The following is a 57,671-nucleotide window of genomic DNA, read 5'->3' on the forward strand; positions in this document are numbered from 1 at the left end:
CCCGTACGGTTCTGTGAGGGGCGCCGGCCGCGAGGCCGGCGCCTACTCGACCACACGAACTTGGGGTCACCCCCTCCCAGGACGGGACCTTCTCCGTCATCTGGCAGGTCACTGCGGGAGGGGAGCACCCTGAACTCCCCGAGATCGCCGCGATCCTTTCCGGGGAGACACACAAAGACGGAACCTTCGGGTTGAACCTCAATGACAAGGGCACCCTTATCCGCTTCTTTTTGAAACGGGACCTCGTCCCCCTCTGGAACCACGCCGTGAGGCTCTGGCAGGCAGCACGGGGCACCCGGCTCCCCGAGGGAACTCCAGGCCCTGTGGGATCGGATTCATCGCTCCTTGCCCTTTTCATGGAAGCCCTCCTTGACGCCTTCCTCACCACCTGGGACTACCCCGAAAAAAGGGACATCCACCACCGCACCCTGGCCCGTGATAATTACCAGTGCCAGGCCCCCGGCTGCCGGTGCCGCCGCAACCTCCACTCCCATCATATCATCTTCCGCTCACACGGGGGAAGTGACAAACTTCACAACAGAATCACCCTCTGTATGGCCCACCACCTGAGGTGCGTCCATGAGGGGTACCTCGTCATCAGGGGCAGGGCACCCCACAATCTCACCTTTGTCTTTCCCCACGGCAGGAAAAGTTTTCAGCAGGGTATCATATGAGGAGAATGAAGGAGTAATGTTCCGGGGACCGAAGCGAGAAAAGAAAAGGAGATTTTCCATGAAAAAGCACATTTTTTTTCGGTTCCTTTTCATTCTGATCTTATTTATGGTTGCAAAGGCCGGCTATTCTCAAAACCGGAAGTTCACAGAGCTCAACAGGGACTGGATACAGTTTTCCTATCCTTCGGAATGCAGAGTGGAAGAGCAGCGCATTCCCGGTGACTATGACAGGGTCATAGTCACCTCGCCCGAGGGTTACTACTGGATGCTCACTGCCTTCAGAAAAAAGGCAGAGGCGAAATCACATGTGAAATCATTGAAAGATGAGTTCAGACGCACCTATGAGAAAATGGGCGCAAAGGACATAGTGATAAAGGATGCTGCCGGGATTAAACCACCTGAGATGCAATTCTCCATCACCTACACTCTCAAGGGGGTTAAATACAAGAATGATTCAAATTATTATGTGATGGATTCGGTGAATCAGTGCACCACCCTTTGCTATCCCCTTGGAAAGAGTGAGAGCAGCGCTCTTCACCTGTTGATCGACATCCAGGAGAATGGATCCCTGTTCCTGAAAGGTGATGACATCTTCGCGGCAATACACCTGGGAAACAACAGAACGGCAAAGGAGCTCGCCGATAGAAACCCTTCATTGCTCCATGCCAGAAAAGATATCGGCAGGTGTTCCGGAGTCACTCCCCTTCATCTTGCCGTAAGCTATGAAAATCTCGATCTGGTGAACTATTTCCTGAGCCAGGGGGTAGAGGCCGACATAAAAGACAATGATGACTTTACTCCTCTTCATAATGCGGCAATACACGCACTGAGCGACGCGAATAAAAAAATCATAGAGGTTCTCCTTGCTCATGATGCTCACCTCAATGCGAAAAACAAATATGGCCAGACCCCTCTTGATGTGGCCGAAAAGCACAATCCGAACAACAAAATGGCGGAGTATCTGAAAAAAATTGGCGCCAAACCCGGAAAGAGCCTGTAGCGGCGAAAGAATCACTGCTTCAGCCCCAGGATGCGATTAGCCCCCATAGAGGCTGTTTTTAAGGACATTGCAGTGCGCTTTCCTCCAATAGAGGGGGCTTCATTGTTTCATGCCTGAGTGCCAAGAAATCCTATAAAAAAATGGTGCCTTCCTCTTTACTTTTTCTCCCTGTTCAGTGATATAGTATTGTGATATGTGTGAATTGTGACAATGAGAACGCTGAAGATACCATTTTCTGCCATCATTGTCTCTCCCTTTTAAAGGAAAACCTTCCTCTGGACTACAGGGAAAGGAATTTTGACAGGCTCAGGCTGGCGTGTTTTTACCTGTTTAATGATGAGATTTCAAAGGACGATTTTATTGAGCTTCTTGATGCCATAAAGGCACAGGTGGAGATAAATCTCGCAGAGATGCAGGGAATGGAGATCGCACCTTTGGAGATCGAGAAGGAGATAGGGCCTCAAAGGGAGCTGACAGTAAATGGAATGGTGCTTTTCCTTGAAGGGGTGAATCTGCTCTACACCTATCCTGAGCGCGGTGATTTCGAGATTCTTGAGCAGGCATTAAATCTGGCAGAGACGGGAAATTCAATGCTCAATGAAGCAATAAGGATAATCAGAGAACAGGAAGGCATCCAGGGTGAGGGAGTGCTTAACCTGGAGCTTTAGCCTTCACTTTATCGAGAGAAGTATTCCCGGCAGTGATGAGGGATAATGCCTGATAATCAAAAAGAATGGAGAGTGATAAAATGGGTATTCCAGAAGTAGGAGGTCCTCCTCAAAATCCTCCCCCTGTCGCTCCACCTGCTGCTCCTCCCCGGAAAAAAGCTCCGCCTGAAGCTCACAAAGCTGATGCGGCTCCTCCGGAAGCAACGTCAGAGAGAGCGATGCACAATCAGAAGATAGCCACCGGCGCAATGAATGTGACCGGTGAGCCTGTCGAAGCGCAAGAGCATCACGATCCCGTGAAGACTGTCGGGCATGGGGTGCATAAGGCAAAGTATGGGGCAGTGGCAGTGGAGGGCGCTGCCGAAGGCCTCGAGCATGGTGCGGAAAAGCTCAGCCACCTGAGGAGCGAGACGATGAGAGCCACCAGCAAAGGACAGAAGTGGACTCCAGAGATGAAGAAGCTTGACAAATTTTCACGGGCTCACAAGTTTTACCAGCCCGAGATGAACAAAGTGGCCTCGACAACAGGCAAGGTGGCGAAGGTAGCCGGTAAAGCCGCAGTGGCGCTTAAAGTGGTGGATGCGGGATTCCAGGTATATGAGCGCAAAAACGATGACGGCAAGTTCACGGGGAAAGATGCGGCGGCCGTGAGCGGCAGCCTCGCAGGAGGCATTGCAGGAGGCATTGCAGGAGCAAAGGGAGGCGCTGTGGTCGGCGCCGCCATCGGCTCCATATTCCCCGGCGCAGGGACCCTGATCGGCGGCGCCGTAGGCGGTGTCATCGGGGGGATCGGCGGGGCCATCGTGGGAAGCTTTTTCGGCGAAAAAGGGGGCGAATATGTAGGAGATAAAACGGGGCTCGATAAGAAGACCGTTTTCTAGCCAGAAAAGCATGCTCCCCGGGATCAGGCATAAGATTAAGGAAGCGCGGGCATGAGAGGGGCTTCACTTTCTCCTGGCCTTATATCCCTCGAAAGAAGCCTTCCCGAAAGAGTCTTTTGATCTGTGCACAGGGACCGCCTTCCTCCCTTTTTCCACGAACTGCAGCAGGGAAGGGTCTGCCTGCGCGCTCACCATGGGGGCGATTTTCCTTGCAAAGCTGAAGAGGTTCAGCTCGGCGGAAAATCCCGCCTCTTCGCCCAGAAACCCTTTCAGGCTTGTGCCCACAGGATCGATGCGGTACGGCGGGATCTGCCCCGAAGCATAGATATCCAGAAGGTAAAAGGCAGAGTGCGCCGATTCTGCCTGAAACCTTTCTCCCCTGCCTGCAAGCTTCGGCGCCCCGCTGCCCAGGCCGAGAGAGCCCACCTTCCCCTTGACCTCCTCTGACGCGCCGGGCTCTACTCTTCCCATGTAAACGTAGAGGATGTCGGACCAGGAGATCTCCCTCTGCTGCTCAGCGGTCACGACAAGCAGCCCCGTGTCCCTGAAGGCGCCCCGTGTCACTTTCCTGGGAAGAGGAACGGCAAGAAGGGTATCGCGGTCATCATCAAATATTTCAACTTCCTCTTCACCATTTTCAGCCGATCTCAGGGCTGATTCCCCCTCGCCTGCCCCATCGGGAAGCGGTGCTCCCTGCGCTTTTTTTCGCGCCAGGGCAATCTCTTCCGCAATCGGCGGGGGTGGGCTGTGCTTTGAGAACTCCATCCCGAAGGCATCAACAGCCCGCTGGAAAAGCTCGCGGGCCCTCTCCTGACGGCCCAGGCGCTCCTCCAGGATCCCCTCGTAAAGCCATAGTCTTCCCGAATAGGGATTGAGCCTTCCCGCCTTTTCAAAGCAGAATTCTGCCTCTTCAAAGCTGCCGTCGCCCGTGAGCTCCTTTCCCCTGTCCACCAGGGCATCATAGCTCTCGGAGATTGCCGCTGCTCCCAGTTGATAGATCCTTTTCTGCGCATGCTGCAGAAGCCGATCATTGCCGGGCGGAACCGCTGCCATGAATCTCCCATAGGAGCGCTTCGCGTCGTCCATGCGCCCCAGCTTTAACTGCTGCTCGGCCTTATTGAACCAGGCCACATGAAGTCTGTTGTCTATTTCCAGCGCCTTATCAAAGCAGGCGAGGGCTTCTTCCGTCCTGTCCATGCGGTTCAGGCAATGGCCTTTATCGCACCAGGCATTGGCGAAGCAGGGATCCACCTCGAGCGCCCTGTCATAGCAGGCCAGCGCCTCCTGCAGGAGGCTCATCGATTCGAGGCAGTCAGCTTTCATATGCCAGGCGCCTGCCCAGCCTGGTTTGAGCGCAATCACCATGTCATAGCAGGGAAGCGCTTCCTCTCCCCGTCCAAGAGCCTGCAGGACCTGCGCTTTGCCTGCCCACCCTCCTCCGTCAGAGGGCGCCAGAACGGTAACCTGGTGAAAGCATTCGAGTGCCCGTTCCATATCGCTGTCAAGAGCCAGTTTGCCCTCTTCTATGAGCCTGTCAGCCCTGGCCCGGGTGAGCGCATCAGGTCCCTGCAGAAAGGCTATTCTCTTTTTAGCATGCTCAGCACGCTCTGCGTCTTCCATGTTCATGGAATTCGCGAGAGAAAGGAACTTTTCATAGGCGGTGCACGACTCTTCTGCGCGGTTGAGCGCATCGAGCGCCAATGCCTTGATATGCCATGAAGTGCCGCTTTCGCGGTTGAGGCTGAGGGCTCTCTCCGCGGCAGCCAGGGCTTCCTCGTAGCGCTTGAGATAGATGAGGCAGGTCCCTTTGTTCCCCCACAGCATGGCATCCCCGGACCTGACGGCAATCGCGCGGTCGTAATACCTGAGCGCCTCTTCATGGTTCCCGGATTCTGAGAAATACTCGGCGCTGTTGTTGAGGGCGGCGGTATTCCGGGGGTCAAGCTCCAGCGCCTTCCTGTAGCTCTCCACAGCCTTTTCCTTTTTGCCAAGCGAAGCAAAACAGAGACCGCAGTTCGTCATGGCATTGGAATTCCCGGGATTGAGCGCCAGCGCTTTCTCGAAGGCGGAGAGGGCCGCCTCAATGCTGTTCTGCCGGAAAAGCGCAAGCCCCTCTCTGAGGGCCTCATCAGAGGCTTCTGCATCGGCCGCTTTCCCGGCCGATGCCTCCTCTGCAGGCGCTCCGCACCATTTGCAACGCGCCGCGCCGCTGTCAATATTCTTTCCGCAGCTCCTGCAGCTCATGCTCATACAGAGAGTATTGGCTGAATTTCGCGGTTATCCTTTTATTGGACAGAGCACAGGCATACAAGGCCTTGATGCAGAATACTGATCTGAAAATACCATGGAGCGAAACAGAGTGATGAATAACACAGCCTGCCCCCGGGCCAGAAGAGATGACATTGTCGATGAGTATCACGGAACCAGAGTCCGCGATCCCTTTCGGTGGCTTGAAAACGCTGATTCAGACGAGACAAGGAAATGGGTGGAGCGGCAGAACAGCCTGACCGACTCTTTTATCAACCGAGACTCCGACAAAGAGAAGATCAAAGCGCATCTCACCAGGCTCTGGGACTATCCCAAGTATTCAGTGACAAGAAAAGAGGGAGACCGCTATTTCTTTTCGAAAAACGACGGCCTTCAGAATCAGCCTGTCCTTTACATGCAGCACGATCTTGAAAGCACCCCCGTCAAAGTCCTTGATCCCAATGAGCTCAGTGACGAGGGAACCGTATCGGTGAACAGCGAGCACTACAGCAGCGACGGCCGCCTGATAGCGTACAAGATCTCCACGTCCGGAAGCGACTGGCACGAAATAAGGATCCGGGACATAGACTCACAGAAAGAGTGTGACGAAACCCTCAGATGGTGCAAATTCGGCGATATTGCATGGAAGCACGACAACTCAGGCTTTTACTACAGCCGCTACCCGGAAGCCGGCACGGTTCCGGAAGAAGACGCCAGCAAATACTGCAGAGTTTACTGGCATTCCCTGAACACTCCCCAGGCACAGGACCGCCTCGTACTGGAAAGACCGGACATCAAAGAGCTCACCTTTTCCCCCTTCACCACCGAAGACGGGCGCTATCTCGTGCTGAATGCCTTCTCGATGGCAGGCCCCAGAAACAGGGTATACTACAGAAGAATGGACAGCGACGGCGATTTCACGAGACTGATCGATGATGAGAGCAACAGCTTCCGCTTCATAGACAACACAGGCTCCCTCTTCTACTTCGTCACGGACCTCGATGCCCCGAAGGGGCGCATAATCGCCATCGACACTGATAATCCCGCAAGAGAAAACTGGAAAGAGATTGTGCCGGAGTGCGACAATCCGCTCTCCATGGCAATCTCCGTCAATAACTCCTTTGTATGCGTCTTCATGCACCATGCTCATCACATCGCAAAGATCTACGGTCACGACGGAGCGTTGATAAAAGATCTCACGCTGGCAGGAATAGGCTCCATATCGTTCCTTTCCGCGCAGAGCAGAGGAACCGAGCTCTTCTTCCTTTTCACTTCCTTCCTCTATCCCTCAAGTACTTTCCGCTATGACTTCGTGACGGATACCCTGACACTCTTCAGGAAAAGCGCTCTTGATTTTGATCCTTCCGGTTTTGAGACCAGGCAGGTCTTCTATCACTCAAAGGACGGCACCAGGGTGCCGATGTTTCTCACTCACAGGAAGGGGATGGAGCGTGAGGGGAATAACCCCGTGCTTCTCTATGGATACGGAGGCTTTTCCATCGATTTGACACCCTTTTTCTCGGTGGCAAACCTGCTGTGGATCATGCAGGGAGGCATCTATGCCGTGGCAAACATCCGGGGAGGCTCGGAATACGGGGAGGAGTGGCACGAGGCAGGCATGCGGGACAAGAAACAGAATGTCTTCGATGACTTCATCGCCGCAGCGGAATGGCTGATCGAGCACAGGTATACCAGCCCGCGCCGGCTGGCCATTTCTGGAGGCAGCAACGGGGGCCTTCTTGTGGCGGCGTGCATGTGCCAGAGGCCGGATCTCTATGGCGCCGTGGTGTGTGAAGTACCGGTCACCGACATGCTGAGATATCACAGATTCACCGTCGGGTACAAATGGATCGGGGAATATGGCGATCCAGACAGGAGCGCCGATGAGTTTGCCGCGCTCATCGCCTATTCGCCGCTTCACAATGTCAGGAGCGGCACTGTATATCCGCCGCTTCTCGTCACCACCGCCGACCACGATGATCGGGTCGTGTCCGCCCATGCGAAGAAGTTCGTGGCAGCCATCCAGTGCAATGATGGCACCCGCAATCCCGTGCTGCTGAGGATTCAGACAAAGGCGGGCCATGGCATGGGCAAGCCCACATTGAAGGTGATACATGAAAGAAGCGATGTGCTGGCCTTTCTCTTCAAGACACTCGGCATCAAAGCGGATCATTGAAACCTGTCACTGCAGGCCGGAAGGGCCATTCCAGAGATACTGATTTTCTGTTTTCCGGGGTGTGCCGGGCAGGAAAAGAGGGAATGAAATGCCGAAAATTCACCATCCTGTAAGATAAGAGAAAGGAACCGGGCAATGGAAACCTGGAAGAAGGGGGACCGGATAAGAGGGAGATACGAAGTCCTGAAGGTGCTGGCCGGAGGAATGGGTAACGTCTATCTCTCCTATGACCATGAGCACAGGGAAGCAGTGGCTATAAAGACTTTTCATGACAAGTATGTGGCAGATAATAGAGCGGTGGCGAGGTTTATCCGGGAAGCTGAAATCTGGGTGAAGCTGGAAAAGCACAGGAACATTGTCAGAGCAAAGTATGCAACGGAAATCCAGGGGAAGCCCCATATTGTCCTGGAGTATATTGCCGGGGGTGACCTGAGGGATTACATGAAAGCCCGCCGACTCTCAATTCCCACTATACTCGAGCTGGCAATGGACTTCTGCAGAGGGATGCACTTTGCCCATTCGAATCTAGGGATCGTGCACCGCGACATCAAGCCGGAAAACTGCATGCTCACTTCCGACAGGGTGCTGAAAATCACCGATTTTGGCATTGCAGCTATCCAGGGAGAGGTGATCCGCCAGGGGGAAGGCATCCAGAACATCAAAACAGAGAACCTGACCAGCACCGATTCATTTATGGGAACTATTCCCTACGCGTCACCAGAGCAGTTCATGGATTTGAAGCTCATGGATACCAGGTCGGATATATACTCCTTCGGCAGCATGATCTACGAGATGCTCACCGGCAAAACACCCTTTGGGAGCGATGACATAAATGCATGCATATCGGGCCATCTCTTCCATGAGCCACCAGACCCGCGCGCGCAGTGGGATGAAACTCCGGAGGAGCTCTCTGCTGTGGTGCTGAGATGCCTGGCGAAAACCAAGGAGGAGCGCTTCAGCAGCTTCGGCGAGCTTGGAGAGGCCCTGCAGAAGATCTACCGCTCCGTGACAGGATTTCTCTACCCTGAGCCTGAAGAGGACCGTGCACTCACCGCATGGGAGCTCCTGAACAAGGGCGCCTCCCTTTCTTCGCTGGGGATGGATACCGAAGCCATCGCGTACTTTGACCAGGCACTCAAGCGAAATCCCCGTTACGATCGAGCCTGGTTCAACAAGGGAGCCTCTCTTTTTGCACTGGGAAGAACAGAGGAGGCCGTGCGGTGCAACGAGCAGGCCCTCAAGCTGAATCCGCGATTGGCAGAGGCCTGGTCAAACAAGGGTGTATCTCTCTCAGCCCTGGGAAAAAAGAACGAAGCACTCAAGTGCTTTGACCGGGCGCTCACACTCAATCACCTGCATGATGATGCGTTGATTAACAAGGGACTGGCGCTCCAGGCCCTCGGGAAGCACGAGGAGGCGCTGCAAAGCTTTGACCGGGCGCTTGTGACAAGCCCCTGCTATGCAAAGGCATGGTCATACAAAGGTATTTCAACGGCTGCAATCAGAACGGAGGGGGAGGCGCTTCACTGCTGCGATAAAGCGCTCGAGATGAATCCCCATGATGGAGAGCTCTGGTATAACCGGGGACTGGTGCTTTCGTTGCTCGGCAGGAATGAAAAGGCGCTTGAAGACTTTGACAGGGCTATCGAGCTCAATCCGGCGTCTGCGGAGGCCTGGCATCACAAGGGTCGGTCACTCTCCATTCTCAGCCTGGATAACGATGCCCTTCCCTGCTATGCCAGAGCGCTTGAGCTGGCTCCCCGCCATGCTGAAGCATGGGCAGATAAAGGACTCTCATACGCCGTCCTCGGCAACTACGAGCAGGCCATCTACTGTTATGACAGGGCGCTGGAGATAGAGCCGCGGGGAGCAGGAGCCCTGGCCAATAAGGTTTTCCCGCTGGTGGCGCTCGGCAGGGAAAAAGAAGCCTCAAAATGTCTCCGTGAGCTGAGAAAACTGAATGCGCATCTGGCAGATCAGGTGAAAGCTCAGACAGGAATCAATCAGTAAAATTCTCTTCCCCTTTCGATCACGTACCTGCCGCGCGAGCTCTGCCGCGATATGATGCTCGAAGGGTGTCAGGTGTGAAACTCCTTCATCTTCCCGTCTGCCAGAAACTGGGAGACCATCACTGCGGCGAACATGATGGCGCATCCCGCCATTCCCCGGGGTGAAAGGGTCTCTCCCAGCACGAGCCAGCCGCCCAGGGCAGCCCACGCCGCCTCAAGGCTGAAGATGACGGCCGCATGCGCCGGGTGGGCTTTCTGCTGAGCAATCACCTGGAGCGTGTACCCGATTCCCACGGATATGAAGCCACAATAAAAGAGCGGCAGCCAGGCGGAACAGACGGCCTGAAGGGTCGTCCTTTCATATATGCACGCGGCGGCAAGGCTGCAGACAGAACAGGTAATGAACTGAGTGAAGGCCAGGAGCGCCGGGGACCTCCCGGGCGAGAGCCACCCCACGATCATCACATGCGCTGCCCACAGGAAGGCGCCGGCCAGCTCAAGCGCATCGCCTGTCGAGATGGTGAAAGATTCAGTGACACAGAGCAGGTAGAGCCCCACCGCGGCAAGAATCGCCCCTGCCCATGAGCCGGAAGTGGCTTTCCGTCTTCCACACAGGCCATAGAGGGGAACGATCACCACATAGAGACCAGTGATGAAGCCCGCCTTGCCGGCCGTCGTATACTGCAGGCCTGCCTGCTGCAGCCAGGCGGCGATGAAAAGGATCAATCCCGCAATGACTCCCCCCCAGGGCGCGGGCTGCTTCTGCGGAGGGGGGGCGGCATCCCCGCGTGAATCCTGCCTGAAACCATGCAGGAAGGGAATCAGGACCAGCGCTCCAAGGGCAAACCTGATGCCATTGAAAGCAAAGGGCCCCATGGAGTGCATCGCGGCCCGCTGGCCCACAAAGGCAAAACCCCATATAAGTGCGGTGAGGAGAAGGAGGCCGTCATACTTGAGGATCTCGTCTTTTTGCATCGTCATACTCAGACCTGATGTTCATCCAAGTATAGCACACATTGATGATTTAATCCAAATCAGCCGCACATGCCCCCCTGTCATCCCTGCCTCGAGGGGCACGGGGCGCCCGTTCTTTCCGCGGCATGGCACCCGTGACTCTCGGAACTGAGCGGTTAAGCCTTTCTAGAGCTGAATACGTGATTTCCAGGAAGGCAGAGCTCAGAGCCTGAAGGCCTGCGCCCGGCAGCGGTCCTGCAAAGCAACCGCTTCAACCGGAGCCGTATCAATACCGCGGTAGTCGCTGCCATTACCTCCAATCTTCGATATGCAGACCTTCCCGGGAATGTGCGGCTCCTCAAGGGAGAGGCAGGCATGCCAAAGCCTTCCGTCATCAATATGACTCAGATCGCAGCAATTGATATCTCCTGCATCGAAGAAAAGGTCGGGCGCCTTTCGCCGCGAAGGATGGAAGAAATCTGGAACGGGGTCTGTCTGGTCATAGGTCCCGACTGACAGGACTCGAACCGGTGAAGCTGTTTCCATGATCTTTGCGGGGACTGGGAGACCTGCAATCACCTCGGGAGCTTCAGGGCAGGAGGAGGCGCACCATGAACGAGTGGACAAGGCAGGAGCTGGAAGAGCAGGTCATAGGGAAGATGAAGGGCCTCACGATATCTCTATCAGCAGCATAAGGGACTTTAGAACACCTCTCCCCTGTAAAGCCTCGCAAGAAACTCTTCATACGGATGAACATCAAGGCCGTCAAAATGATATGACCTTTCCCCCCTGTATATACCTATCATGCGGTCAACAGCCACCCTGCCCGTCGATGCAAGAGAACGCATCGGCCTCTCCCACTTCCTCTCCCATCTTTTTGAGAGCTTGACTTCAATGCATACAACCCGCGGAAGGCTGCCGGGCTGTCTTTTTCTGGTCTCGATCACAAAATCAATCTCGCTCTCCTGGCCGCTCCGGTAAAAAAAGATATCCCTGTTCTTCTGCTGCGTATGGTTGTAAACCCTCAGCTCGTGATAGAGGAGCGTTTCCAGGGCACACCCTTTCCACAGCCTGTCAGCAGGCTCAGAGAGAAGACCTGCCGCGCCGCGGGCTATACCTGGATCGCACCAGTAGAACTTCTGATGAGCCTGTTCGCGCACTTTCGCACCCGGACGGTAAGGAGGAAGAAAATAACCGAGCAGGGTGTCGCTGAGAATTGAAAAATAGACATCCACAGTGCTGCGGGGCACCGCGGCTTCCCTTGCTATGTTGAGAGAGTTCAGCGTCTGGCCATTGAGCTGCCCCGCAATTCCCAGGAAGCGTATGAAAGGAGAGAGATTTCTCACTATCCCCTCTTCCCTTATCTCCTCCTTGAGATAAGTGGCCACGTAGGAGCCAAGAATATCAGCGGCATTCTCCTTATCTGCATGGATGAGGGGAAGGCTTCCCCACTGCAGAGAAAACTCCGTGTCATAAGAATTTCCCAGCTCCTTCCATGTAAAAGGAGCAAGCTCGCGGGTGAGAGCCCGCCCGCCCAGGAGGTTGACTCCTCCGCGCCTGAGCCTGCGGGCCGATGAGCCTGACAATGCAAACCTCAGCCCTTTTTCTTCAATCAGACGATGGACCTCATCAAGCAGTGAGGGATTTTTCTGTATCTCATCGATTACCACCCAGGAGCCCCTGGCACCACTGCCGGCCAGCGCTCCCAACCGGCCCGGCTCGCGGGAGAGCTCGAGTGAAAGGGAGGTATCAAGCAGATCGATATAATGAGCTCCATGCAGAGCTTCCTTCAGCCAGGTGCTCTTGCCCGTTCCCCTGGGGCCGAAGAGGAAGAACGAGCGCTCCGGAACTTTCAGCAGCCGTTTTATCATTCTCTGCTTCATGCATTTTTCCATGATCTTTGTAATTTTACAGCCTTATTTTACAATATATCTGTAAAATTGTAAATGCTTTCCCTTCTCATATTATTTTGGAGCTTTTGCATGATATTTCCCTCTGACGTCGAATAACTAAGATATCCATGAAAATTGAGGGGGCGGGGCATTGCTGAAAACGGAACATTTAAGGCCATCTGGCAGGAAACTGGCTCTTCTTGCCGCGGGTGTCCTGCTCATGATTCTTGCCGCAACAGTCTGGGCGGGACTCAGGGCCAAGGCCGCCCTGGAGAGATATACTGACCCTGTTTTCATCTCCTCCTTTCTCTCGGATACTCTGAAATGCCCCACCTCGGTGAAAAAAGTCTCCTGGAAGCTTCCCGGGACCCTTGTGCTCGAGGAGTGCGTGGTCAGCACCCCGGAAGCCTTGAAAAAACAGGGGAAGGTCATGGCGGTGCCGAGGGTCATTATCCTCATTGATATCTGGAAAGCCGCCGGGAATGACAAAGACTCGGCCGTCAGGCTCATAGAGCTTGAAAAGCCCGATATGCTCATCACGGGGGAATTTATCGATTTCATCAAGGATCGGGAGAAGAAGGAAAAACCGTGGAAAAACCTGCCTTCACTGCGCGTGGAGTCGGGATCTCTCACATGGCTTCCCGGCGGCGGCGCCTCCCCCTGGAGCTTTAAAAACATCAAGGGAAACCTGGAAAAGAAGGGGGAGCCGCGGGAGGTGAGAATTTCCTGCACCTCGGAAGATACCTCGGAAAAATGGTCGATAAGGGGAGCCTATCCCGTGGAAAAGGGGAAGGGACTCACCCTGCAGGGGAAAAATGTGCCTCTCTTAAAGCTTGCGGCCCTGTTCCCCACCAGGGAAAAGATCACCTACGGGGGAAAAACGGACCTGGAGGCCCATTCAGAGAGCCTCGAAGAATGGGATGGCGTCCTGGAGAGCGCCCTGCTCTCGGCAAACGACCTCTCTCTTGAAAAATTCCATCTTAAATTTGGAAAGAAAGCATCCTCCATAGAGATTCCTGAAATCAGGTTCGTGATCTGGAAGGGAGCTTTTTCCGGCAGGGGGCATATTGACACTGAAAAGACAGGACCGGTGACTTCCGTGGAAGGCGCCTGCTCCGGAATCGACCTTGTGCATCTGGAAAAGTACATGAAAGCTTCTCCGCTCAAGGGAGCCCTCTCGCTCTCCCTTTCCCTCCGGGGCACCAAAGGCCGCCTCGTGTCGCGCGGCGCCTTTGAAATCGGCAAGGGCACGATCTCTTTCATGCCCTTTGAGGGAATCAAGGGAAATTACGTTCTTGAAAACAGGAAAGTCAGCTTCAGAGATACCATGGTAAAAACCTCGCAGGGCGATTTATCGCTGAACGGAGCGGCAGACGGCGGAACCCTGGACGCGGTGGCAGCTTCTTCAGCCTTCAAGCCGGAGCTCAAGGAAGACTTCCTGCTCCCCCTCTCTTTTCCCAGGCCCGGAGCATTCCATTTTCACGTCCTGGGAAAGCCCGGTGAATACCGCGGCGAGGGGAAAATCAGTTTCCCCTCGCTCCTCATGGGAAAGAAGACTGTAAATAACCCTGCAGTGTCGGGAAAAATCCGCCAGAAGGGAAATGAATACCTCTTTGACCGCCTGGATATCTCCCTGGGGGGGAAAAGCTTTGGCCTTTCAGGGAAAATTAAGAAAGACAAAGACCTCGTCCTTGACCTGGAAAATATCAGGCCGGAGCTGATCTTCGCACTGATGAGCATGAAAACCGGCCCGTCCTTCTTCTCTGCAGAAGAGGGGGCGGCATGCCATCTCGAGGCATCAGAAAAAGCAACCAGGGGAAGAATAACGTTAGGAAAGGGCGCTCTTGTCACCTATCCTTTCTCTTCCATGACTCTCGACTTCAATGCGCCAGCCAGGGAGACAAGCACCATTTCAGGATCAATCAAGGGAAAAGAAGAAATTACCCTGGAAGGGACCATCAGGAAAAAGGTTCTTTCGCTGAAGGCCGCGGCAAAATCACTCACCGCCGGAGACTGGTCCGTCATCAAACCCCAGTTGACTCTCACCGCCAGGGACGGGGCCGCTCTCGGCGAAATCTCCGCCTTTTCGATGACTTTCGCCAAGGAAACGATGAAAGCGCCGCTCCTGAAATTTACCGAAAGCAGGCCCTCGGAATTCGTCATTTCGGGCAGCGCCCGGTGGAACGGCAACCCGATTGATATCAGGGGGAGCATCAAGAATGAGGCCGCTCATATTGCCGCGAGCTCAAAGAATATTGCGCTTGAGTCACTGAGGTTGAATGCTTACAGGATCCCTGCCCTGAAAGGCTCCGCCGAAATGAAGATAACGGCAGACTTCAAAGGGAAAACGAAAGAATGGAGCATGCAGGTTTTTTCCCGCGAGGTCTCCCTCGGGGGCAGAAAATATAAGCCCCTTCTCGCGTCAATCTCTGCCGGGAATGATGAGGTTGAAATTGAGCAGATCAGAATCGGGGATAAGGTCCCCCTTATCACGGGGAAAGGCTCTCTTAAGAAGGGGATGCTCTCTCTGAGGGGGCAGGTGAATAATTTCCCCGTGGAAGCGCTGGAAACGCCCGGGGAAAACGCGCAAGGGCCGTCACTCAATGGAATGATGACAGGAGAGGTATCTGTCGAGGGCAGCCTCAAGAGCCCTGAATTCTCCTTCAGCGGGTCCGGCTCCGAGCTCTCCTATGATAAAAAGAGTCTCGGAGGAGGAAAGATAAGCCTCGCAGGCAGGAAGGACACCATGGCGGGAACCTTTGAGCCCGCGCTTCCTGACAGGCTCATCTCTTCCTTCATCAGCTCAAAGGGAGAGCTGTTCTCCATGATCGGGAAAAACTGGGGCGCCATCAAAATATCTTTTCACCGGAAGGGAAAAGAGCCCGCAGAATTTGAGGGAGCCTCGTCTCACAAAGAAATGGGCAGGGTGAGCATACAAGGTGCAGAATCGGGAAAGGGCCTGGAGCTTGCACTGAAAGCCGACGCCTTTCCCTTGAAGACTCTCACGCTTATTGAGCCGGAGCTCCATGTCGTCTCCGCCGATAAAAAAATATCAGGGACCGTGACGGCACCCCGGGCAAAGACGGAAAACGATGAAATCTCTTCATTGAATTTCACTTTTTCTCAGAAGGAAGACGAGTACTTCCCCTTTTCGGGGGAATTCACGATTGCCGAGAGCAAGGCACTGGTGACCGGCCAGAGCAGGGGAGGAGCCTTCGAGGCGGCCATAAGCGTTCCGCGGCTTAATCTCGCTCAATGGGCGCTTTCAAAGCTGCAGGAGCAGAAGCTCAAGGGAACGGCCCGGATTGAGATATCGGTGAATAAAGGGGGAGCGGAAAAAAACCTCTTTTCGCTTTCAAGCAGCGATCTGATCTGGGATCAGAACAAGCTGCCAAAAGTGACCTGCGAGGGAGCAGAGAAAGAAGGCCTTTATCTTATCTCGGCATTGAAGGTCTTTGCCGGCGACAGCCCTATAGTCCTCACGGGGAGCATGGCTCCCAAAAAGAAGACATGCCAGCTCGGCGGGCGCATTGAAGGCGTTCCAATCACCACGCTCGCCGGCATAATGGGAGGAAAACGCTCCGACATGGAGGGAAAGGTCCTTGGAGACCTCAAGGTGAGCGGAGATCCCAAAGACCCCGATTTCAGCTATGAAGGCCGTGTCCTGGGGCTGGCATACAGGGGAAAAAGCATGGGCGACGGGACCCTGAAGCTCAAGGGAAACGGCAAAGCCATCGACGGGCGCCTGGACCTGGACAACGCACCTAAGTACAGGATCGGAGTCCCCTACGTGAGCGCTCTGAGCACCGAGGTCGGCTATTACTTCAAGCTTGAAGGGTCTCCCAGGAACTTTGTCATAAGGCCCCAGCTCTCAACCTCCAGGTTCAACCTGGATCCTTCCCTCATATGGGGCGTCTTCCGGAAGGCTGATTAATCCGGGCACACGCGGTGCCTCATCCCCGCCGGTGGAGCCGCGCATTTTCAGAGGAGAAAAAGGGATTTCCCGTGCATTTATAAAAATTAGTGATTGTTACTTCAGAAAGGCCTTTGCACAATGAGTGATATCACCTTAGAACCAGGCGGACAGGAGCAGCTGAGGGACTGGATCTCGAAGCTCAACGGCTGCTATCTGCTGCTTGGTGTTGACTCCCGTGAAAACATCAGGAAAATCGTGGTGACCGCGGGCGAAATCCTCGGAGGCGCCTGTGTCCTGTATAATCGGCTTGATGAAGGCCTTCTCTGCACATGGGCCATATGGAACGAGCCCGAGAGCTTCAAAGCGGAAGACCGCCCCGAGGGCCATATCTGTTACGATGTCATAAGGAGAGAAGATGAAGGGCCTCTTCTCATTGAAGATCTTGAGGGGACTTCCTATCAAAAAACCGATTCCAATGTCGGCAGGTACGGCCTGAAGAGCTATATGGGCTTCCCCGTAAAGATAAAGGAGAGGACCGTCGGCTCTCTCTGTCTTGTGGACGTGAAGAAACGGGCTTTCACGGCATTGGATCTCCAGATCATGGGCATACTGGCAAAAGCGATCTCCATCGAGGAGGAGCGCCGGGAAGCTGAAGATGAGCTGAAAAAGGCCGTGCAGTTCAACAGGGAGATCATAGAAAATGCCTGCGAAGGTCTGATTGTCTACGACAGGCATCTGAACTACCTGGTCTGGAACCGCTTCATGGAAGAGCTGACTGGCGTGTCATCAAAGGAGGCGCTGAACAGGAATTCCCTTGAGCTCTTCCCCCACCTGAAAGAACAGGGCATTGACAGGCTGCTCGCAAAGGCTCTTGAGGGCCGGACGGTAAAATCACCTGACACCCCATTCTATTCGCCTTCCACAGGGAAGAAAGGATGGGTCAAGGGTATTTACGGCCCTCACCTGAACGGCCAGGGCGACATCACAGGGGTGATCAGCGTGGTAAGGGACATTACCGAGCGCAAGGAGAGCGAGGAAAATTTGAGAAAGTCTCTTAAAGAAAAGGAACTCCTGCTGAAAGAGGTTTATCACAGGGTAAAAAACAACATGCAGATAGTCTCGAGCCTCCTCCGGCTCCAGGCAATGCAGAGCGGAAACAGCGCCCTGAGTGACTGCCTGAGCATAAGCATCGACCGTATCAGGACCATGGCCCTCATCCACGAGAAGCTCTATCAATCAAATGACCTGACGCGGATTGATTTCGGCCAGTACCTCGGGGAGCTCGCCAGCTCCCTCGCCGCCTCATACGGGAGAGACGATATTACCTGCAGCGTGAAGGCAGAGCCTGTTCACCTGGGGATAAACAGTGCAATTCCCTGCGCTCTCATTGTGAACGAGCTTGTCACCAACTCGCTCAAGTATGCTTTCCCCGATGATAGACAAGGGCACATTGATATAGAGCTCAGGGCCCCCGGGGAAAATACTGTGGCAATTACCGTAAGAGACAACGGCATCGGCCTTCCCGCGGGGGTTGACCTGCAGAACCCCTCGACGCTCGGGCTCCAGCTTGTAAGCAGCCTTGCAACGCAGCTCGGCACAGAAGCAGACTTTGTCCTGGAAAAAGGCACCTCCACCACGGTTGAATTCAAGACAATTGACGGGTAAGATCACTGCTGAGGAAGAGGCTCCCCCTGCATTTGATAAATGGAAGCAGATATGGGAGAGTGCGATCAATTGTAATAAAATAACCGGGGAGGGCCGGGTTCTGGACCCTTCCCGCATAAAAATTTAACATTCTGACAGGTGCAGGTAACAATAAATTAACATTTTCCCAATAGACAGAGCATTCCAGAGACGTGATATACCAGTGAGAGATCTGTACGTCGGGGGGGCCAGGTGGATTCAATCTCCGGAATTTCAATTTATGACGACCAGCCTGCCATAGAAGACCGCGAAATCACCGGGACCAGCCTGGAAGGCCGCGGAATTGCGGAAACAGGCGCTCCCCGGTCGGTCTCTGCACCTGTCGAGACGACAGCGGATTCCGTTATCTCCACTGAAGACAGCACCAGTATCTCCGATGAAGCCCAGGAGGAGAGGACCAGGCGGTCAGGGCAGCCCGGTGCGGGGGCGAAAGCGGCAGACCCCGGCACCAATGAAATAAGGCCCGACATGGCAGCCCCGGCGAGCGCCCCCGCGGAAGGCAAGGCCCCCGCTTCAAAAGTGGGCGAAGCGGCGACGGCAGATAAGAAAAAGGAATACTACGAAAAATATGCTGCCGATCTGGGCGGCTCCATAGGTGGTGACGGGAAGCGAAAGCCTCTCAACGATGAGCAGAAGAAGATACTCGCCGAAGGTCTTTCGCGTTATGACAGCAGTGTCCTCGACAAGCTCAAGGAGATGGGCATCAAATTTGATATCTATGATACAAAGAACCCGCCGCCCGGAGGATATCCCAAGGGCTCGATCCTCGATGATTCAGGCACATGGGAAGACAACAAGGCCGGCTATTATGCGAGGGACTCCAAGACCGTGTGCCTCAGGCAGGACAGCTTTGAAGGCGGGATGAAGGAAGACACCCTCAATACGATCAGCCACGAAACGGCCCATGGCGTGGACGACCTCCTCGAGGCTGACCAGCCTTCGGGGGGGTACATGGGCAACGAGATGATGTCCTTCAAGGACGAAACGCTGAAAATGCTTTATGCGGCATATAACCAGAGGTGTGATACCTATGAGAATGATGCCTCGTCCCAGGCAGGCACCGGCCTGGCAGGCATCGGCGGCATCCAGGACGGCAAGGGCGCCGTCAATGAGAGCAAGAATCCCAATTGGAGCAGCTACGCAAGAACAAACGAATCGGAGTATTTCGCCGAGGGCATGATGAAATATACCGCCGGGAAAGACTCCAGGGAAGCCTTCAAGAATGCCGATCCCGACCTCTATGGCTTCGTCGAGAAAAAGATGGACCAGGCCAAGGACCCCATGCCGGAATACAAGGAGCCTCCTCCTCCCCCGCCCCCCACGCCTGAGCAGGCAAAGAAGTTCCGGGAAATGTTCTCCCTTCCCTCTGAGGTCTCCGATGCCCTCATTTCCGGAAACGTGAAGGAAATGAAAGAGATCATGAGCGACTTCCCCGACTACCTGAAGCAGGGCTCCTTCGGAGGCATTCACCCTCTTTATGCGGCGGCCATTGGAGAGAAGCCGAAAGAGATGCTCACCTTCCTCGTGGGACAGGGCCTGGATGTCAATGCGAAATGCATGGGCGACAAGACGGTCCTTGAGCTTGTGAGGGAAGCGGGGCGCAAGGATGTCGAGGAGATCCTGAAGTCCCTGGGCGCAAAGGACAGCAAGGATGCCCAGTCAGGCGCAAAGGACCGGTAGGACTCCCTCCGGTTTTTTCTCCCTGAGTTCCTGAATGCAGATCCCCGTTGACTCTCAGTGAATTTCCCGCCGTTGTCTTTCCTCAGCTCGTAGAGCCTCACCGAGTCTGATTATGTGACCACTATGGTCCAGGGTATCGAGATCCAGGGCGGCCTCATAGAGGAATCAGGTATTTCCCTCTAGAAGCTCTTCCCGAAGCAGAGAAAAAGGAAGTCGTCATTCCACTGAATCTATTCCTCTCCTGCCTTGTGCTCACTGCCATGACTTACGGCATTTTCATATAGAGAGCATAATGTGCGTCAGCAGATCTATGAAAACGGGCCCTGTGGTGCATCGTGAGCCTGGGGCCATTCTCCCGGCCGGCATATTTTCTGGAATTTTCCAGTAATTTTATGAGGAGCGATAAAAATGAACGGTACTGCCCGGAGCTCATAAGGTTCATCTTGGAATTTGAAGTGCAGTGGCTGGATATCCCACAACCTTATCCGAATGTCGTCGAGTTATTTCCCCAGCTGGACGCAGCTACCTCGATAAAATTAATATACACCGAAGCCGGCTTTACTTTTATTTTTTCCTCAAGAACTCTGCATAGTGCCGAGCTTAATTCTTTATTTACCGACGGATTGAGCCCGCCGATACTTTTTACTTCCACAAAAGCCGAGTCGATTATTCTGCCGCCCATGGATATGACGGCATCATCTTCAACAATCGATTGAACATATGTTTCGGGCTTTCCTATAATCTGTGCACATATCTTCGAAAATTCCAGAACAAGCGATGCCTTATCCTGAATTTTTACTGAAGTCTGCAATTTAATCAACGGCATAACACACCTCCTCTTTCAAGCTCATGAATATTGGATTATGTATTTTCCATAAAATCCCTACCTATTCTGTAAAATACTCCTGCCATAGCAACCAAAACAAAAGACGCCGCAATATCCCAGCTGCAGAAGAGGTACCAGAGAAAGCGGTCAGCGGAAAAATTGGCAAGTGTGTCCTGGCGCTCACGCCATGGGAGGGGGATGAGGCGTGACTAGAGGTACCCTTTCAACCTGAGAAATGTCTCCGTCTCTTTTCTAAATCTCAGAAGCAGCTCGCGGGCTTCAAGGGCATTGCTTCTCTCGAATCGCATGGCCACCTGGTAATCCGCGTCCTCGCGGCGCTTCTGCATAAGACTGAAATCCTGCACCATCGATGAAGGGAGCTCTCCCGTCCGCACCAGGTGCATGCTCATGAGGTGCACCATACCGCCATGGGTTTTTGCCTCCATACCAAGGGAGAATAATAATGCCCTCGCAAGATGAAACATTCCATAGTATGCCTTTGAGACCGTGTCAGCCCACAAATCCTGGCTCAGCAGCACCTCTGCAGCCCGAATCGATTCCCCGGCCCTCTCCCATTCAAACTGCACATTCAGCTTTTTATTCTCTTCCGTCACACCGTGATACCGTCTCTTTCCACTTCTTTCGGGAACAGCAGCTCCCTCGACATAATCTCCTCAAAATGAGCTTTTGTCATCACTCTCGGGGATATCTGGAAGGGAAGCTCCTTCTCCAGCAGCAGGTCAGTGGCAACAGCGCATATCTCGCGGCTGTCCGGAAGGCTCATCTCATCCAGGAGCACCAGTATGTCAAGATCAGAATCGGCTCTCGCCTCGCCTCTTGCCCTTGAGCCGAATACTTTCATCAGAAGAATTCTCTTCCCCTTGCGCTCACGTACCCGCCGCGCGAACTCTGCCGCGATATGATGCTCGAAGGGTGTCAGGCGTGAAAGCTCATTCATATCCTCATTATATCCTGAACAAAACAGAATATCAAGAGAAATCTCCGACGATCAGCAAGGCCCGCCGATCCTGCCAGGGATCAAAGGCATGTGCATCGGTGATCGGTCAGGCAAATTTTCTTCTGTTTCATGAGCTTTTTACAAGGTGAAGACATAAAAGATGGCCAATATACTAAGTTGCTTAACACTCCATCTTAAAGGTTCACGATGTGCTCAAAGACTATTACCAGACCAGAAGAAACAGGCGCTATGAATCGCTGGTGCAGTATTCTGAGCTGCTGTGCCATTGCCATACCTTTCTGCTGAAGTTAAAACAAGCACCGATAGAATTAGGGGCACCATGGTTTAAAAAATAATTTCTTCATTTAATCCACATCCAGTCTACGAAATTTTAAGGACCATATCGTGTCAGGCGACTGCATCAAGGCTTCTCTCCCCTTGATGCCTGCAGGCGGTTATGACCGCGCCGAAGGCCGCAAAACCGAGAAGCCCGAACATCCACTGCGGATCGGGGTAGCAGTAAAGCACTACTCGCAGCCCGCTTCCCCATATGAAAAGCAAAAAGCATGTCAAGAGCAGGATCATCCATTGATTCAGCCGGTTCCCCTCCCCGAAGAGCACATACATACGCGGGAGAATCTTGACGAAGAGCACATACAGCCCCCCGGCGACGGCGAAAGATCCTGTGATGAAAACTATCCATGGGGAAAGTCCCAGCCCACGGTTGAAAATTCCCACATCGCCATGGCGGGCGAAAGCACGCATGGTGACGTAGGCGATAAGCTCCATATAATTGGCTATCACAAACCAGTAAAGGAGGTGGAAAAGCCACTTCCTGTTCCAGATCCCCTTCATCTGGAGCAGAATTAGGCCCAGTATCACAATGACTGTGTGGACGGCAAGCGGGATCCCCCCAATAAACGCCGCGGCAAGAAAATGGCCGGAGGAGAACAATCCGGAGTAATCCACCCCTTCATCCCACCCGGTGAGCATCAGGGGATTACCCCAGATGATGTCGCATGGACTTCGCATGAAGCCGAGGGCCCATGCGGCAGTGCTGTGAGCAAACTCATGCATGACCACTACAATGAATTGAAGCAGGATAAACGTGATTACGGTGATTCCCGTATATTTCACAGTCTTTCTTCTTTCCCTTTCCCATGGCCTGGAATGCGGGCTCCTGCACCTCGTGCTGCAGGCTTTTCCCTCTCACGCAGGCTTGCGCTGCAAGATTAATCAACAGTCAAAATCCGGCTGCCTCCGGCCTCTGCAGAACAGTATACAATGAATTTCCGGAAAAGTCTAAATTTCGGGTTTTCCCTCTGCGGGGAGGAAATGAGAGCAGGTATAATGGGCGTCAGCATGGAAAGGAGATCCCGATGGAAAAGAGAGACTACAAAAAGCTGCTCAAGCACCTCTACGGGCCCCCTGCAGGGAAAGTGGAAATTGTCGAGGTGCCGCCGATGAACTTCCTGATGATTGACGGCGAGGGCGATCCAAACACCGCGAAATCATTCGGCGATGCCATCGAAGCACTCTTTTCACTTTCCTACACGCTGAAATTCATGGTAAAAAAGGGAGCCACGGGCGTCGATTACGGAGTATTGCCGCTTGAAGCTCTGTGGTGGTCTCCTGACATGTCGGCATTCACGACGGGTAAAAAAGATGCCTGGAAATGGACCGCGATGATCATGCAGCCGGAATTCATCACCCCGGCAATGGTGAAAGAAGCTGCGGGAGAAGCGGGCAGCAAGAAAAAGCTGGCTTCCTTGCCACTGGTGAGGTTTGAGACATTCACGGAAGGGCATGCCGCGCAGATAATGCATATCGGGCCCTTCTCAGAAGAGGGACCAACCATAGAGAAGGTGCACCTGTTCATAGAAAAAAACGGCGGTCATAAGGTCGGCAGGCACCACGAGATATATCTGAGCGATATAAGGCGGGCGGCACCGGAAAAGTGGAAAACCATCATCCGCCAGCCAATGGCATGATCTCATCTGCGATATAAAGCACATGGATTCCGCTGCCCACGAGTCATTGACGGGGGCGCCCAATCACCTGATTCTTGAAAACCTGGAGAAGCTTGCGGGAAGGAGGGATGTATCCCTCTTGGCATCCCGAAGTATCAGTAGCTCGGCAGGGAATATACGCTTCACGGAACGCCGGGACCCTCTCAATCAAGGCACCAGGAGCTCAAGGATAATTGAAGCAGAGGGCATACGCGGCATCATCGAATAAAGCAGGAAGATGGTTTCATTTCAGGCAGCGCAAGGGATGAATGCTCTCATAAATCCCGGAAATCTTGCAGCAGTTCCAGTCTATTCTCTCGTCTCCCTGCCATGGGAGGAAGGCTCAATAGAGATAACGCTGGGCGTCATCAATGGTGATATAGGTCACGTCAGATCGTTTTCTCGTAACTCTTTTCCCTGCTTTTACCTCGAACAGCTCTTCTTTTCCCGCGACTTTTTTCACGATATCAATCTCCGCGCCATAGTCAGATCGAAAGAACCCGAGCTCATAGGGCTCCCCTGCATAATCGAGAGAACGGCTTATGCCCATGTAGACTGCATTTTCAAGCAGCTGACCCTTGTCCGCCCTCTGGTCTATGGGCGAAAAATCATTAATGAGGCAGTTCCGCATTCCCGGATCGGTAAAATAGACCTTTGTTCTCTTGGTGATTGACTCCCGCCTGTTGGTTGAAAGGGGATGAGCGCGGGTCACGAGGCCCATCTGCTCAAAGATCTCGATGAAATTGACCACGCTTGCCCGGGAAAGGCCCGTATTCTCCGCAAGCTCGTTGAAATTAACCAGCTGCCCGATCTGCAGCGCCAGGAGCCTGGCGAGATGGTACACCTGGGCAGGCTTGCGCACTGCCGAGAGCTCCAGTATGTCCCGGGAGAGCAGAGCATTGACCAGCCCGCGAAGATACCCGGCGTAGTCAGCTTCAGGAATGTTCTGAAGCTGGGGGAGTGAGCCGTAGACAAGAGTGCGCAAAAGCATCTGCTGGTTGAATTCATAATGAGTGAACTCACTGCCTGAATCAAAGGCCATATTCTGCTGAGTATCGATCTCTTTCAGCGAGAGGGGATAGAGCCTTATTTCCCTGAGGCGCCCTGCAAGGGAATCACCGACACCGGCGCGGATTTTCAATTCTGATGACCCCGTAAGAAGGAACGGCAGATTATAGGTATCATGCAGATGCTTGACAATGCCTGTTGCATCGGGGCTTTTCTGGATTTCATCGACCACGATGACATGGTCCTTGTATCTGCTGGCAAACAGGGCCAGGTTGTGCCTGTCCCTGCCCGTGAATTCGGCGATATCAGAGATGAGGTCGAAATTAAAGAACACCGAGGGCCTGTTGATGCACGCGGCTTTTGCCAGCGTCGATTTCCCCACCTGTCGAAGCCCCAGAATAAGAATGATCGGGGGGTTCCTTCGGTCTAACAGTGTGCCTATTTCATGTAAAACCTGCCTGTACATATATCAATTATACATTAATACCAGTGATAATGTCAAATAAAGCGTACATAAAGCGGGTTATATGCCCGTCCCTGTCTCACCGCCACCTCCCGATATCTCCGATTTCTGCATTCTGCTCCGTAACCACATTGCCACTTGAAGGGCCCTCCGGTGGAATCCGGAGCAGCCTGCGGAATTCAAGGCAAGAGCATCAGGCGCAAGCCGGCCGATCCTTTTGCCAGGTCTTCCCCCGAAAGGGCGAGCAGCTCCATGGCGGGAGATGAGCATGCACAATGCGCACGACAAAGTTTGCTTCAGAAAGGTATCTCTCGATTATCAGGCAAATATATTCATGGCTGACAGGCTCGTCTGCCAAGCCGGCCTATGAAGGCAGCAGGTAGCCTCCATTTTGCGGCTTCGTCAACAGTGGAGCCTGTCCCCATTAAATGTAAAGGAATAAGAGAGATGCTGATGAAGAAGTTTTGTGCTCTCCTCGTTCTGGCCCTGTTGCTGTCTCAAATCGCTGTCAATGCGCAGTCCGCGTCTGCGGGAAGCGCTCATCGCCTTATTGCAGAGCCCGATGACGGCCGCAATGCGCTGCTCTATATGCTTGACAATGCGAAGGAGACTATCACGCTGACGATTTATGAGATTGATGACCCGGAAATAAATGCCGCATTGATCCGCGCCGTCAAGCGCGGCGTGAAGGTGCAAATCCTCTATAACTACTATTCCTTCCTGTCAATGGGCCGCGAATACAGGCTGGAGCCTGTATTGAGTGCATTCAAGACTGCCGGTATCCAGCTTCGCAGGGCGCCCCAACAGTTCACGGTAACCCACCAGAAGACCTTCACCGTTGACGGGAAAACCTCTCTCGTGATGTCCTTCAACCTCCAGCCGAACTATTTCGGTGCCACCCGCGACTTCGCCATTATCACCACAGTTCCCGGTGAAGTCGGGGAGATTGCGCGCGTCTTCGAGGCGGACTGGAACGCCCGGGACATAGTGCCGGAGGTCTCGTCGCTGGTCTGGAGCCCCGTGAACTCAAGGCAGAAGCTGCTTGCCCTGATCGCCGGCGCCACGAAAACGCTTGATATCTACAACGAGGAAGCCGAGGACCGGGAGATCCTGCAGGCGTTGACCGATGCCGCGAAAAGGGGCGTGAAAGTGCGGTTCATCAGCGCTCAGCTTGGCGAGAGAGGCATTGACAGGAACCAGGAGGGACGGGATTTCCTGAACGCTCACGGCGTCACTGCAAAATGCGTGACCTCCCTCTATATCCATGCGAAAATGATACTGGCAGACTTCAGCACTCCCGCCGCACAGGCCTTCGTCGGATCGGAGAACTTCTCATGGACATCGCTCGACCGCAACCGCGAGCTGGGTGTCCTGGTCACCGAAGAAGAAATCCTGGAGCGCCTCCACGCTACTTTCGAAACAGACTGGGCAAAGCAGTGAGAATATCTCCCCTGGAGAGTCTTGGTGCTCAGAAAAGCCTGCCGGGGAGAGGCTGTTTCGTGAAGACCGCCGCCGAGAAATGACAGGATACTTTTGTTCCCCGGGGCCGCGGCGAAATTCATCGAATCTTCACATTCCCTTCATCAAGCCTTCACAGCCCTGGAATATAATGGCTTTAACAGATATCACAAAAGGAGCGGAAACAATGAAGAACAGATTGAGAGCCTCAGTGATGATGACGGTGATTCTCGCGGCGATGCTCGCAGCCACCTGCGCCGCTTTTGCCGACTATGGCTTCGGCCCCAGCACAAACAGCGGTCACGGCTTCGGCCAGAGCGACAATGGAGGCCAGAGGGCCCCATCCCGGGACACCGTGCCCGGCAACGGCTCCGGCGGCTCCTCCGGAAGCCAGGCTTCGCCTCTCACCGTCTCATTCCATGGAAGCATCGATTTCGTTGACGGCGCGACAGGGAACTGGAGCGCCTCTGCATCAGGCGGAAAGGCCCCTTACCGGTATCAATGGAATCTTGAGGGGGCAGGCACGATCAGCAGCTGCCAGACAGCGCAGCGCTCCTTTCAGACTGGAGGGCGCGGCGGGAGGGCCACCCTCACCGTGACCGTGTGGGATGCCGATGGACAGCGCGACAGCGTGAGCCGCCTGGTGGTCGTCAAGGCCAGGAATGGCCAGTACCCTTCCTCGGGCCAGCATGGGCTCTGAGAACAGACAGATTGTCTTCATGAGGGGAGCTGCCCCTGCACCCCTCCGCGAGATAGCCGCAGCGAGGAATTCACGGCGGAGAAATCGACAGGGACGGCACGAGAGGATGCATCCGTTCCAGATTTCTCCCGGCATGCCGGCTCCCGTTGAAAACCGCACAGAATTTACCATGATGCCGTCTCAATACTTTTTTCCGCCCGCTTACTTCATCTTGGGCAGGGTGATCCGGAATTTTTTCACCTTGCTGTATTCCATGCCGGGAAGCGAGGAGCTCTGATCATAAATATCGTCGTAGGGGAAGCCGTAGCACTTTTTGTCCTTGGCATACTTGTGGAGCACATCGGAGTAACTGTTGTAATAGCCGTTGTTGCCGTCGTTCTTCGTATAGTAGCTTGTGGTCGTGCCCCATGTGGAATACGAGGTGAAGATCCCGCGGTTCAGGGCGGCGGAGACTATTGCGTGGAGCTTGTCCTCGGCTTGATCGCCGGTGCCGTTTTTCAGGGGACCGCTCGCGCACTGGAATACCTCGAAACTCTTGGGCAGGGCGATGTTGTAGGTCTTATCGGGGCTGGAGCATTTGAACACGAGATTGGCGGCCGTCGAGCTGCTCTGTTTCTCGAAGGTGTAGCCGCCGTACACGATGGTGAGAGGATTGGTGCTGCCTGCGTAGTAGCTCCAGCCGCTCTTTATGGTATCATCCATATAGCTGTATGCCTTGTTGCTCGGGGAGGAAGAGAGCTCTTTGGGCGACAGGACCCGGTAGACCGTGGATCCTTCGCTCATGACGCCCTCGGTAAAGGCTGAGGGCATGGCCTGGAGCGCCGCGATGACATCGGTCCTGGGGCTGTCAAAGCCGGCGGCCCAGTAGTCCTTGTTGCCGCCGTAAGGGTCAGGCTCGGTGCGGTAGAGCTCCGCGAGAAGGCCCATGTTGTAGAAATCGACGCACGTCGTGTTGGGCCAGAACATGCCGTTGTCGCAGCTCGTCTCGATCCAGTCATAGAGGGTAGTCTTATTCTGATCGGTGGAGCTGCTGGGGTTGGGATGGCCAAGGCTTGAGCCGTCGCTCGACGTGACGAACTTGATAGCCTTGCTCACGGAGAAATAGGTCCTCGAGGACTGCGTGTTCGTGGTGGGCAGATTGAAGGTGTACCCCGACGTCTCGTCGGCGGCATTGGTGAGCGAGCTCAAGGGTATCGCGTACGTCGATTCCGCGACCGACGAGGTAAATGGCTTCATGGCGGCGGCATCATTGTCGTAATAGAAGTAGCAGCCCTGGCCGGTGACTGCATCATAGCCATGGCCGGTGACTGTCATGAAGACGCTCTTGTCCTCATAGCCTGAATTGTTGACAATGTTGATTTTCACCCCTGCAGAGTCCCTGGTGTACATCACGTAGTTGGTGAACTCGCCCTTTGCGGGGGTGATGCCGCTCACGGTATCGAAGCTCTGCCCCGCTTTTGAGGCCGTCATGGTGTAGGTGTCGGTGGGTGATGCCTTGTAGAAAAGGGCTTCTCCCGCTTCTGACGTCACGGTGGCGCTCCAGTCAACCTGCCCGGCCGCACTGATGTAACCGCGCGCGGTGTAGCCTGTTCCTCTTCCTTTGCCGCTCTGGAAGATATCGACTGACACGCCTGAGGTCCCGGCGCCCCTGGAGATCACCGCCGCAGTGCCGCTCCCCGCAGAATTCCTGGAGCCGCCCACGGGATATACCAGGGAGCTCACATAGGCCATCGTGGAATCATAGGGATGGTCAGCTCCCATCACGGCGGTCCATTCGTCCGTTTTCATGGTGCTCCAGTTCAGGACCGTGTCCGCTGCCACGGTGAAGTACGTGTTATCGGTGTAATACCCCTCTTTTGACGTGGTGAGCCGGTAGTCTCCCGCGGGGACGCCGCTGAAAGAATAGGCGCCCTGGGCATCGGTCACCGTGGTATACCGAGATGCTGTCGTGCCTGAAGTCGCCTCGAGGGTGCAGTTGATCCCCTCGAGTGGCGCCTGCGTGGCAGAACTGGTCATGATGCCGCTCACTTTGAATCCCGTTTCAGCGCCTCCCCAGTAATTCACTGAGTCTCCGGAGGTCGAGCCGCCGCAGCCCGCCAGGGTGAAGAGCAGGATGAGCCCTGCAGACAGGAGCAGTGTTGCCATTCTGTGTGACTGGTTGCGCATATAATCTCCTTGTGGGGGAATATCGGTGAATACCGCACTTCTGCAGAATCCAGTGGTTTTCACAATTCTTTCTTTATCCCCCTCTCCCCTTTCAACCGCCGGTTGATCCGATGATCCCGCGGTTTCGGGAGAGAGGAAGAGCCCTGCCGGGAGGTGAAGTTTTCATGGACTCCATGAAGGGGGTGATTTCCATCACAAGACGGCAGAGGTTCCGGTCCCTGGTGATAGCGCTGATGGTGCTGGTGAGCGCCGCCTGCGCAGGGTGCGCGGGAAAGGGCAGCGCCCGCGATGCCCAGGCCTCTTTCAGCGAAGGAGAAGCCCTTTTCAAGCAGGGTGACTACGACAGGGCCATTGCCTGCTTCTCAAAGGCCATAGAGAGAGATCCTCAGTATGGGGACGCATACCACTTCAGATCGGTCGCCTGGTACGTGAAAGGCGATTATGACAGGGCCATCGACGATTCCACCAAGGTCATAGGCCTCAATCCTCAGAACGCTGAGGCATACTGTAACAGGGGAAACGCCTATGACAGGAAAGGAGACTATGACAGGGCCATCGACGATTATAATAAAGCGCTGCAGATCAATCCATTTTATGCGCCGGCCTGCGGCAACAGGGGGAACGTGCTGATGAAGAAAGGCGACTGTGACGGGGCCATCGCCGACCTGGACAGCGCCATAACTCTCAATCCGAAGTACATGGAGGCATACTACAACAGGGGACTTGCCCACGAAAACAAAGGGAGCCATGACAATGCCATCGCGGATTTCAGCAGGGCCATAGAGCTCAATCCCCGGTTTGCAGAGGCATACTACAACAGGGGCATCGCCTTTGAAAAGAAAGGCGCCAGTGACAAAGCCATTGCCGATTACAGCAAATCAATAGAAATCAATCCCCGCCACATGGAATCATACCACAACAGGGGAAACACCTATGCAAAGAAGGGTGACCAGGCGAAAGCCATCGCCGATTTTGACAGGTCAATAGAAATCAATCCCCGCCAGGCGAAAGGGTATTTCAACAGGGGGCTTGCCTTTTTCAAGAAAGGAGAGCGCGACAAAGCCGTTGCCGACTACAGCAAGGCCATAGAGCTTGATCCCGCTTATGTAAACGCCTTCAAGAACAGGGCAGCGGCTTACTTTGTCTTGCATCAATACGATAAATGCTGGGACGACGTGCACAAGGTGGAGGGCCTGGGAAGCTCCATGGATAAGGAGTTCATGGGGGGCCTGAAAAAAGCCTCGGGGAGGGAGAAGTAGGAGGAACCCATGGCTTCACCGGACATTCCCGTCGGCACCGTCCTGAATCAGAAGTACAAGGTCCTCAGGTTCCTCGGCGAGGGGGGCATGAACAGGGTGTACCTCGTGGCGGACCCCGGGGGGAGGACCTTCGCGATGAAGGTGACAAGAGCCCCCTCCGAGACAGGCTCATCGCAGGGCGAGACGACGGAACAGTTTTACCGGGAGGTGGAGATCCTCACCAGGTTCCCCCATGAGTGCCTCCCTGCCCTTGAAGATTACTTCACCCTGGGCGGCGGGCTTTATCTCGTGGAGGAGCACATTGACGGAGTCTCCCTTGAAGAGTATGCCGCCACGTCCCTCTTCGGCGAGGACGAGGCCATCGCGCTTGCCCTCACGCTCTGCGACGTCCTCACGTTTCTTCACCGCCGCGGTATCATCTACCGCGATCTGAAGCCCGCCAACATCGTGGTCACCGCGGACCGCCGCCTCAAGCTCATCGACTTCGACATCGCCCGCTTCTACCGCCATGGAAAGACCGCTGACACCGTGGCCCTCGGGACCCCCGGCTACGCCGCGCCGGAGACCTACGGAAAGGCCCAGAGCAGCGCCCCGTCGGACATATACTCCCTGGGGGCCACGCTCCACCACCTTGTCACCGGCATCAACCCCCAGGACAGGCCCTTTCACTTCAGTCCGCCCGCCGGGGTGCGCGCAGATCTCACGCCGGCCTTCTCAGCCGTCATTGAGAAAGCCCTCAGCATGAACCCCCGGGACCGCTTCCCTTCGGCAGCCTCGATGAAGAAGGCGCTCATGAGGCTCCGCCCCGGGGGAGGCCGGGGAGCCCCTCTCTTTGAAGAGCTTCTCTCCCGGGTGGCCTCAGGGGCGTCACGCCTCGGAAAATGGGGCTCCAAAGCCTGTGTGAAATTTTTCTCTCCCTCTTGGATGGGCATTGAACTCCTCAAGGCCGTGCAGGATGGCGACCTCGCCAAGGCGAAGCGGCTCATCGACGAGGGGTACCCCGTGAACGAGGAAGGCAACAGCGCGACACGGCCTCTCCAAGAGGCCGTCAAGAGGGGAGACAGGCCCATGGTGGAGCTTCTCCTCAACAAGGGGACGCGTCTCGACCTCAGGGGAGCAGGGGGAATGACGCCGAGGGACCAGGCCTTCTTTTCCGGGAACCTCGAGCTCGAGAGGCTCCTGAAAAAGAGGGGGGGGCCTCTCCATGTCTATGATCCCTCGGGCATGATGAAAACGCACAAGGCGGCGGCGGAGGGAGACCGCGGGGCGCTCCTCAGGCTGGTCGGAGTGTTTAGGGAAGACCTTCTGAGGCAGGACGAACAGGGGCGGCTCCCCCTCCACTACGCGGTGATGAACGGTCATCGGGACCTGGTGAGTCTCCTCATGGGAGCGGAATTATGCTGGGAGAAACTGGGGGTAAGGGACCGCAACGGGCAGACCCCCCTTCACATGATCCGGGATCTCCCGATGGCCCGGGCCCTCCACTTGGCCTCTGGAAGCTCTTCCCCGGGACTGAACTTAAGGCCGGATGCCCTCAACATCGCGGACCGGGAGGGGAGGACCCCGCTCTCCAATGCCGTGGAGAGGGGCGACGTGAAGCTTGCGGAATTCTTTCTGGACCTGGGCGCCCGGGTCAACGACCTCACCAGGGAGAAAGAGAGCCTCCTTCACCTCGCCGTGAGGCAGGGCTCCCTGGAGATGGCTGAGCTCCTGATGAAGAAGGGCGTAAAGCTCAACCACAGAGACAAAAAGGCCCTCACGGCACTCATGATGGCTATCGAGACGGGCCGGTGGAAGATCGCTGAGCTTCTGCTGGAGAGGCGGGCAGGCGTGAACATTGAGGACGGCACGGGGAAGACTCCGCTGATGGCCTCCGCGGAGTGCGGCAACGCGCTCTTCGCCGAAAAGCTGATACACAAGGGAGCCGACGTGGGCCGCTGCGACCACTCGGGCATGACGGCCCTTCACTACGCGGCGGCAGCAGGCTCCACCCTGCTGGTGAAGCGCCTCCTGGTCCTGGGCGCCGACGCCGGCGCAGCCGATCACTTCGGGAGAACGCCCCTCATGGTCGCCCACGGGAGCGTGGCGCCGCTCTTTGGCGGGGAATGAGCAGGGGCCTCAGCGGCCGGTCAGCTCGTCGGCGAGCTTTCCCGCCCCGTAGACGGAGCGCAGCACTTCCACGATGGCGGCCATGCTCACGGCAATCGCGCGCTTTGTCCCGAAATCGTATATATAGCGCCCTGACAGGCCTTCCATGTTCCCGTCGAAGTTGAGGCCCACGATCTCGCCTTTCCTGTTTATCACCGCCGACCCCGAGTTGCCGCCCGTCGTGTCGCAGGTGCTGATGAAATTGAGCTGCGCCGGGAGCTTCAGCGCCTCGCGGCGGTCCAGGAAGGGCTGAGGGAGCGACCATTCGCTGCCGCAGCCGAGGAAGCTGAAATAACGGTCGTACATGCCGAAGAAAGTGGTGAAGGGAGGAGCGAGGGTGCCGTTGTAAGGATAGCCTTTCACGGTGCCGTACGCGAGCCTCAGCGTGCCCGTGCCGTCGGGATAGACGGTCTTGCCGTAGAGGGCGAAGCGCGCGCGGGCAATCAGCTCATGCTGGCGCTCCAGGGGCCCCGAGTACTGCTCCTCGCTCCACTTCATCATTTCGCGGCGCAGGGGGGCAAGCCGCCGGGCAAGGGCGATGAGGGTGTCGCCGCTTTCCGCCACGGCGGCGGCGCCGCCTTCAAAGAGGGCCTTCCTGGTCTCGGCCCTGTCAAGCGCCGTTCCCGCCATGAGCTCTGCGGCCCGCTCCGCGGTGGCCTTTCCGGAGAGGAGCGCGCTCACGTAGGGGTTGTCGGGCCCCATGTGCTCCCTCACTTCCGCCAGGTAATCGGCGAGCTGCGCCTGCTCCATGTCCCTGTACACCGGCGCCTGAGACAGCAGCTCGTCCCTGAGGCTGTCGAGCCTCGAGGTCCTGTAGGCCGCAAGTCTTTCGCCGTCAGGCTTTTCACGTTCCTCGGCGAGAAGCACGAGCTGGAGCGCCTGGGACAGGAGCCTGTTCTCCCTGAAGAGGTAATAGAGAGCATTGAAGCGCTCCCGGTACCTGGTCGTTATCCGCGCCACCTCTCCCCATGGATCGCCCGTCGCCTTCAGGAGCTCAGGCTTCCGCTCCAGCGCTTCCCTGAGGGCATTCTCCCCCTCCCGGAAAGAGGGGACGGTGCCGGCGGCAGTGATGCCGGCGTACTCTCCTTCGGCCCTCTTGAGGCTGTTCTCGATGGAATATTTCTGCGCAAAAGCCTGGCGGCGCTCCTCGGGCCCTCTCCGCGAGTACTCCTCGAGGACCTTGAGAGACCGCCGGAGGTGCGCGAGCGCCACGGGGTAATAGGCATCCTTCAGGAAGAGGACCTGCGAGACGGTGAGCTGCCGCGATGTCGTGCCGGGGTGGCCTATGGTGAAGATCAGCTCGCCGTCAGTGACTCCGCCCGCGTTGACGGTGAAGAAATGTTGCACCGCGGCGGGCCTTCCCTGGTCATAGACGCGGAATATGGCGAAATCAAGAGCATAGCGGGGATAGGTGAAGTTGTCATATCGGTCGCCGAAATGGGCCACCTGGTTTTCGGGCGAAAAGACCAGGCGCACGTCCTTGTAAGTTCTGTACGAATAGAGCCAGTACTCGCCGCCATGGTAGAGCGCCACGACCTCGCCCTTGCAGCCGGTCTTCTGGAAGTGCTCATGCTCCATCGCGGCGATCTCCTTTTTCCTTGCCGCCTGAGCCTCTTCCGGGCCGAGGCCCCGGGAGGCCTTTACCAGCCGGTCAGTGACCTCTTCAAGGCCGGCGAGCACGCGGAGCTCCACATCGGGGCATGGCAGCTCCCTGTCGGGTGTGGGGGCATGGAAGCCGTTTTTGACATAGTCATGCTCCGGGGTGGAGATCTTCTGGATATCGGCCCGCACCACATGGTGATTGGTGAGGACAAGGCCCGTGGCGCTGATGAAGGAGCCTGATCCACCCTTGAACCTGACGCTCGAGAGGCGGGCATGGTCAGTCCATTCCCCGGACGGCTCAAAACCGTAAGCTTTTTTAAGGGCGCCCCGCGGGAGGCTGTCGAAGGTCCACATGCCCTCCTCGGCGGAGGTGGCAAAGGGCTGCACTGCAGTGACAAGGACAGCGGCGATGAGGAGAGAGAGCACCAGGTTTTTCATTTCGTCTTGTGACCTCCTTGTTGCCGCCGCCACCTCAGAGGGGCTCGGCAGGCAAGTTTTTCCAGGGCCTCTTTTTTTGCGGAACTCCCGTCCAATTCCTTCTTCGCATGCAGGGGAGAAGCACTTGACGGCCTTCGGCAGGATCGGGGAGGCGGCGACATGGACAAGGTGCAGGAGCTTGTCGGCAAAAATCCCACGCTGGTAAAAGAGGCGGTGAGCCCCTTGGGCTGGACTCCCCTCCGGGTCGCGGGGCGGCAGCAGTTCTCCGATATGATCAAGGTGCTCAGGGCCCTGGGGGGACAGTAAGGGAGTCTGTCCATCTCTTCTGGAGAATCAGGACCGTGATGTCGTCGGACTGCTCGGCCCCGCAGGCATGGGCTTCAACTTCCGAGAAGACCTTCCCGGCCATTTCCTTTGCAGGGAGGCTCCTCTGCTTTTCCAGGAGCTCAAGGAGCCTCTTCGTAGAGAACAGCTCACCGGCACTGTTCAGAGCCTCGGTGACGCCGTCGGTATAAAGGCAGACAGATTCATCGGGCTGCAGTATCATGCAGGACTTCTCGAACAGGGCATCCTGCTCCAGTCCCAGGCAGGTGCAGCGCGCGCCGTCAAGAAGACCCGGGGCACCCTCCTTCGGGATAACTGCCGGCGGGTTGTGCCCCCCGTTGGTGTAGGTCATGCTGCCGGTCCTTGTGTTGAACAGGGCGCAGAACACCGTGACAAACATGCAGGAGTCGTTGTCGATGCAGAGCTCTTCGTTGGCTTTTCTTAAAATCTCGTCCGTGGCGAGCCTCTCAAGAGCCAGCGTCCTGATGAGGGTCACCGTCCTGCTCATGAGAAGGGCCGCGGGAACTCCTTTCCCCGCGACATCGCCTATGGCAAAGAGGAAGGACTCATCATCGACAAAGAAAAAGGTGTAAAAGTCCCCTCCCACTTCCCTGGCAGGCCTCACAAGGGCATGGAGATCGAAGCCGTGGCCGTCGAGGAGGGGGGCAAAGTTTTTCGGCATGATGCTCATCTGGATATCGTGAGCCACTTTCAGCTCGCTTTCAATCCTGGCTTTTCCGGCCGCGGTCTCTGCAAGCTCAAGGGCGATGAGATTCTTCTGCCGCTCCTCTTCAAGAATCTCGTATATCAGGCGCCTCGTGACATTGGACAGCGTGCCGACAAGGCAGGCAGGCGCAGGCAGACCGGCCGATCCCTGGGCGGCAAGCTCTCTCTGGGGCCCTATGACTACCGGCTTGAAGGCTCAAGGGAGAAGAGCATCCCTGTCGAATAGCTCCCTTCCCGGCACACGGGGCAGCTCACCCGGTTTTTCAGAAGGGGGGCCCGGGGAAACCGCCGAAATGCCCCGCTTAATAGTCTCCGTATAGATCGATGTTCTTCCGGGCCTTGTCAAAAAACGACGTGATCCCTTTTTCGTCGCCTTTCAGGCTCTCCGGGTGCTCGACTATCCAGGAGCATACATAAGGAATCCGTTCTTTGGGGCTCAGGTAGAGCATGCACCTGAAATCGTACCTCCTGCCGAAGGCAAGATTGGGAGTCACCCTGTTCACCTTGACAGTGAATGCATAGACAGAGCTCTTTCCGTCTCTGCCGGGCATGAGCTCCTCTTTCTCAATTTTTCCCAGGCTTTTCATGATATCATTTTTCACCGCAGCCAGCGCGCTCGATAAGGTATTCCCCTCCCTCTTTTCCAGCCTGACGAAATAACAGAACTTTTCTTTCTTTGAGCCTTGTTCTTTGAAACAATAAAAAAATGGCTTATTCCCTGAAGGTCTCTGGAGATACTCATAGGGAACGGACTCTCTCACCCATCCCGGAGCAGGATCGACAATGGGCTTCATAAGCGGCATCAGCAGGAATACCGCTGCAAAAATGAGAGCGGCAACGAGAGCGATGAGAGATCTTCTTTCCTTCTTTCTTCCCGAGCCACTTTCCGCCTTCTTCTCCTTATCCGGTTCTTTTCTGCCGCCCCGCTTTACTTTTACCACTTCATAGAGGGGTGGAGGGGATTTATCACTGCCGCGGTGTGACCGGCGCATTGCGTCAATTGACTGATGCCGTTTTTCGGGGTCCGGCGCCAGCGCTTTCATTATCACCTCTTCCGTATTTTCTGAGACCGCGGGGTTTACCGCGCGCACGGGCTCAAACTCAAAAGTGAAGGAGCCCTGATGCGATGCATTGGTAAGAAGGTAATGAAGGGTTGCCCCTATGGTGAAAATATCGGAGCGCTCATCGGTCTGCTTCCCTCCATAATGCTCCGGAGAGGCGGTAATTATGGAGCCCATCAGCAGGGTATCCTCGGTCCTGAAGTTCTTGTAGACGCGTGCTATCCCGAAGTCAACGAGGTGGATTCGCCCCGCATTGTCCTTGATTATATTGTGAGGCTTGAGATCCTTGTAGATGATGGGCGGGGTCTGCCTGTGGAGGTATTCAAAGATATCATAGAGCTGATCCGCCCAGTCCAGCGCCACCTTTTCATTGAGGAACACCGCGCTGGTGGCGGTCCCGAGCTTGTCGAGAGGGGTCACGAGCTTATCAAGGCTCTGCCCTTCGATGAATTCCGTGACAAGATAACAGTGCCCTTCTTCCTGGAAGAAATCCACAAAGGCGACAATCCCTGGATGGCTCAGGCGCTCAAGCATTGATTTTTCCTGGGAGAGGGAGAGCACCCGCATGGTATCGGCGGCATCCACTTCTTTGAGCAAATACTTCTTCTCATCCCTCTGCCCACGGTAGCATATGCTCATGCCTCCCCTGGTAAAGTACTGTACATGGTAAATCTCCTTCAGAAGGGTACCTTCAGGGAGGACCAGCAGAAGATTATGATCCTTGTCTTTTGCTCCATCAGGGGCAGGTACGCGCTCTCTCATCGTGCTCCTCAGGAATCAGGTCCTTCCATGAAACTGCAGTCCTCTCCTGCCCTCTCCGAAGGGACCTGAGCTCGTGGACCTGTTGTTGAGTCCTGTAATTGCAGGTCAGCAAAGTATTGCTCGTAAGATATTGTAGCAGATTCCCGGGCTTTTGAATAGATTCTGTTTCCAGCGGCAAAGTGAACGAACAGGTGCTTCCCTTCCCGGGCTCTCTGTGCGCCCTTCTCAGAAATGGAGCATGAAGCTGCAGAGCCAGGATTCGACCGCGTCGGTGTTTCTCCCTGAGAGAGTCCTCTGGCGCCCTATGAAGACGGCAATGCTCTCGCCTGCCGCCCCGACACCCGCTACCAGATTCAGCGACTGGCTGCCCGTCCAGGGGAGCGCGTGCCCGTTCACCGTCATGTCGCCCTGAGTGAAGCCGTTCAGCTCCAGCAGAATGCTCGAGTGTTCCGTGATGAAGCACTCGGCTGCGAAATCGTAGTTCAGGGAGGGAGCGTACCGCGTTTCGAAGCCATCAATCCGGCATGGGAGAGGGAAATTGGCGATGACATCGGCGTGAAGCAGGAAGGGCTTCGCCTTCTTCGTCAGGTTGAGCCCGATGCTCGGATCGAAGGATCCGGTCCCCATATAATCTGTCCCTAAGGCGCCGGGGTTCAGGCCCTCATACTTTCCCGTGGGCAGCTTCAGCTGGAAGAAGAGGCTGCCCTCCGGGAGGAACCGGCCCTCACGCAAGAAATGGCGGCGGTAGACCAGGGCGGTGTCTGCGAGTCCGGAGGACGAAGCGCTTCCCCCCCCTTCAATGCTGCGGCAGCTCTGCTGATAGTTGATCAGGGCGGCCAGTTCATCACGGTCGGTGAGGCCATATTGCAGGAAGAGCTGCTGGATGGAGAGCTGCTTCGATCCGCCCTCCGGCAGGTCCAGGAACTGGCCGTCGGAGTCGAAGATGCCCTGGACCGTGTGAAAGTAAAGGAAGGGCTGCACCACCAGAGTGCCTTTCGCGCAGAGGGGAGCGGGCCAGGCGTTGAAGGGCCCGGTGGAGACGGGATTCCATTCCCCGGTCTGGCCGAGAGCGGCTCCGCAGAGGAGGAGCGCCGCCAGGACCGCAAGAGCCGCGGTTCTTATCCATGTGCTCGACAAAGCATTGACCCATCCTTCTTCATGGAGGTGTAAGTCTTGTTCGCTTCAAGGAGAGGATATCCTCCACCGCAGTCAGGATTGAATGCCATGGCCTGAGGCAGAGCCTCGGAAAAACATGCCCGCGGCGCCGCCCTCATGCTCTGTGCGCCTCCATGACCTCTTGACCGCTCTTTTCTCCCCCTTGCCGGTGACTCATTGCGAAGACCACCATGCTTTTCTATAATTGAAGCCAGGAGAATGAGGATACCGCGATTCACAGGCGGAGAAACGACCCGTTCCGGGATAAAGCACTGAGGAGGAAGCAATGAATACCGTCATCCACGCACCAGCACATCCGCCCCTGCCGATGTCATAGGCATTGACGAGCTTGTCAATGAGGGATCCATTCTCACCTATTCGGTGGAAGACGGCAGCCTCACAGTCTATGCGAGCTCCAGGGAGGCCGCTGAAGAGCTCAGCAGGCTGGTCCGCAAGGACGACCTCCGGGGCAGCACAGGGTCATGAGAGCATAGTCTGCGGCCTTCACCGTCTCTAAGAGCGTTTTCAGCATCATTGTTCCGGAGACTCTCTGTTGATTTCCGGATCAGAGAGTCAAGCTCATTCATGGTGATGATACTCCCAATGGGCCCAGTTGGTGACTTGTTCGTTCTCCTTTTCCTTCTCCTTCTCATTCTCTATTATAGGCTTGTTAAAATTCACCATGTGCTGTTCATCACTATCACGGTTAAGCAGCAGCCTTAACAGGAAATAGATTCCAATGGCACAGACGATACACAGGACAAGAATTGACACTGTTTTATTCCCCTTTCCCTGCAGACTGTTCTGCATATTGAGCGACTTGCGCATTTCTAGTCCCTCTTATGCCCTTTGAACGAATTCTCGAGCTGATGCCTGATTAACGCGCCAGGCATTTTGCTCCCGCCTTCCGTCGGCCTCCGCAGAAATCATACAAGTAATTTCCGGAAAAGTCTGGAAATCTCCTGGCGAAAAACGGTGAAAGAATGAGGATATACCCTGGGAATCATCCTCTTACAACGACACATTGAATGAAAAGAGAGCGCTTGTGGTGGCATTGCCTGGCATGAGATTGAGCCTAAAGGCACCTTTTTGATATGATCACCACAGGGGGCCGGATTAAAGTTTTATCCTTGAATCAAAGAGCTGATGCGCCGACGGACCACCCTGCCCTCCGATGAGCCGGTCGTCTGACCTCACCCAAGGAGCTCCCTGACTTCCGTCAGGGCCTGCCGGGCTTCGTCCGCGGTCTCGTGGCCTTTTCCCAATGCACGCTCGTAGTGCTTCACGGCACCCTCGAGGTCCTGCCCGGCCTTCTCGAGATCGTTCGCGCCCCTGTGCAGCCTGGCCCTGCTCTCAAGGAGCCGGGCTTTTTTGAAGGTTATATCGCGCAGCTGGTCGTCGCGAGAGGCCCCCTGCATGGACTTTTTCAGCTTTTTCTCCTCCCTGGAGAGGAACTGCAGCACTATATCACCTGCCGGGAGCCCGAGCCCGGGCTTTCCCAGCCTCATGGCGAGCCACTCACTTTTGAGGGCCGTTCTCAGGGCTGCTTCAGGGGAGGTTTCAGCCCTGCCATCCTTCAGCGCCTCGAGGGCCCGCGCCGAAGCTTCGATGGCTACCTCGTCATGGCCACCCTCTCCGGCCACCTGGACAAGCACGAGCAGCGCTTCCTGGACTTGGTCCCAGTCATCGCCCGTGAATTCTGACATATAATCCACCTGGTCCCGGGCTATCTCTATTGCGTCCTCATGGTTGCCCAGCCTCCCCTGGCACATGGCAATCCTGAGGGCGATCTCAGCCTTGTCAAAGGAGGGAGGGGGATGAAGCCTGTCGAGCTCATCATAGAGCTTCTGCCAGAGCTTCAGCGCCTTCCCGTAATTTTTCCTGTCGAGCATCTGGAACGCGGCTTCCTCTGCAAGGGCCGCCATCTCATCAGTGTACATAAATTTCTTCTTTCAGAAAACCGTAAAACCCGGCTTCCCCTCGCAGGGCGTCAACGGAGTTCCGAATTCCTTAATTTTGCCTGCATTTCCGGAGTCAATTGTTTGACAAGCTCTGCATTGTATGCACCAGAAGAGGGTGAGTATATCTGATAGCGGTTTCAATCCCCCAGAAGCCCAGTTCAGGATGGCTTTCGTCAGGTGATTTAAATGGGGTAACTACTCCTATCGGTATGTGCGCAGCGATGATCATAAGCTTCCCTTCACCTGACCCTTATCAAGTTCCTCTACAAGCCAGCTATAACGTTCCTGATCAAGAGAGCCAAACGCATAGGGGACGCCAAGATTGGGATCGTCCTGCCTCTAGGTATCGTCGAGCACAATAGAAATCGGGTATCCCTGGATCTGACTTTGCTGCGTGTCACCGCTTCCTGAGTTTCCTGAACTTCCTGAGTCTCCCGAGCATCCCGTTGAAGAGAAAATCAGCGTGCCCATCAAAAAGATCACGCAGACTTTTTGAATTCATACAATAGTTTCATAAAATTCCTCCCTGGTCAATTATATCTCTTTTCTTGGTGAAAACTTTTTTACCTTTATAAAACATCGTTTCCGAGAGGGGTAAGAACGTACGACCGGAAGGCCACATCTGGCCATGGTGCGCCCTGATTTCTCGTCGCCATGCAGGAAGGGAAGGGCGCGGTTCTACGATGTCGTGAAGGACCGCCTCGCGGGCTCGACCCCATGGCTTTGCGCCTGCAGCAAAGATAGCATCCCCGAGGGGGCAGCGCAGGCGGCGTGGGCTCCCGGCGGCACAGAGCTCTATGCCTCGTCGGGCGGCAGGGAAGTCCTGGTGCTCTCGGCGGAGAAAGGGGCACCGGCGCAGAAGGAACCCCCGCCGACGGAAAACCGGTGATATCGTCGTGGTAAAGAGGTCGGAGAGGCTATCCGCCGCATAAGGTTCTTTCTGTTTACCCCCCGGCAATATCGCGGCAACTTTCCGGTAACATTGCTGAAGTAGAATGGAATCAGCCCTTCATGGCAGAGGGCCCGTGATTCCTGCCGCATTTCTCCCGGTACCGGGAGCACCGGAAGGAGACCGCCAATGGACTTCCTCGAGCACATCTGCTCCATGCTGAAATGCTTCATCTCTGTCGGGGAGCCCCATGCCGACCCTGAGCATGAGCCCTGTGACGCCGGTGAAGATGGAGGAGAAGGCTCCGCCGGCACGCTCTATTACGCATATATGCCGGAATCAGGCGATATGGGCGGGAACCGTGACAGGGGCTGCGAGGAGGCCGGCGGCGGCCCCGAAGAGGATCCCGGCGGCGACCTCGCCGGGAAGGCCCTCATCCGCACGCTTTCAAACGAGGAGCTCATCAGCGCCATGGTCTCCTATTCTCCCGACCTCTCGACAACCCGCTTCATCGTCAGAGAGCTTGCCCGTATCAGCAGGAAAGCGCTTCTCACGGTGCACCGCCACGGCGTGAACATTGTGATACTTCCCACGGAATGCTCGCCTTACAAGGTTGATATCGACGGGAAAGTGCTGCTTGCCCCTCATGTCACCTACAAAGGCCGCTCCTACGAGGACCTGAGCTTTTTTTCCTCCGACCACCGCGTGATTCTTCTCCGGGAATCATGGGCTGCCTACGCTTCAATCCACGAGTTCGCCCATGCCTTTGATCACGCCTATTCGGCACGCAACAGGCTCCCGCAGCAGCTCTCCCTCTCTCTCTGGATCCGGTTCAGCTCCTCGCGCCGGGGATTTGTATCGAGCTACGCGGGGACCAATCACCAGGAATACTTCGCGGAAAGCTTCGCCGCCTTCTATGACCTGTTCCAGAGGGAAGAGCTCCGGAAGCTGGATCCCGCCATGGAGCGGTTCCTGTCGGAGCTCCTGGAAGATGAGTAGCAGGAGCGGGTCTTCCGCCTCACCCTCACATTCCCCTGCCGCGGGAGAAGCCTTGAAGCCGTTGGCTTCAGCCCTGCGGTGAAGGGATTTTATCTCTCACGGGGAAATAAGTGAGCCGAGGGGGGAGCATGTTCGGCTTACTGAGGCCCTGTTTTCAACGTCTTGATGAAGGCTCGCGAAGCTTCTACAATATGCATTACTGCGGCTGCTGCCGGGCTCTCATTGCGGAGCTCGGCCTTTCTGCAGCTTTTTTCATCAATTACGAGATCACCTTCCTCTCCCTTGTGATAAGCGCTGTGCAGGGCAGCTCTGCGGGAGCCGGGGAGCGTCCCGTCAGGGAGTTCCGCTGTCCCGTCATGCCGCTCCGGAAAAAGAAGGCTCTCGACTTCGGAGAGAGGGCCCGTTCATACCTTGCCTCGGTGACCCTCTTGCTGGTGGAGTCGAAGCTCAGGGATGATGGTGAGGACGAAGGCGGCGTGATGCCAGGGCTGCTCTTACGGCTCATCTCCGGAAAGGCGCGGAGGGCTGCGGCATCCCTGAAGACCTTTGATTTTCCCCTCCTGCTCTTCCAGGAGTACCACCACAGACAGAAGCACTGCGAGCAGGATGAGAATTCAACGGCAGAGCAGCTTGCCGATCCTACGGCATCGCTGGTGGCAGAGATTTTCCGCTGCAGCGCCTCAGTCTGCGGGGCTCCGGACCGCGGGGAATCACTCTATCGGCTTGGCTATTCCGTGGGCGCCTTTGTGTATCTCCACGATGCGATTGAGGATTACGCAGCTGATATCAGGAGAAAGCGGTTCAATGCCCTTTCCCGGGCACGGGCAGGAGGAGATGAGCGCGGCTTTTTCGCCGCGCGCGACGGGCATCAGGCAACAATGAGGGCTCTGCTCGGCATCATTGCCGATGAGCAGATGATGAGAATATTCGAGGCCATCATCGCACCGCGTGAGCGGAGCGCGAGGAGGATGGAGTCATGCGGAGCAGAGGAGCAGCGGGGAAGAAAGAAATTCAGGCCTTTCTCGCTGCGCTTTGCAGAGAGAGGAGCCTGCATCTGCGACGGCTGCGACATCGCAGTATGCTGCTCTGACTGCTGCACCAATTCGGCCTGCTCGGCGGCCTGCGATTCCTGCGCCTGCTGCGGCACCTTCAACTGCGACGAGAGCTGCTGCGGCAACAGGGGCGGCACCAGAGGGGACAGCGCTGCAGCCCCTCCTGCCGGCCCGGACGGTGACTCTCCCGGTGAACCGGGAGGCGGCGCACCTCCCCTCTGAGCTCAAGACGGGAGATATTTCCATGGGCGATCCGGAAAAATTCACTTATGAATGGACACCTGATGAATTACTGGAAGAGAAACAAATAGATCTTGAGCGATAAAATCAGCACCGCAAAACCGCATAAAGGCCCCGTAAGGGGCTTCTAAATTTCACGCAGGAGCTCCCCGTGAAATTCTGAAAACAGTTGTTTTCATTCCCCCTCTCCCTCCCGTGCCTCCCCGTCCTGCCGCAGGAGGCCATTTCTCTGCACTGGGGAGCCTCAAAGGGCCGCCTGGCGGAAAAACCGTAAAAAGAGCCTCTCGGACCCTCTGACGGCCACCTGGCGACGACCTTCAATCCCAATAACCACAAGCTTTCAGGCAGTCACATCTTTTGACTTTTACCATTCAATAAGATATAATTAATATAAGAGATACATAAGTTTCTTCTTATCCATATTGATGAAAGGAGGATCATTGTGAATACCGGGGCGATCCGCGAGTATCCCGGCTACGAGGCCGCCATGGAGGGCGGGCAGGTCTTCAAGGCACACCCCGGCCTCCCGCTGGTGACATACGGCGCCGACGAGGTGCTCTCGCACTCGAACTGCCGCCACATCTTTCGCGATCTCACCGCGGAGGTCCTGGACTGGAACCTCTGGTGCCTCTCCCATGCCGGGGTCACACTCGACCTTCTCATCGGGGAGGCCCTTCTCTCTCTCAGCGGGCAGCTCGAGAGGCTCGGCTACGTGAAGATCTCGGACTTTGTGCGGGAGGAGCTGGGGATCTCTTCCAGGAGCTGCTATGAGCTGATGCGGAACGCGAAGGCCCTTCAGAAGCTCCCCCTCATCAGGGAAGCTCTTGAAAAGGGGCACCTCCGCAAGAGCGCGCTGCGGCATCTTTTCCAGGTAGTGACGCCCGAGACCGAGGCGGAGTGGCTCTCCAAGGCCATGTATTCCACCATAAGAGAACTTGAAGAGGAGGTGAAGAATTTTAAAGCCGGCGCCGGGGAGGCCGGCACAAGGGATGGTTCGGGGGATGCTGAAGGCGGCCCCGAGGGGAGCGGCATCAATGCCTTCGTCGCCAGGAGTGATTACGAGGAGGACACAGGGAGCCTCGCGGTAAGCGCGCGGGTTCCTTTTTCCGTTGCCGCGAAATGGGATCGGGCCCTCGAGGTCTTCCGCAGGATCGAGGAGGCGGAGCTCCCTTCGGAGAGCTTCGTGGAGGCCCTTCTTGCGGAGTTCGCCGCTTCGGCGCCGCTCGGGGGTATCGGGGATCCTGGCACAACGGTGCAGTCTCCGGAGGATTCCGATTCCGGGACAGGGAAGCCTGAGGCTCGGGAGGCCGCGGGAGCTTCTCTCTGCCGCTCGCAGGGGAAAGACTCCCAGGGAGCCTGCGTCACCCACGGCGAGGGGGCATACTCTCGGAATAGCCTTGATGCTTCCGGCACCAAGGAGAACGGAACCGATCCCGCCATCGAGAAGAAAGCCCTTCTCCTTGGCGCCCTGGCGGGTGCCATCGGCTCCCTCGATGACGAGGCCTCCTTCGGCGAGCGGGACAAGGAGCTTGCCCGCCAGGTCCACAAGGATCTCGAAGAGGTGTCGCACCTCTGGGAGTTTTTGCCCTGGAAACCTGTCACGGTGGAGCTTCCTTCGGAGTTTCAGGCTCCCGGGAACCACAGGCCTGATGCCGATACCGCCGTCACTCCCGACAGCACCCTTGTGCGTCCTCCCGCCGATCCCTTCGAGACGGTCGCCCGCCTCCGGAAGATGGCTTCCCTGCGCCACTCCCTCTCCTTCTACCAGGGGAGGCTCCTTCGGACTCTCAACAATTTCGGGCTCTACAGGGACATGCTCTTCCTCTCCCTCGGGCACTATACCAGGGAGCGCCTGGGGATGTCTCGCAGCACCGCCTATTCCCTCATCAAACAGGAAAGGAGTTATCTGGAGTATCCCGATATGCTGGACCTTGTGCATGAGGGGAAGCTCACCCCCGAGCAGGCACGGCATCTTGCCAAAGTCTTCAATGAGGGGACCCGCGTCAAGGGGGCGTGGCTCTCCTACGCCCAGGAAGTGCCGGTGGCCACCCTCATGCAGGCCGTCGAGGCGTTCCTCCGCTTTGCGAAGAGGGCGGTACACAAAAAGTGGGACATCGCTCCCGAGGCCTTCGAGGTGGCCGTCACGGGGAGATCCGTCAAGAGGCTCCCTGCCCCTGCTTCTAATGGCACGGAATCCAATGGGGATAAGGGTTCGGATGCCGCAGTCCAGATTTCCGCACAGCAAAAAACAAGGGAAGGGGGACATAGTTCCGGGGGAGCCGTCATCTGGGAGGTCACCCAGGGCGGGGAGCACCCTGAACTCCCCGAGATCGCCGCTATCCTTTCCGGGGAGACACACAAAGACGGAACCTTCGGTTCAAATCCCCAGGACAGGGGTGCCCTCATCGGCTTCTTTTTGAAAAGGGACCTCATACCCCTCTGGAACCATGCGGTGAGGCTCTGGGGCGGAGAGGACCTCGCCCTCTTTATCGAGACCCTTCTTGATGCCTTCCTCGCCGCCTGGGACCACCCCGAAAAAAGGGATCTTCACCACCGCGTCCTCGCCCGGGACAACCACCAGTGCCAGGTCCCTGGCTGCCGGTGCCGGCGCAATCTTCACGGCCATCATATCAGGTACCGCTCCCATGGCGGTCCCGACACCGAGGGCAATCTCATCACCCTCTGCATGGCCCACCACCTTCGGTGCGTCCACGAGGGCCACCTTGTCATAAGGGGCACGGCGCCTCACAGCCTCACCTTCATCTTCCCCCGCGGCGGGAGAGGCCGCTGATTCCCTGAAGCAAGGAGGGGATGGGTTACGTCGCCGCTGCCCTGTTTTTCTTTCTGCCCGTTATGGTGGTGGAGGATGCGAGAGGGGCTGGACCAGGCGCTCGACAGCGGAACTGCAGGAAAAGGGGGGTGGTTGTTGAAGAAGCACGAGAGTTCATTTCGGAAAGATACCTGGATCGCATTGATTTTCTCACCTGTGGTCAACAAGGCGGGTCTGCAGCTGAACAGCAGCTTCAGACCTGAATTGAACTATCTCTCAGTCTGAAAGGAGCGAACATCATGAGCACAGACAGCAAGACCCATGAAACGGGCGGGGCTCACCTGCAGAGGGGAGGCAGGATCACGTCGAACCGGGACTGGTGGCCGAACCAGCTGCGGCTCGAAATCCTGCATCAGCATTCCTCCAGGTCCAATCCGATGGGCAAGGGCTTCAACTACGCTGAAGAGTTCAAGAGTCTCGATCTGGCGGCGGTGAAGAAGGATCTGCGGGCGCTGATGACCGACTCGCAGGACTGGTGGCCGGCGGACTTCGGACACTACGGACCTCTGTTCATCCGCATGGCGTGGCACAGCGCCGGCACGTACCGCACCGGCGACGGCCGCGGCGGTGCAGGGAGCGGGAGCCAGCGCTTTCCTCCCCTCAACAGCTGGCCCGACAATGTCAATCTCGACAAGGCGCGCAGGCTCCTCTGGCCGATCAAGCAGAAGTATGGCCGGAAGATTTCATGGGCAGACCTGATGATCCTCACCGGCAACGTCGCTCTGGAGTCGATGGGATTCAAGACCTTCGGCTTCGCCGGCGGGCGGGAGGACATCTGGGAACCGGAACAGGACACCTACTGGGGCTCTGAAGAGAAGTGGCTGGATGACAGGCGCTACTCCGGCGACCGGGCTCTGGAGAATCCGCTCGCTGCCGTGCAGATGGGCCTGATCTACGTCAATCCGGAAGGCCCGAACGGGAATCCGGATCCGATTGCTGCGGCGCGGGATATCCGCGAGACCTTCGCACGCATGGCAATGAATGACGAAGAGACCGTTGCGCTCATCGCGGGCGGCCACACCTTCGGCAAGACCCATGGCGCCGGCGATGCAAAGCATGTAGGGCCTGAGCCCGAAGCTGCCGGCATCGAGGAGCAGGGCCTCGGCTGGAAAAGCAGCTTTGGCACGGGCAAAGGCGCTGACACGATCTCCAGCGGCCTGGAAGTCACCTGGACCAGCACGCCGACGAAGTGGGGCGACAACTTCTTCAGGACCCTGTTCCGCTACGAGTGGGAACTGACGAAGAGCCCTGCCGGCGCGCACCAGTGGAAGCCGAAGGCAGATGCAGGTGCCGGCACCGTGCCTGCTGCCCATGACAGCTCAAAGCGTATCGGGCCTGCCATGCTCACCACCGACCTCTCCCTGCGGTTTGACCCCGCCTACGAGAGAATCTCCCGGCGCTTCATGGAGAACCCGGATCAGTTCGCAGACGCCTTCGCCCGCGCCTGGTTCAAGCTGACGCACCGCGACATGGGCCCCCGCGCGCGTTATCTGGGGCCGGAGGTTCCCGCGGAGGAGCTCATCTGGCAGGACCCCATTCCTGCCGTCAACCACCCATTGATTGATGAAAAGGACATTGCCTCCCTGAAGGACAAGATCCTGGCTTCAGGCCTGTCCGTGTCGGAGCTGGTCTCAACGGCCTGGGCGTCGGCATCCACGTTTCGCGGATCTGACAGGCGCGGCGGTACGAACGGCGCCCGCATTCGCCTTGCACCGCAGAAGGATTGGGAAGTCAATCAGCCGGCCCGCCTCGCGAAGGTCCTCAAAACCCTGGAGGGCATCCAGAGCGCGTTCAACAGCGCCCAGCCCGGCGGGAAGAAGGTCTCCCTCGCCGACCTGATTGTGCTTGCCGGCTGCGCCGGTGTCGAGCAGGCAGCGAAGAATGCCGGCCACAAGGTGACGGTTCCCTTCACGCCGGGACGCATGGACGCCTCGCAGGAGCAGACTGATCCGGTATCCTTTGCCGTGCTCGAACCGGCCGCCGACGGGTTCCGCAACTACCAGAAGACCAGGCTCCCGGTATCGGCCGAGGAAATGCTCGTTGATCGAGCGCAGCTGCTGACGCTCACCGCGCCCGAGATGACGGTTCTCCTGGGCGGCATGCGCGTCCTTGGCACCAACTTCGGGCAGACAAAGCACGGCGTCTTCACGAAGCAGCCCGAGGCCCTCACCAACGACTTCTTCGTGAACCTCCTCGAAATGGGCACGACATGGAAGGCGGTATCGGAAGCCCGGGACCTCTTCGAAGGGCATGATCGCAGGACCGGTGAGCTGAAGTGGACCGCCACGCGTGTCGATCTGATCTTCGGCTCCAACTCGCAGCTGCGGGCCCTGGCGGAAGTCTACGCATGCGAGGACTCCCGGGAGAAGTTCCTGCACGACTTTGTCGCAGCGTGGAACAAAGTCATGCACCTTGACCGTTTTGACCTCGCCGGATCATAGCCTGGACATCTTCGAGGGCTTCTGACTGGCGGCGAGTCCCAAGGCCACGTATTCCACCCAGGGGGGTAATGGAATGGAAATGATTGGCGCCCATCAGGCGGCACTGCTGAATACTCCTGCGGGAATCCATGAGGTCGTGGATCATGAAAATGACTGTGCCCGGGCTATTGAGAAAGATATGATTGAATTCTCCAGGAAAAAGAAGGCTCCCGCCGACGCCGGGACAAAGAGGCTCGCGGAGCGTGCGGGGGCAGGCCCCGGTGTGTCAGAGAACAGGTCATTGCAGCCGGTGAATACGGAGGAAAAGCTCGCCCAGGTTATCAAGGGCCGCGAAGTGGGCCAGATTGAGGTGGGAAGCCCCTATGTGGGAATAGAAACGCATCACAGCTCCATTCAGCTCAACAGGATAAGCTTCTATTACCCTGTCGCGAACAGCATCGATGTATCAAAGGATTACTGGAACCGGGGCGATTACCCCGTCCTCACCTTCGGCCTGAAAGTGGGAGACCGGGCAGCGGAAAAGATTGGCGACAAGCCTTTTGACTGCACGCTTACCCCCTATTCGGCAGTCTTTGAGCGGAAGGATAGAGAAAAGACAGTCGCCGTTTCTTACAGGTTCTGCAAAGATAAGCCTGCCATGGTCATGGAGATGGAAATAACCAACAATTCCGGCCGCGTTCAGGAGCTCAATCTGGATTCCTGCCTTGAGACATCGATCCGCACAAGCAGCACTTTCGCGCGGCTCAACAAGCCCGTATCCCGCTATGACGCGAAAAACCGGGCACTGTATGCCACGTATGAAGAGCCTGAGACCCGGAATGCAGTTATCTTCGCGGCGAATGCAGGAGATCCCCCTTCAGGGTATTCTGCTGAAAACAAGCAGACCGGCAATCCCGCGGCGGCCTTTCATTACAGAAAAACCCTGAAGCCCGGCGAAAAGATGAAAGTCATCCAGGTGACAGGCTCGTGCAGAAAAGGCGAGGAGGAGGGAACAGTCCGATACCTTCTCGGCAATTATCAGAGAGAGATCGCGCTCTATGAGCAGTCCATCCTGGACAAAGTCCATGGGGAAGGCAGGATTGAGACGGGCATCGCGGAGATTGACACGACCGCCCTCTGGGCAAAAGGCATTCTCGCGGCAAACGCCCATTACATAGATGGGCAGATCAGGCCAATGCCCTGCCCTGCCGAGTATAATTTCTATTTCACCCACGATGCGCTTCTCACCGACCTGGCGGCAGTCAATTTTGATCTCCCCCGCGTAAAAAGGGATCTCCTCTACACCGCTCTGCACGCCAATTCCCAGGGAATCATCCCCCATGCCCGCTACTGGAAGGACGATCATTTCGAGACCGAATATGCGGGCAGAGACAACTGGAACCACTTCTGGTTCCTCAATGTCTCTGCCCGGTACCTCCGGCATTCCGGCGATGTGGATACCCTTAAGAGACTCTACCCCCTCCTCCGGAAGAGCGTCACGCAGTCGCTGATCAATAAGCATGATGACCTTATCTGGGCTCACAGGCCTGACTGGTGGGACATAGGAAACAGCTTCGGCCCGCGGACCTACATGACAGTCCTTGCCATACGATCCCTCAGGGAGTTCGCCTATGTGAGCACCGTGCTGGGAAAAGACGCCAAGAAGATTAAAGAGTATGAGGATATGGCCGACAGGATGCAGGAAAAGCTGGAAAAGAAGCTCTGGGACAAGGACCGCAGCTATCTCATGAACTATTTCAGCGATGGGAAAAAAGACACCCACTACTACACAGGCTCTCTGCTGGCAGCCCATTTCGGCCTTCTCGACGGCAGAAAGAAGGAGGCACTTGTCAATACTGCCCGGTCAAAGCTCCTGCAGGAAGACACAGGCATATACAACGTTTACCCCATGGACTTTCATACCCTTGGGGATTATCTCCATTTTTCCGGGAACGAGGCCGGCGACCCTTACCGCTATATGAACGGAGGGATCTGGTATCACGGCAATGCGTGGTACGCCCTCGCCCTTATTGCTGCAGGCAGAAAAGAGGATGCCTTGAAGTTCATCCAGGATATCATGACTCTTGAAGGCATAAAGAGCGGGCCCCACGGCCAGCCTGCGATGTACGAGTGCAGAAACGGGAACAGCGGCGATCCTGAAGTCTTTGGAGAGGTGGACAAGCCTCATTTCCTCTGGGCAGGCTCCTGGTACCTCTATTCGCTCTACAACCTCTTTGGCCATCATGAAAACGAATGGAACATCTCCTTTGATCCTTTTCTGGCGAACGGTCAGAAAGGCACACGCTACACGGTATCCCTGAAAGGCAGGCCGGTGACGGTTGACATCACCGGCTCCGGGAGATATATCAGAAGCATCAGGTATGACGGTGCCCCCTGCCCTTCCGCCGTGGTCCCGGAGGGTCCTTCACCGGGGAAAAAGGTCGAGATTACCCTCGGCGCACCGGAAACGCCCTACCTTGCCTCTGCCGGTTCAATGGTGCACAGCCCCCGGTTCGATCCCGCCAGAAACACGATGGAGCTCTCTCTTTCAGCTTTCCCCGGGCATTCCAGCGAAGCCAAGTTCATATCACCGCACCCGCCGAAATCTCTCGCGATCAACGGGAACGAAACGAAAGAAGGCTGGAGCGTAAAAGAAGAAGATGGAGTGTACAGGATAAGGCTCAATTTTACGCAGAAACATGCTGATGATGTCATCAGCGTGCAGTTTCAGGAGCCTTCAGTCCCCCTGCCGCACACCGGGCTCTGCAGAACAGAGTAAGATCCGGGAGCTTTCCCGGGGTCAAAGGCATAGTGCTCGCCGAATTTCAACACCTGGAGCCACTTCTCAAACCGGGCCCGAAAGTACCGCGGCTTCTCCTTGAGGGCAGGGGGCTGAAGGATGTGGCATGACCCTGGATGAATATTCTAATAGCCCATTGAGCGGGGGGGCGAAATATCTCCAGCAGCAGGGAGTGCCGTGCACTTACCTGCCTGTTGACATCAGCACTGCCTTTCTTGAAATTGCCGCCAGGGCAATGGCGCCCTTCGTGGCGCGCATCTGTCCAATCCACGCGACATTCGAAACCTGTTCGGGCCGTATCCCTTCCAGTGCATACGAGCACACTGCCTACTGCATGATCGGCCTCACTTTCATGAACTTCATGCCCGACAGGATCCTGCCCCTCCTGAAAGAAATATCCCGCGATCAAGGCCGGTAATCATAGCGGGCGATTATTTTCCCAAAAAGTGGACTAAAAGGCAATTTTTTGATACAATCTCCTCAGCCTGCAGAATCAGATTCATGCCAGCCGCTGATTCCCGGCCATTCTGGAAAAGGGGAGGAAAAAGTGATTCACCCTGAAAGCAAGGCTCCTTCAAATGATGCTCCGGCGGTCACCATTGTTTTTTTCGGATTGGGGGCAGTCGGAGCCAGCATGCTGATCTGCCTGGCGGAGCTGGCAGAAAGAGACGGGATAGAAGTCCGGTTCCTTGTCTTCACCATAGATCCGGCGGGGGCACAGGATGCCTTATACCATGCCGAGGAATTCATGAACCGGATAGAGCTGGCGGGCGTGCAGAGCTTTGACCCGGTGCTTGCCTGCGAGCCTCCTTATGACCGCATGCTGGATGGAGCATCTCTTCTGGTCAATGCGGCACTTCCGATATTCAATGATCCCCTTATTGAGCTCGGGATGCGCCTTGGAGTGCATACCGTCGATCTGGCTGCCGACATGTATACCTTGGAAACTTCAAAGTCTCTCACCTTTTCTCAGTATGCCTATGACCGTGAATTGCGGGAGCGGGGGATCACGGCTCTTATCAATATGGGGATATCGCCCGGGATTACCAACTTCCTTATCGGCGAGCATATCAGATACCTGCGGGGAACGGGACGAAAAGAGCTGAGCATAGAATCCGTTGACCTGTATCTGCTGGAGGACATCGATGCCGATACGGTGATATTCTCATGGTCTCCCGCCATTGCCCTGGAGGAGCTGTCTCAGCATCCGCGGCATCTCTGCAAGGGAAAAATGGTAACCTCTGCGCCGTTTACCTACGCGCGGGACTATACATTTCCCCATGAACAGCGTCCCTGCAGGCAATATCCTCTCTATCAGGAAGAGCTCCTTTCACTCCACCGATCTTATCCGGATATCGAGACTATCCGGATCTTTACCGGAGGGTATGAAGTGGAACTGGTGAAAGCTCTCTATCAGCTGAATCTGTTTTCCAAGGCCAGTGTGGGTAACAATTCCGACCTCACCGTCGATGCGATTGTGCGCGCGGTGATGCCCGGAATGAAAAAGCCCCGCCGTATTGAAGATCTTTTGAGGTCGGGCGTTATCCGGCGGGCACATTTTTGCGCCGTCGCAGAAATCAGGGTCAGAGAGTTTGTGCGGAATGAGCTTCAGACAAGTATTCAGACTATCGGTTTAAGTTTTTTGCGGTATCACGGGCTTTTGAATACGCCTTATGCGGGTGCCACCTACATTTCGTACCCTACCGCCGTGGGCGCGGCGATTCTCACATGGCATACCATCTGCCATATATGGGAGTCGGGAGAAGCTCTCGGCGGAGTAGTCACGGGTGAAGAGCTTGCAGGGCTGCTTCCGAGGGAGCGCATTGACGCCGTACGCCGCGACCTTGTAGGGTGGGATATCAACCTTTTCGAAAGCGTCCGGGATGCGGAGGATTCCTGATTTTCAGAGCCATCTGCCGTACAGAGACTCCCGGAACTGCCCCGCAGTGCCGCTTCCGTCTTTCCATGACTGCTAAGGCTGAAGCTTTTCTTTCTTTTTAGGGAGCTTTACCCCGTCTATGGTGACCCATTCCTCGTCGATTACCACGCCGGCATCGCCTTCGTCTGCGGATTGAGAGCGGGGAGAGGGAATGGTAAAGTCAGAAGAGTAGCAGTGAAGGTCTGAAGGGGAGGTGATGCCGAGCAGGGAAGGCCGGACCTGAATGAGGATATTACCGCCGTCGGTGACAGCAAACTGGGATATCGCGTTCTTCATCCTGAGCTCTCTCAGTATTTCACCGCTTCTGGTGTCCACTGCGCAGAATCTTTCGCGGGCAGAGAGGAAGAGACTGTTCTGCCTGACGACCGCGCTTGAATATCTCTCCAGTTCGTCTGAGCGGAGCTCTGTTGACCACTTCGGCCTGCCCGTGGCAGGATCCAGTGCTTCAATCCTTGACCCTCGCGCCACAAAGGGAGTGCCGTCATCGCCCAGAGCCTGCAGGCTGGAAAAGAGGGTGAAGTCGCCGGGGACCTGCCATCTGTCGCTCCCAAAAGCCATGTCGATACAAAACAGGGTAAACTGAGGGCTCCTCGCATAAATCTCCCTGTCGGTATGGGCAATAATCTTCAGATCTCTTTCATCGCTTTTCCAGATCGTTTTGCCTGACACCGCGTCTTTCCTGATCAGCGTGCCGCCGGAATCCTTGTAAACGATGCTGCCGCCCGTTATCAAGAAGTCCGAAAGGGCTGGCCCCTTTGAACTCCAGAGAATTTTTCCTTCCCGCGAAAGATGGCAGAGGTTTTCCGTGGTGCTTGCGAATACGGAACCGTCGGGCATTGCCCCGATAACCGCCACATAGCTCTCGTCTTCGGAGATCTGCATGGTGACTGAGCCTTTTGTGCTTCCGTCACTGCCGTCATGGATCGAAAACCCCCTGGCATGCCGGATAAAAATCTCTCCCTTGTCGTTAAGGAGGAGCGTGTCATGGGGAAACAGCTCATTGCGCCACTTTTCGTTTCCGGTGGCTCCATCAAGCACGATGCACCGGTCAATGCCATCGCCGCTATTCTTGAGCTGAAGAAGCGCTTTGCCATCGAATTCCAGGCTGTCCCTGTTATTGCCGGTATAGCCCCTTATCTCTTTTTCCCAGATGATTTTTCCTGTCGCTTCGTCAAGCCGGGAAATATGATCCTTTGAGCCGAGAAAAATGCTGTTGCCTCCGGCTGCGATGATGGCGTTATCGCTGACTATTGCATTGGGCAGGGACTTTGTCCATAAAGGGCCGGTCTCATTGCTCTTAAAAATCTCATTGATGATGGCCTGACTTATCACCCTGCCGGAGGAAGAGGTCGCTTTCCCCGTTAAGGTGACCGGGGGAGAATCTTCCCTGTCCGCCTCTTCCATTCAGACCCGCGGTGATCATGCACCATCGGGACGTCCTTCAGGATGAAAGCGGTCCCACCACGTCCAGGCGGGCCATATCCCGGAACACTGCATGGCAAACGCAAAGCGGGCCACGTTCCAGAGCTCGCCGGGATCCTCCCTCGCGAGCTCAAGGGTATCATCCTTCACGGACAGACCGATGACTTCAACCCACCGGCTGCCGAAGCTCCGGCAGCATTTCATCACGCGCTCCGCTTCTCCGGTATCCCGCGCCTTGACCTTCCCTTCCTCGAAGTACGCGGAGAAATCCACTGCCCCGGCGAGGGAGGCGCACTGAACGGGGGGGAAAGCGTGGGTGACGGTCACAATGCCTCTCTTCAGGATGCCCCGGAAGCGGAGACTTCCCTCGGATTCAGTTCCGCCGTAATTCCCGAACACCAGCTCCAGCAGGGTTCCCTGCGGCATTCCGGCCAGGGATGATGAGATTTTCTGCAGATCAGCGGCCAGGGACAGCTTGTCCCTGGGCCTGAGGCTCAGCAGCATCCTGCCTCCCTGAGCTTCAATCCCGAGACTGAAAGTGGGAGCGAGGCCCGGATTCTCCAGGATTTCCCCTTCGGGCGGCTCCAGGAGCATGACCGCCCACACTGTTTCATTGAGCCAGGAGGCTATCCTGGCAAGATGGTGGAGGGATGAGAGAGGCAGTCCCACAGGGCCGCCCTCCAGAGGCGACACGGCTTCAGCTACAGATTCAAGCAGGTGAGACGCTTCAGGTGACTGTGGACGCCAGGGGGGGCGGGACTCCCGGCCGGGCTCAATGCCTGCTACCGGAAGGCCCGTGGGGAAGCGCTCCGGAATGCGTGCATTGGCCGCGGCGCTGAACCAGCCATTGAAATCACCAGGGAGGGCAGGCGGGTCACGCTCCAGGGGGGAGAGGCGTACCAGGAAATCTATGGTGGGGCTTTTCTCAGCCTCTCTCTCCAGGCTCATCTCTTCAGCGGTGTTCTGCAGGGCTTCCCAGTCATGCTCATGGCCGGGATCCTGCTGCGGGTAGCACAGGAGGCGATATTTCAGCCAGGCTGGCATGGGCTCGTCCCCGCGAGTGCGCCTGAACCAGGCGCCCAGGGCCTCGCTTCCCTCGGCCGACTCCAGGCATGCCCGCCCGTTCACCCCTGTAAGGAGGGTATGGATCTCCACCAGATACTCTCCCGGCGGTATGTCAAGATACCGGACATGGTCGCCGCCATCCCTGGTCTCAGGGTCCAGCCCGCCTTCAACGGCAAGGCATCCGTCAGGCACCTGCAGTTTCCACACCAGTTTCCCGATCCATTGCTCCTCCTCTTCCTTCTCGAGGTCCCCGAGGACCACCCGGACACGGAAGCTGTCGTCCTGCACCAGCTCCACGGGAATCACCAGGCCTTCTTTCACTTTTCCGGGGAGATCCTCCAGGAGCCCGCGGCGGCTCAGGCCGCCCATCCCCCTCGAATGAAGGCAGAATCCGCCGGCTTCGTTGTAGAGGTAGAAGTCTTTTCTCACGGTTACCTCCCTGCGATCAAGGAATCGATCCTCATGATGGCGGGAGATTCACCGTGCACAATCGGTATCCCTGTCAGTGAGGAGAATCGAGCTGGAAGCCGAAGGCCACCCGGGCGGAAAGCAGGCTTCTCTCCGCGAATCGATAAAGCGCTTGTTTTGCCCGCCTCAACCGCGTGCTTCTTGTTAAGCACACGCAAAGCCTTGGGCAGGCAGATATCTCACTCGGTCCGCTCCTTTTGGTTTTCTCATTTCTCACGCTGAAAAGGCGGGCGGCATGTGAGTATCTTATTGCACGACTATACTGAATCGGATACTGAACACTTCAGTATGGCACAGTTTTGATGCTTCTTTGGATATTGCCATGAATGCTGCCTGCGTGATGCATTACAGAGCGGAAGTGCAGGCGTAAGGTGGCAATTGCCTCTGTAAGGAGGATGGAGGACTTCCTGAAAGAACTTGTACACCCATGGTCTGATAATATATGATATCACCGACAGAAGAAAAGGAAAAGACTCTATGCAATGCCGACGATGTGGTGCTGATGCCGCCCGGGATGCCCGGTTCTGCATACTCTGCGGCTCCTCCCTTGAACCTGAGAGGCAATACTGCATCTCATGCGGAAGATTATGTCGTGCTGGCGCGCGCTTCTGCGACAAGTGCGGCAGGACTCTTGCAAACGGTGATTCTCAGGCTGAGCCGAAGGCAGTTGAAATATCTGTCTCTCCGACAATGAAGGGGCAGCAGATTCATGAGAAAAGGGG

General features: G+C 56.2%; 42 protein-coding genes and 1 pseudogene (1 of these 43 running past the window's edge). 26 read left to right on the forward strand and 17 right to left on the reverse strand.

Annotation, left to right across the window (positions count from 1 at the left end):
* Nucleotides 1-191 precede the first annotated feature (191 nt).
* From RDV48_26575 to RDV48_26590, 4 genes are all read left to right on the forward strand, one after another.
* On the forward strand, nt 192-674 hold the full coding sequence (locus tag RDV48_26575) for a hypothetical protein (protein ID MDQ7826397.1): 483 nt from the start codon (nt 192-194) through the stop codon (nt 672-674).
* 58 nt (nt 675-732) lie between these two features.
* A complete protein-coding gene (locus RDV48_26580; GenBank protein ID MDQ7826398.1) occupies nt 733-1,674 on the forward strand; it encodes an ankyrin repeat domain-containing protein in 942 nt (313 codons plus the stop codon).
* A 197-nt stretch (nt 1,675-1,871) separates the two neighbouring features.
* Nucleotides 1,872-2,342: a hypothetical protein gene (locus tag RDV48_26585; GenBank protein ID MDQ7826399.1), complete on the forward strand. Its 471-nt coding sequence runs from the start codon at nt 1,872-1,874 to the stop codon at nt 2,340-2,342.
* 218 nt (nt 2,343-2,560) lie between these two features.
* Complete coding sequence (locus RDV48_26590) at nt 2,561-3,223, forward strand: hypothetical protein (protein MDQ7826400.1); 663 nt, start codon at nt 2,561-2,563, stop codon at nt 3,221-3,223.
* A 63-nt stretch (nt 3,224-3,286) separates the two neighbouring features.
* Here RDV48_26590 and RDV48_26595 read toward each other — a convergent pair whose 3' ends face one another.
* Complete coding sequence (locus RDV48_26595) at nt 3,287-5,473, reverse strand: tetratricopeptide repeat protein (GenBank protein MDQ7826401.1); 2,187 nt, start codon at nt 5,471-5,473, stop codon at nt 3,287-3,289.
* 112 nt (nt 5,474-5,585) lie between these two features.
* Between RDV48_26595 and RDV48_26600 the strand changes: the two genes are divergently transcribed.
* A complete protein-coding gene (locus tag RDV48_26600) occupies nt 5,586-7,646 on the forward strand; it encodes a prolyl oligopeptidase family serine peptidase (protein MDQ7826402.1) in 2,061 nt (686 codons plus the stop codon).
* Nucleotides 7,647-7,781: 135 nt separating this feature from the next.
* Entirely contained in the window at nt 7,782-9,656 is a 1,875-nt protein-coding gene (locus RDV48_26605) for a serine/threonine-protein kinase (protein ID MDQ7826403.1), read from the forward strand.
* Nucleotides 9,657-9,724: 68 nt separating this feature from the next.
* Here the strand turns inward: RDV48_26605 and RDV48_26610 are convergent, their stop codons facing one another.
* A complete protein-coding gene (locus RDV48_26610) occupies nt 9,725-10,636 on the reverse strand; it encodes a DMT family transporter (protein MDQ7826404.1) in 912 nt (303 codons plus the stop codon).
* A gap of 192 nt (nt 10,637-10,828) precedes the next feature.
* On the opposite strand from RDV48_26610, the pseudogene RDV48_26615 reads away from it, so the two are divergent.
* Nucleotides 10,829-11,125: pseudogene (locus RDV48_26615) on the forward strand (type II toxin-antitoxin system PemK/MazF family toxin).
* 185 nt (nt 11,126-11,310) lie between these two features.
* Here RDV48_26615 and RDV48_26620 read toward each other — a convergent pair.
* On the reverse strand, nt 11,311-12,492 hold the full coding sequence (locus tag RDV48_26620) for a DUF4143 domain-containing protein (GenBank protein MDQ7826405.1): 1,182 nt from the start codon (nt 12,490-12,492) through the stop codon (nt 11,311-11,313).
* A gap of 160 nt (nt 12,493-12,652) precedes the next feature.
* Here RDV48_26620 and RDV48_26625 point away from each other — a divergent pair, with 160 nt between their 5' ends.
* The 3 genes from RDV48_26625 (at nt 12,653) to RDV48_26635 (ending at nt 19,801) form a co-directional block, all read left to right on the forward strand.
* Nucleotides 12,653-16,435, forward strand: a complete 3,783-nt coding sequence (locus RDV48_26625) for a hypothetical protein (GenBank protein ID MDQ7826406.1) — start codon at nt 12,653-12,655, stop codon at nt 16,433-16,435.
* A gap of 120 nt (nt 16,436-16,555) precedes the next feature.
* Nucleotides 16,556-18,082, forward strand: a complete 1,527-nt coding sequence (locus RDV48_26630) for a histidine kinase dimerization/phosphoacceptor domain -containing protein (protein MDQ7826407.1) — start codon at nt 16,556-16,558, stop codon at nt 18,080-18,082.
* A 231-nt stretch (nt 18,083-18,313) separates the two neighbouring features.
* Nucleotides 18,314-19,801: a hypothetical protein gene (locus tag RDV48_26635; GenBank protein ID MDQ7826408.1), complete on the forward strand. Its 1,488-nt coding sequence runs from the start codon at nt 18,314-18,316 to the stop codon at nt 19,799-19,801.
* Nucleotides 19,802-20,282: 481 nt separating this feature from the next.
* Here RDV48_26635 and RDV48_26640 read toward each other — a convergent pair whose 3' ends face one another.
* From RDV48_26640 to RDV48_26655, 4 genes are all read right to left on the reverse strand, one after another.
* Entirely contained in the window at nt 20,283-20,627 is a 345-nt protein-coding gene (locus tag RDV48_26640; protein MDQ7826409.1) for a phenylpyruvate tautomerase MIF-related protein, read from the reverse strand.
* Nucleotides 20,628-20,836: 209 nt separating this feature from the next.
* Complete coding sequence (locus tag RDV48_26645; GenBank protein MDQ7826410.1) at nt 20,837-21,241, reverse strand: HEPN domain-containing protein; 405 nt, start codon at nt 21,239-21,241, stop codon at nt 20,837-20,839.
* Nucleotides 21,238-21,585: a nucleotidyltransferase domain-containing protein gene (locus tag RDV48_26650; GenBank protein ID MDQ7826411.1), complete on the reverse strand. Its 348-nt coding sequence runs from the start codon at nt 21,583-21,585 to the stop codon at nt 21,238-21,240. Before RDV48_26650 ends, RDV48_26645 begins: the two co-directional genes overlap by 4 nt.
* Nucleotides 21,586-21,993: 408 nt before the next feature.
* A complete protein-coding gene (locus RDV48_26655; GenBank protein ID MDQ7826412.1) occupies nt 21,994-22,722 on the reverse strand; it encodes a hypothetical protein in 729 nt (242 codons plus the stop codon).
* A gap of 242 nt (nt 22,723-22,964) precedes the next feature.
* On the opposite strand from RDV48_26655, the gene RDV48_26660 reads away from it, so the two are divergent.
* Nucleotides 22,965-23,576 carry a GyrI-like domain-containing protein gene (locus tag RDV48_26660; protein ID MDQ7826413.1) on the forward strand — a complete coding sequence of 204 codons (612 nt, stop codon included), beginning with the start codon at nt 22,965-22,967 and terminating at the stop codon, nt 23,574-23,576.
* 361 nt (nt 23,577-23,937) lie between these two features.
* Here RDV48_26660 and RDV48_26665 read toward each other — a convergent pair whose 3' ends face one another.
* Entirely contained in the window at nt 23,938-25,068 is a 1,131-nt protein-coding gene (locus tag RDV48_26665) for an ATP-binding protein (GenBank protein MDQ7826414.1), read from the reverse strand.
* A gap of 450 nt (nt 25,069-25,518) precedes the next feature.
* Here RDV48_26665 and RDV48_26670 point away from each other — a divergent pair, with 450 nt between their 5' ends.
* Together RDV48_26670 and RDV48_26675 are read left to right on the forward strand one after the other, a co-directional pair.
* Nucleotides 25,519-26,505, forward strand: a complete 987-nt coding sequence (locus tag RDV48_26670) for a phospholipase D-like domain-containing protein (GenBank protein ID MDQ7826415.1) — start codon at nt 25,519-25,521, stop codon at nt 26,503-26,505.
* A 205-nt stretch (nt 26,506-26,710) separates the two neighbouring features.
* Nucleotides 26,711-27,223 carry a PKD domain-containing protein gene (locus tag RDV48_26675; protein ID MDQ7826416.1) on the forward strand — a complete coding sequence of 171 codons (513 nt, stop codon included), beginning with the start codon at nt 26,711-26,713 and terminating at the stop codon, nt 27,221-27,223.
* Nucleotides 27,224-27,424: 201 nt separating this feature from the next.
* Here RDV48_26675 and RDV48_26680 read toward each other — a convergent pair whose 3' ends face one another.
* Entirely contained in the window at nt 27,425-29,389 is a 1,965-nt protein-coding gene (locus tag RDV48_26680) for a beta-1,3-glucanase family protein (GenBank protein ID MDQ7826417.1), read from the reverse strand.
* Nucleotides 29,390-29,553: 164 nt separating this feature from the next.
* Here RDV48_26680 and RDV48_26685 point away from each other — a divergent pair, with 164 nt between their 5' ends.
* Together RDV48_26685 and RDV48_26690 are read left to right on the forward strand one after the other, a co-directional pair.
* A complete protein-coding gene (locus RDV48_26685) occupies nt 29,554-30,648 on the forward strand; it encodes a tetratricopeptide repeat protein (protein ID MDQ7826418.1) in 1,095 nt (364 codons plus the stop codon).
* Nucleotides 30,649-30,657: 9 nt separating this feature from the next.
* The gene (locus tag RDV48_26690; GenBank protein MDQ7826419.1) at nt 30,658-32,757 is read left to right on the forward strand and encodes an ankyrin repeat domain-containing protein; all 2,100 of its coding nucleotides are present in this window, start codon (nt 30,658-30,660) and stop codon (nt 32,755-32,757) included.
* Nucleotides 32,758-32,766: 9 nt separating this feature from the next.
* Here RDV48_26690 and RDV48_26695 read toward each other — a convergent pair whose 3' ends face one another.
* Nucleotides 32,767-34,836, reverse strand: a complete 2,070-nt coding sequence (locus RDV48_26695) for a S46 family peptidase (protein MDQ7826420.1) — start codon at nt 34,834-34,836, stop codon at nt 32,767-32,769.
* 159 nt (nt 34,837-34,995) lie between these two features.
* Here RDV48_26695 and RDV48_26700 point away from each other — a divergent pair, with 159 nt between their 5' ends.
* Nucleotides 34,996-35,142, forward strand: a complete 147-nt coding sequence (locus RDV48_26700) for a hypothetical protein (protein MDQ7826421.1) — start codon at nt 34,996-34,998, stop codon at nt 35,140-35,142.
* On the opposite strand, the gene RDV48_26705 is transcribed toward RDV48_26700, so the two are convergent.
* Nucleotides 35,120-35,842, reverse strand: coding sequence for a PP2C family protein-serine/threonine phosphatase (locus RDV48_26705; GenBank protein MDQ7826422.1), 723 nt, complete (start codon nt 35,840-35,842; stop codon nt 35,120-35,122). The genes RDV48_26700 and RDV48_26705 overlap by 23 nt on opposite strands.
* Nucleotides 35,843-35,860: 18 nt before the next feature.
* Between RDV48_26705 and RDV48_26710 the strand changes: the two genes are divergently transcribed.
* Nucleotides 35,861-36,112, forward strand: coding sequence for a hypothetical protein (locus tag RDV48_26710; GenBank protein MDQ7826423.1), 252 nt, complete (start codon nt 35,861-35,863; stop codon nt 36,110-36,112).
* A gap of 76 nt (nt 36,113-36,188) precedes the next feature.
* Here the strand turns inward: RDV48_26710 and RDV48_26715 are convergent, their stop codons facing one another.
* The 4 genes from RDV48_26715 to RDV48_26730 all read right to left on the reverse strand — a co-directional run bounded on the left by RDV48_26715 (nt 36,189) and on the right by RDV48_26730 (nt 40,804).
* On the reverse strand, nt 36,189-37,709 hold the full coding sequence (locus RDV48_26715; protein MDQ7826424.1) for a serine/threonine-protein kinase: 1,521 nt from the start codon (nt 37,707-37,709) through the stop codon (nt 36,189-36,191).
* A gap of 225 nt (nt 37,710-37,934) precedes the next feature.
* Entirely contained in the window at nt 37,935-38,846 is a 912-nt protein-coding gene (locus RDV48_26720; GenBank protein ID MDQ7826425.1) for a transporter, read from the reverse strand.
* Between the two features lie 597 nt (nt 38,847-39,443).
* Nucleotides 39,444-39,692, reverse strand: a complete 249-nt coding sequence (locus RDV48_26725) for a hypothetical protein (GenBank protein ID MDQ7826426.1) — start codon at nt 39,690-39,692, stop codon at nt 39,444-39,446.
* A 365-nt stretch (nt 39,693-40,057) separates the two neighbouring features.
* The gene (locus RDV48_26730) at nt 40,058-40,804 is read right to left on the reverse strand and encodes a tetratricopeptide repeat protein (protein MDQ7826427.1); all 747 of its coding nucleotides are present in this window, start codon (nt 40,802-40,804) and stop codon (nt 40,058-40,060) included.
* Nucleotides 40,805-41,453: 649 nt separating this feature from the next.
* Here RDV48_26730 and RDV48_26735 point away from each other — a divergent pair.
* From RDV48_26735 to RDV48_26770, 8 genes are all read left to right on the forward strand, one after another.
* On the forward strand, nt 41,454-41,714 hold the full coding sequence (locus RDV48_26735; GenBank protein MDQ7826428.1) for a hypothetical protein: 261 nt from the start codon (nt 41,454-41,456) through the stop codon (nt 41,712-41,714).
* A gap of 189 nt (nt 41,715-41,903) precedes the next feature.
* On the forward strand, nt 41,904-42,713 hold the full coding sequence (locus RDV48_26740) for a hypothetical protein (protein MDQ7826429.1): 810 nt from the start codon (nt 41,904-41,906) through the stop codon (nt 42,711-42,713).
* A 128-nt stretch (nt 42,714-42,841) separates the two neighbouring features.
* Nucleotides 42,842-43,987 (forward strand): DUF5685 family protein, encoded by a 1,146-nt coding sequence (locus RDV48_26745; GenBank protein ID MDQ7826430.1) that lies wholly within the window; start codon nt 42,842-42,844, stop codon nt 43,985-43,987.
* A gap of 460 nt (nt 43,988-44,447) precedes the next feature.
* Nucleotides 44,448-46,796, forward strand: a complete 2,349-nt coding sequence (locus tag RDV48_26750) for an HNH endonuclease (protein ID MDQ7826431.1) — start codon at nt 44,448-44,450, stop codon at nt 46,794-46,796.
* Between the two features lie 278 nt (nt 46,797-47,074).
* The gene (gene katG, locus RDV48_26755) at nt 47,075-49,276 is read left to right on the forward strand and encodes a catalase/peroxidase HPI (protein MDQ7826432.1); all 2,202 of its coding nucleotides are present in this window, start codon (nt 47,075-47,077) and stop codon (nt 49,274-49,276) included.
* 73 nt (nt 49,277-49,349) lie between these two features.
* Nucleotides 49,350-52,034: an amylo-alpha-1,6-glucosidase gene (locus RDV48_26760; protein ID MDQ7826433.1), complete on the forward strand. Its 2,685-nt coding sequence runs from the start codon at nt 49,350-49,352 to the stop codon at nt 52,032-52,034.
* 127 nt (nt 52,035-52,161) lie between these two features.
* Nucleotides 52,162-52,473 (forward strand): L-histidine N(alpha)-methyltransferase, encoded by a 312-nt coding sequence (locus tag RDV48_26765; GenBank protein ID MDQ7826434.1) that lies wholly within the window; start codon nt 52,162-52,164, stop codon nt 52,471-52,473.
* A 129-nt stretch (nt 52,474-52,602) separates the two neighbouring features.
* A complete protein-coding gene (locus tag RDV48_26770; GenBank protein ID MDQ7826435.1) occupies nt 52,603-53,955 on the forward strand; it encodes a saccharopine dehydrogenase C-terminal domain-containing protein in 1,353 nt (450 codons plus the stop codon).
* Nucleotides 53,956-54,027: 72 nt separating this feature from the next.
* On the opposite strand, the gene RDV48_26775 is transcribed toward RDV48_26770, so the two are convergent.
* On the reverse strand, nt 54,028-55,398 hold the full coding sequence (locus RDV48_26775) for a PQQ-binding-like beta-propeller repeat protein (protein ID MDQ7826436.1): 1,371 nt from the start codon (nt 55,396-55,398) through the stop codon (nt 54,028-54,030).
* A gap of 15 nt (nt 55,399-55,413) precedes the next feature.
* Nucleotides 55,414-56,910: a hypothetical protein gene (locus RDV48_26780; GenBank protein MDQ7826437.1), complete on the reverse strand. Its 1,497-nt coding sequence runs from the start codon at nt 56,908-56,910 to the stop codon at nt 55,414-55,416.
* Between the two features lie 516 nt (nt 56,911-57,426).
* On the opposite strand from RDV48_26780, the gene RDV48_26785 reads away from it, so the two are divergent.
* Nucleotides 57,427-57,671, forward strand: the 5' end (the start) of a protein-coding gene (locus tag RDV48_26785) for a zinc ribbon domain-containing protein (GenBank protein MDQ7826438.1). It continues 2,458 nt past the right edge of the window; the window shows 245 of its 2,703 coding nt (coding positions 1-245); it begins with the start codon at nt 57,427-57,429; the stop codon falls past the right edge of the window.

The sequence above is a fragment of the Candidatus Eremiobacterota bacterium genome (assembly GCA_031082125.1).
Lineage (GTDB): Bacteria > Vulcanimicrobiota > CADAWZ01 > CADAWZ01 > Ess09-12 > Ess09-12.

What these genes read in the sequence shown, in the direction of transcription:
- RDV48_26580 (MDQ7826398.1), top strand. Translation starts at nt 733, where the DNA reads ATGAAAAAGCACATTTTTTTTCGGTTCCTTTTCATTCTGATCTTATTT.
- RDV48_26590 (MDQ7826400.1), top strand. Translation starts at nt 2,561, where the DNA reads ATGCACAATCAGAAGATAGCCACCGGCGCAATGAATGTGACCGGTGAG.
- RDV48_26595 (MDQ7826401.1), bottom strand. Translation starts at nt 5,473, where the DNA reads ATGAGCATGAGCTGCAGGAGCTGCGGAAAGAATATTGACAGCGGCGCG.
- RDV48_26600 (MDQ7826402.1), top strand. Translation starts at nt 5,586, where the DNA reads ATGAATAACACAGCCTGCCCCCGGGCCAGAAGAGATGACATTGTCGAT.
- RDV48_26605 (MDQ7826403.1), top strand. Translation starts at nt 7,782, where the DNA reads ATGGAAACCTGGAAGAAGGGGGACCGGATAAGAGGGAGATACGAAGTC.
- RDV48_26610 (MDQ7826404.1), bottom strand. Translation starts at nt 10,636, where the DNA reads ATGACGATGCAAAAAGACGAGATCCTCAAGTATGACGGCCTCCTTCTC.
- RDV48_26620 (MDQ7826405.1), bottom strand. Translation starts at nt 12,492, where the DNA reads ATGAAGCAGAGAATGATAAAACGGCTGCTGAAAGTTCCGGAGCGCTCG.
- RDV48_26630 (MDQ7826407.1), top strand. Translation starts at nt 16,556, where the DNA reads ATGAGTGATATCACCTTAGAACCAGGCGGACAGGAGCAGCTGAGGGAC.
- RDV48_26640 (MDQ7826409.1), bottom strand. Translation starts at nt 20,627, where the DNA reads ATGCCGTTGATTAAATTGCAGACTTCAGTAAAAATTCAGGATAAGGCA.
- RDV48_26650 (MDQ7826411.1), bottom strand. Translation starts at nt 21,585, where the DNA reads ATGAATGAGCTTTCACGCCTGACACCCTTCGAGCATCATATCGCGGCA.
- RDV48_26660 (MDQ7826413.1), top strand. Translation starts at nt 22,965, where the DNA reads ATGGAAAAGAGAGACTACAAAAAGCTGCTCAAGCACCTCTACGGGCCC.
- RDV48_26665 (MDQ7826414.1), bottom strand. Translation starts at nt 25,068, where the DNA reads ATGTACAGGCAGGTTTTACATGAAATAGGCACACTGTTAGACCGAAGG.
- RDV48_26670 (MDQ7826415.1), top strand. Translation starts at nt 25,519, where the DNA reads ATGAAGAAGTTTTGTGCTCTCCTCGTTCTGGCCCTGTTGCTGTCTCAA.
- RDV48_26675 (MDQ7826416.1), top strand. Translation starts at nt 26,711, where the DNA reads ATGAAGAACAGATTGAGAGCCTCAGTGATGATGACGGTGATTCTCGCG.
- RDV48_26680 (MDQ7826417.1), bottom strand. Translation starts at nt 29,389, where the DNA reads ATGCGCAACCAGTCACACAGAATGGCAACACTGCTCCTGTCTGCAGGG.
- RDV48_26685 (MDQ7826418.1), top strand. Translation starts at nt 29,554, where the DNA reads ATGGACTCCATGAAGGGGGTGATTTCCATCACAAGACGGCAGAGGTTC.
- RDV48_26690 (MDQ7826419.1), top strand. Translation starts at nt 30,658, where the DNA reads ATGGCTTCACCGGACATTCCCGTCGGCACCGTCCTGAATCAGAAGTAC.
- RDV48_26695 (MDQ7826420.1), bottom strand. Translation starts at nt 34,836, where the DNA reads ATGAAAAACCTGGTGCTCTCTCTCCTCATCGCCGCTGTCCTTGTCACT.
- RDV48_26700 (MDQ7826421.1), top strand. Translation starts at nt 34,996, where the DNA reads ATGGACAAGGTGCAGGAGCTTGTCGGCAAAAATCCCACGCTGGTAAAA.
- RDV48_26705 (MDQ7826422.1), bottom strand. Translation starts at nt 35,842, where the DNA reads ATGCCGAAAAACTTTGCCCCCCTCCTCGACGGCCACGGCTTCGATCTC.
- RDV48_26715 (MDQ7826424.1), bottom strand. Translation starts at nt 37,709, where the DNA reads ATGAGAGAGCGCGTACCTGCCCCTGATGGAGCAAAAGACAAGGATCAT.
- RDV48_26725 (MDQ7826426.1), bottom strand. Translation starts at nt 39,692, where the DNA reads ATGCGCAAGTCGCTCAATATGCAGAACAGTCTGCAGGGAAAGGGGAAT.
- RDV48_26730 (MDQ7826427.1), bottom strand. Translation starts at nt 40,804, where the DNA reads ATGTACACTGATGAGATGGCGGCCCTTGCAGAGGAAGCCGCGTTCCAG.
- RDV48_26735 (MDQ7826428.1), top strand. Translation starts at nt 41,454, where the DNA reads ATGGTGCGCCCTGATTTCTCGTCGCCATGCAGGAAGGGAAGGGCGCGG.
- RDV48_26740 (MDQ7826429.1), top strand. Translation starts at nt 41,904, where the DNA reads ATGGACTTCCTCGAGCACATCTGCTCCATGCTGAAATGCTTCATCTCT.
- RDV48_26745 (MDQ7826430.1), top strand. Translation starts at nt 42,842, where the DNA reads ATGTTCGGCTTACTGAGGCCCTGTTTTCAACGTCTTGATGAAGGCTCG.
- katG (MDQ7826432.1), top strand. Translation starts at nt 47,075, where the DNA reads ATGAGCACAGACAGCAAGACCCATGAAACGGGCGGGGCTCACCTGCAG.
- RDV48_26760 (MDQ7826433.1), top strand. Translation starts at nt 49,350, where the DNA reads ATGGAAATGATTGGCGCCCATCAGGCGGCACTGCTGAATACTCCTGCG.
- RDV48_26765 (MDQ7826434.1), top strand. Translation starts at nt 52,162, where the DNA reads ATGACCCTGGATGAATATTCTAATAGCCCATTGAGCGGGGGGGCGAAA.
- RDV48_26775 (MDQ7826436.1), bottom strand. Translation starts at nt 55,398, where the DNA reads ATGGAAGAGGCGGACAGGGAAGATTCTCCCCCGGTCACCTTAACGGGG.